Below are 56255 nucleotides of genomic sequence, written 5' to 3'. Positions count from 1 at the left end.
TTATTTACTCAAAGAGAAAATCAGTATTTAGAAAAAATTGATGAAGTAAAACAAGATGGTACATATAAGCAAAACTCTAATAAATTTGAGGTTTATATGAATGGTGAAAAAATAATCATGGGAGGACGTTTTACTTTTGGAATTAAAGGAAATATAGTCTCAACGTCAAGTGATAAAAGGATAAGTGTTATAGGAAAGAATTTTGATGATAATCTATCTTTTACGCAAAAAGAGCAAACAGCGCAAATTCACATTGGATATAGATATCCCTTTGCCAAAAAAGGTTTTCTGAATGTTTCTTTGGCAAGTGAGTATTTTCACTCTACATATATAAAAAATCACGAGCGTGCAAAAACTCTATGGAGTCAATGTCAAATATATCCATCTTTGACATGTGTTTATAGACCTACTTCAAGAAGTGTTTTACAATTGAGCTTGAATAGTGAAAAGCGTTATCCAACATATTGGACAACTGCTGCAAATCGTATTTTGATAAATTCTTATTGTGTCAGTGATGGTAATACAGATTTAAAGCCGTATGTAAAATATAGTAGTAATTTAAACTATATAATAAAATCAAAATATATATTTGGTATGTTTGCAGAAACAAGTCCTGATTTTTTTACGCAAAATATGATATTGAAATGTACTGAGTTGTTAGCAATATACAAATACCTGAATTTTTCTCAAAACTATCGATATGGTCTTATAGCCGTTGTTCCAGTGAAGTGGACTTCTAACATATCATCGAAGTTTACGACAATGGCTTTCAATATGCATCAAAGTGGGGCGATTGAAGATGATTTGACTTTTAATAAAAAAAAGACCTCTGGAATGTTTAGACTTACCAATAATTTTGTTTTATTTAGGAAAAAAATAAGTGCAGATATTTCTGGTTGGTATCAATTTCCTGTTATACAAGGAATGTATGATGTTCCAAGTATGTATTCTGTTTCATTAGGCATTACATGGCACACCAGTATAGATGGATTGACATTTATCTTTAGGGGAGAAGATATTTTCGATACGTACAGAATGAAAACAAAATGTAGTGTTTATGATATGAAGTATGCATTCAATCATGATATTGATATGAGAATGTTTTCATTAACCATGCGATATCGATTTAAAGATTATAAAGAAACGAAAAAGAAATCTATAGATTCTTCGCGATATGGCATATGAGAACCCTTTTCCCCTATGTGTACAGCATGATTCTATGCAATGTGGTATAGCCTGCTTGCAAATGATTTGCAAATATTTCGGCAGGGAATATTCTATGGATTCTTTGTCGAAACTTTGTTTTGCTACTACGGAGGGTGTGTCCCTGCTGGGTATCAATGAAGCTGCAAACATTCTAGGCTTACATACCACATGTGCAAGAGCTACAACTTCTATTTTAAACGAAGTTCCTCTTCCATGTATTATTCATTGGAACCAGAATCACTTTGTGGTTCTATACAAGGTGAAGAAAGGAAAGAGATTCTATATCGCAGACCCTGGAAAGGGATTGGTAACGTACAGCCTTGAGGAGTTCAAAAAGCATTGGATAAGTACAAGATCGAATGAAGAAGACAAAGGCATCGCCATGTTCTTGGAAACCACTCCTGCTTTTTTCACTTATAAGATGGAGGGTGAAAAACTCATCAAAGAGAAAAGATCTTTCCGCTTTCTCTTTGGTTATGTGAAGAAATATCGCAAGTATTTTGGGCAAATCATTTTAGGCTTGATTATTGGTAGTCTTTTGCAACTTGTCTTGCCATTCCTCACACAGTCCATTGTGGATGTCGGCATCAAGGACCAAGACATTGGTTTTGTGTGGCTTATCTTGTTGGGGCAATTGATGCTTACAATCAGCAGAACGGCAATCGACTTTATCCGCAGATGGCTTTTGCTTCACATTTCTCTGCGTATTAACATTTCATTGGTTAGTGACTTCTTTATCAAACTCTTGAAACTACCGATGTCTTTCTTTGACACGAAGCTCATGGGCGACTTGATGCAGAGGATGAACGATCATAGCCGTGTGAATAATTTCCTAACACAGCAGACGCTCAACATCACCTTTGCCATGCTTACTTTCGTGGTATTCTCGGTGGTGCTGTTCTTCTACAATAAGTTGGTATTTGCCATCTTCTTGTTGGGAAGCATCCTCTATGGCGCATGGATGACCTTGTTTTTGAAGCGAAGAAAGGTGCTTGATTACGAACTGTTTGAGCAGCAAGCCATCAACAATAACAAAACTTATGAGTTTATCACCTCCATGCAGGAAATCAAGTTGCAGGATTGTGAACAACGTAGAAGATGGGAATGGGAGGACACGCAAGCAGACTTGTTTGGGGTGCAGATGAAATCACTCAAACTCCAACAGACACAGGAGGCAGGAAGTATCTTTATCAACGAGGTGAAGAACATCATCATTACGGTAGTTGCAGCCACCGCCGTAATTCATGGGCAAATGACACTTGGTATGATGCTTGCCGTGCAATACATCATCGGACAGCTCAACTCGCCTGTGGAGCAACTGATGAACTTCTTCTATTCCCTGCAAGATGTGAAGATTAGCTTGGAGCGAATCAACGAGATTCACCAGATGGATGATGAGAATGGAAAGGAAGGCTTGTTAACTTCTATTGAAGATAAGAATGATGGCATTGACATCAAGAACATCATGTTCAAGTACGACCCACATGCTTTGCGCAAAACCATAGACGATGTGAGCATTCACATTCCGCAAGGTAAGGTAACAGCCATCGTTGGCGCATCTGGCAGTGGAAAGACCACCCTCATCCGTTTGATGCTTGGTTACTATCCTGTCTTGGAGGGAAAAATCAACATTGGAAATACAGACATTAACAAACTCAACAAAAAGTGGTGGCGCAGACAATGTGGTGTTGTCATGCAGGATGGTGTTATCTTCTCGGAGAGTATCGCAAGAAATATTGCTGTTGATGATGGCGATATAGATAAGGAAAGGTTGTTGAAAGCTGCCGAGATAGCTTGCATCAAGGATTACGTGATGGCTTTGCCTCTGAAGTTCAACACCAAGATTGGTCGTGATGGTGTAGGACTGAGCCAAGGGCAGAAGCAGCGTATCTTGATTGCAAGGGCTGTCTATAAGAATCCAGACTACATCTTCCTTGATGAGGCGACCAACTCACTTGATGCCAACAATGAGAGAAGCATCGTGGAGAACTTGGATAAGTTCTATAAGGGCAAGACGGTTGTTATAGTAGCACATCGACTGAGCACGGTGAAGAATGCCGACCAAATCGTAGTCATCGACCATGGCAAGGTGGTCGAGGTTGGCAACCATGAGTCCTTGACAGCCAAGCAAGGGGCATATTATAACCTTGTGAAGAATCAACTGGAATTGGGAAACTAAATTGTTTTTGACATGGAACGGAAAGAAAAAGAATCAGATAACATCGAATTGAGAAGCGAGAAGGTGAGGAACGTGATAGGTAAAGTTCCTCCTCGCCTCGTCAGCTTGGGAACGGTTGTCATTACGATAATAGTCCTCGCCCTCGCAGTTGCTTTCTACAAGGTACCTTATCCTATATCCATAGAGGTTAATGGTGAGGTCATCAATCAAAGAACAGTGCAAGTATTTGTGCCATACAAGTATTTGTATTTTTTCGATGAGCCAAGGACGGCTCATGTATCTTTCGAGGGCAACGATAATGCATCTTGTAACTGCGACATCACAAGCCATAAAGCCAGGCTCATACATAGGGAAGATGGTAACTATTTTATGGCTATAGCCACAGTGAGTACACAGGGACAAAATACTCCTATACTGCAAAAGTATATGAAAGCCGATGTTAAAATCATCGTCAGCGACAAAACGTTATGTCTGCAAGTGTTCAGATAGGCTATATCCGAGCACCTGTTTATTTTGGATACATATTGCTGGTAAGCATCAGATTTAACGCAAAAAGCTCTAAATACCATAAATTTCTCCTTGCTTTTTATGGGATATTTAGAAAACTATCGTATCTTTATCATCCCGAATTTAGGCGTTCTTTATATATTGCAAAATACAGAAACGAGCAGAATCCCGCTCGTTTCCATATTGTTACCTGTTTTATTTAGGCAGACGTCCATCTTCTTGATATTCAATCAAAGCCCAAATTAAAACGAGTTGCTCTATAAAAATATCTATAATAAAGTTAAATAATATTAAATATCAAATAAAAACTGCCAAAACTCTTGCATTCCGGGGGTGTCATGTTGTATCTTTGTAATTCAAGCCGAGGATAATTCCTAAAAACAAGAAAGAAACCTTTAAACCAAAAATCAAACAAATAACTCAACAACTAAAATGCCGCTTATGCTTACAAATTTAACGGATTTTCATGCCATTTGGTCACGACAGATAGTTCACGGTTTCTCGATCGCTTCTCGTTCGGTTCCCGTTAACTTCTCGTTAGGTCCTCGTTCGTCTCTCGTTCGTCTCTCGTTGCTTATTCGTTAGTCTATCGAAGACCGAACGAGGACCGAACGAGGAACAAGCGAAAAACGAACGAAAGAGCAACGAATATCGATCGAGATGCCGACGAGAAAGTATCGGCAACTCGACGAGTAGCCACCTTCATGGCTGGCAGAATACCCTTCTGCAACCACAAACCAGCAAAATGCCTTTTGCTCCCAATCTGCCAAGGCAGAACCCTGCACTTCCTGTCCACACTGAGCATTTCCGCGGCGAATAAAACCATTTCGTCCATCCCGTGGAAACCCTATGGTTCAACCATGTAGAAGCCCCTCCATGGGCTTTTAATGCCTTGTTATCCTCCAAATAACCGACAGAGATAATGTCCTGTCCACCCAAAACACCCTGCTGTAAGTGCAACAGCCCCATCCTTATAGGCTCAACCACAGGTTAAACCATAAAAATCATGCAAAGCCACACAAGAGTCCTGCATATCACCATTTTGTGTGATGTAAGTATGGTAACTTTACAATATTAACATAATACATATCTAATATATTTACAGTATGATAATATTTGGTGTCAATACAATCCTTTATTTCATTGAAGTCCTCATTTTATAGCCACCGATGGTTCTAACATAATATTGTCACGGGATCAATATCATCATTCCTAAGTGTTTCAAATAACAGATAACAGTTAACAGTTTCCCAAAAACGATTTTTGCGTTACAAGCGTGACAATATAACAGTATAACAGTTTTTGAAAAAGCAAACTGGGCATTTTCTGTTTCACGGAATTATCTTGGACAAGGATTAACCCAAAGAAAATAATGATAAAGAAAGATTTTTAAGCCAACATCTTCGCCTCTTTCATTTAATTTTTATATATTTGCATGCAAAATGTGAGATACAACCTATTTTACATCCCTCAATTAAATAAGACTTCTTTATAGATTTAGTAATATGACCAAAGCAAAACCTTTTATCAAATGGGTAGGCGGGAAAGGCAAATTCATTGAACTTAACCAGATTGCCATTCAACAAATGCAAGTGCTTGAAGGAAACAACAATAGAAATGTGTTAAAATAGATGTCAAGATTATGAGTACAAACAAAGAAAACAAATTAGCCGTACTATTTGATGCTGACAATGTGCCGTATTCTCGTGTTAGGGAAATGTTGGATGAGGTTGCCAAATATGGCAACCCTACTATAAAGAGGATTTATGGAGATTGGACAAAACCCTCTGTGTCTGGTTGGAAATCAGTTTTGTTAGAGAATGCAATAACACCTGTTCAGCAATATAGTTATACAACAGGGAAAAACGCTACTGATTCTGCTATGATCATTGATGCAATGGACATCTTACATGTCGATCAAGTTGATGGTTTTTGCATCGTGTCGAGCGATAGTGACTTTACTCGTTTAGCAACAAGATTGAGAGAAGCTGGCAAATTTGTCATTGGTATGGGAGAAAAGAAGACGCCTAAACCCTTTATTGTTTCATGTGACAAGTTTATCTATATAGAAATACTTGGCAATAATGAAACTCAAAATGTACATGATAGCAAAACGACCAAAGAAGTTTCTAAACCAACAAAAGTCAAAGATGCTATTGGAAATGACATAATAAGTCTTCTAAATCAGTCAATAGATGATTTGGCAGATGATAGTGGGTGGGCATTTCTCGCTGAAGTTGGGAATCTTATACTCAAAAAGAAACCAGACTTTGACCCTCGTAACTATGGATTTCCTAAATTGACTCCTTTAATTGAATCTTGTAAAACTCATTTTACGATAGATAAGAGAAATTCTGGAGATAGCCGTATCAAACATGTTTATGTAAAGCGGAATGGCTAATTAGTTTAGCAAGAGAACAGTCTGTTGTATCAAAATTTGATACAATCATCAACAAGATTTGTATATAAGACAGAATGTGACATTTCTTTCGTGAGGATGCGTTGGCAATTTGTGGCGGCATCCTCACGATTAGTTTTTATAGTAAAACAACGTTCTTCTGATAATGTTCACTTATGTTTTTGCCCGTCAATTATAGTCCCTCATGTAGAAATTATTATTATCGATTTCAGACTTGATAGCCTCATATAATTGACTTGCATAGAATTCCCGTTGTTTTTCAATCCCCATCGTGGTATGTTGTCCGTCTCTTTGAAGTTGTTGAAGAATCGCCTCGTATTCTATTTCATTATCAAGCCTTCTGCTCCAAAACTGCTGCTCTTCCGATGATAATTTGTCCCACTGTGTCTCACCATTTCCTGAGAAATAATAGATAAGCTCGAATACGCATGAATTGTTGTCACGAGAAATCCAATCGCTACTAACTGTTTTAACTTTTGTTCCAAAGAATCCTTTCGTCTTTATCTCTTCAATAAACGTTTTTTGCTTGATTACACTGAAAAATTTAGCAAATGAACTCAAATTGTTTCTCAATGTAAATACCATAAGGGTATTGATGAATGGTAATTCTTCTTGGGAACATCTTTTCCTGTATTCAAATAGTAAGTAATACAACCAAAAGCCGAGAGGTGCTTTTATCGGAATATTTTCCCCATACATCATGTTCATGAATGAAAGAACGATGGTTAGTGGGAACTGGTATTCACAGGGTAATTTTAAAGTAATCTTCTTGTTGTTATCAATCGTCTTAATTGTTGTAACCATCAGATTTGTAACCGATTCGTCTCCTGTAATGGCTGCAACAGCATAAGATCCGCCAAGCCCCCAACGACGAATCGTTGTTGCCATACTCATTACCGTATCAATAACAAGCCTTTGATAAATCTCATCTGATGGTGTGAACTTTTTATATTCATCAGGATACAGCAATACGCATTCATCTTTTTTCTCGTCAGTAAATCTTTCATAATTACATCTAATGTAACTATGAAGATTCCTTGCATTCTCTTCATCACCAATTACTTGTAATTTAGCAAGCCCTGTACCCTTTTTGAGGTCATGAACAAATGCCCATACTAAAATCTTTGTATTATATGATTTTAAATAGGAGGATTCCAGATAGACCTTTTGGTAATCAAATATTTCATAAAGATCAAATTTGTGAAGACGTTCCATTTTACGTGGTCTATTTAATAATAATGAGAACACTCCAATTCGCTCCTTGGAAACCGATGCCTCAATGCACACCATTCCAATCACGTTGTCTTCATTAATCATTCCTTCAATTAACCAATCTGGAAGATTATTGGGGTCCTCAAAAAAAGAAGGCATCCTTTTGTAAGAAAAAGGTTCAATACCATGTGTACCTTCTCCGTCTTCATCAAAAAATTGATAGATTTTATGGCAAGCTAATTTGGAATAGAACGTATATGTCATTCCAATATGTTTGTCTTCTACGTATGTGTTATAAAACCTTGATGATGATTTCAAATACAGCTGTGGAATTAGGTCATCAGAGCCATGTAAATCAACATTTGGTATTATTTTGTCCTCTTTTAGGAAAAAGCCTTTGTCTAAATCCCAAAACATTGGACAGGAATCATAAACATATGAAAATTGATTTGTCGCCAATACGGGACATGCATATAGAGGTTGCATGTTGTCGTAATCTTGTAATAAGGAATCAAAAGAGTTCCTTTCGCTATCGAGAAATTCTTTTATTGACATATTAGTAATGCTTATAGTATTGTTAAAAACTATGGTTTTCGCTAATAATTCGACGGCTTGAATTTAAAACACAGAACCATCTAAATGAATTTTTCTCTTTATTCCATCAGCGAAACCATCAAAAGTGTTGTAATGCGTATTGGGTTTCCAATAATCCATACCTAACACTTTTGCTTTCACGTCTTCATATAGGTATTTATCCATAAGTGTAATAAACACTTCTGAATTATTGTTCTCGGTGATTTCAGAAGTCATCCCGTCGGCTCTGTTTGCCACAATGACGATACACTCACCATATCCATCAAAATGCGTTGTTGACAATCTTACAGGAAGATATCTGTTCGCTATTTCAAAATTCCAATCTACATTGGAGGTACTTACATTAATTTGCATCTTGAATCAGTTTGAATTTTAAGTATAATATGAACGTAATCGTCGTCATATTCCAACTCACAATCTTGTTGACGTCTGTAGTTATCTTCAAAATCGTCAATTAAACTATCAAGATATTCTTGTTCATCAGAATATCCGGCCTCAATCATATCATCTTCAAAAGCCATGCTGGAAATAATAGCTTATTTCGTTATTGGATAAATTTTCATATATGAGTAGTCTCCTATTTTAAGCACACCATCAACACTAATTTCTGAGATGGTTTCCAATCTTGAATAATTATCATCATAATAACTGGTATTATAAAATTTATCCTTCAATTTTTCAAATATAATTTTTACACTACCAACAAACCAATTAGAACGGTCGGTATCCATTACGATAGCAAGGTATTTACCATTATCTTCCAAGATAGCTAATTTGTAAAAAGGTCCACCCATATTTTTATAGATTCCTTCTATTTCATCAATATCTGCTGATGACAAATAATCTTTGATTTGACTATCTGTCCATGATGACTTTTCTGTAGTAGGAGTTGGCAACTTTGGCGTTTTTGAAGGATCATATTTATATGGCAGTTTTTCCATTTTTCCTAGTGCTCTCTTACATGCACGATTAGCATCGGCTTTCGCAGACATAGTATTACCAACACCTTCAGCTTCAAATACTTTTTCACCCAACATGTTTACCAGTTTGAAGTTAAAAGGTGTTCCACCATATTTTATTTCAAAGCTATAAGTTAATTCCAGTGTTGCCAGTCGTTCATTTGGTTTCTTGGATATTTCATCTCGAGAAGTTACTACTTTGAATCCCTTTTCAATAAAGGAACTCTTGATACGGTCATCAAGTCCCCACTGATTATTTGTGTGAGAATTAAGAAAAATACAATTGTAACCATCCAACTGCTGAGCGAATGACATTATTGATGACATCGCAAATAAGAAACTAATAATCCTCTTCATAATTGTTTGCTTTTATTTGTTGAACCTATAATTACTCTTATCATCAATGACTTAAAAAAGGCGCAGACATTCGCCATACGTCACACGGTTCACCACAAACCACCTTCAAATATGGGAAAGCTGCGCCCGTTTGGGTAGCAGTCCCAATAATGAAGGTTTGCTCGTATATAAACGGTGGTGATTGTGTGACTATCGAGCAATATGTCTTGGAAAACGTACAAATACGAAATCCGTGTGCAAAAATACGAAATATCTTCGAGATTTCAATCAGAAATAAGAGAAAATAATAAAAACGGCTCAGTAGATAATTAGTGGGGGTAAGCGTATATCATGGAAAGTCTGTAGAGAAAGAATTTCTCATCCCTAATTCCCCTTAGTGCTGCCCTGAAGGACTTGACTTTGGCGTTGAAAGACTCTGCTGCTGCGTTAGACGACCTGTTATTGTAGAAGTTGAGTATGTCATCATAGTGCTCGTAGAACGTAGCCGCAATAAACGTGTCACGGGGACTGGTCCATGGCATCACCCCCAACATGTCAAGAGGTCATTGACGTAACTTCTACAAGACCATTATCCAAAGACTTTGACGTAAAGAGGTTCGGACTCAATACAACAAGTCGCATAAAAGCGTTTGTCTTCAGGTTTGTCTCTATACCAGCCAAGCGGATCAGAACATCCAATGCCAACGCAATAATACATAGTAGTTTCTTCATATATTCTATCATTTGGGGTAAAGACAGCGAAAATCTGCGAACCAGCCAAATATAACTTAGCATATCTGACATCTGACATGTGACATGTGACATGTGACAAATGGTGTAAGCCATGCCTATGCCTTTCCATTCCCCTCTACTCCTTCTCCATAATCTCCACAGGGGGGACGCCAACACTTATATCGAGCAGCGCAGTGGAATAGTTTTACGGTATATTTCAGGTGGAAATACGTTAATCTTCTAAAATCTGTAATCAGTTACAACTTTTTTTCGTAACTTTGCCTCCCGATGAAGCATCTGAAAGAGATAATGATCAGTTTGTACCACCGTAAGTGGTTGAAATACGGCATCGTAACGATAGTCGCAATACTATTGCTGGGTGTCGTCGGCGAGAATAGTTTGTGGAATGTTCACCGCAATAAACGCCGTATCGTTGAACTGAAAGACGAAATCAAAGAATATACTGACCGATATAATAATGACCAGATGCAGATACGCCTGTTGGACAGTGACCCTAATGCAATGAGAAAGATAGCCCGTGAACGCTATTTTATGAAGGCTGACGATGAGGATATCTTTGTGTTGAGTGACGATCCGCGGACGCAATCACCATTTAATAGTAATAATGAGACAACTGAATAAGATAGAGAGCTACCTCCTTTTAGCAGGTGGTATGCTGATGGTGGTTGGCGCTGGCGCCAGCCTTTTTTTGCAGCCGTGGGCGGCTTATGCCTTTGCCCCCGGTGCACTTTTGTATGCTGCGATGCAGATGCAGCAGCGTTATGACGGAACCAATATCACTGTGCGCCGTCTTCGCCGCATCATGCTCATCAGCGATGTGCTGTTTTTGTTGGCAGGCTTGATGATGTTGGCGAATAATTCCAATTTCCTCGGTCTCGACTTCTTGGTCTATTTGCAATATGTGCACAACAACTGGATTGTTTTGGTGCTCTTGGGTGCCATACTGCAACTCTATACAACCCATAGAATAGCTCACGAACTGGAAAAAGAGGCAAAAAAACTCTAAATATTTGCACAAATATATTAAATTGCGCAAAAATATTCCGTGTTTTCATACCATCGTAGTACTTTTGTAGCAACAAACGAAATTGTCTATGAAGAAAATTCTATATACTCTTGCTCTTGCGGCCGCACTTACTTCGTGTGTCGGATCGTATAATGTGGAAGGTTCATCGTCGATTACCGCCCTTGATGGCAGTAAACTTTATCTGAAAGCTATCAAGAACAATCAACTGAAAAATCTCGACTCGTGTGAGGTGGTACATGGTGAATTTCACTTCTCGGGTACACTCGACAGTATTCGCATGGCCAGTCTGTATATGGACGATGAGAGTGTGATGCCCATCGTACTGGAGAAGGGCGACATCGTAGTGAAGATTGAGGCTGGTCGCCAGATCGTAAGTGGCACTCCGCTCAACGATTCACTTTATGTGTTTATAGAAGAACACAACCGCTTGTCAAACCAGATGAACGAGCTCTCGCACAAGCAGAGTCAGATGTTGCTTGACGGTATAGACGAGGCAGCGATCAATGAGCAACTATCGGTAGAAGCCGCCAAGATAGCCAGCGACGAAGACCGTCTTGTCACCAAATTCATAGAGGCTAACTTTGATAATGTGCTGGGTCCTGGTGTGTTTATGATGATTACCAGCCAGTATCGTTATCCTATCCTTACCCCGCAGATTGAAGACTTGATGTCGAAAGCCACAAAGGTTTTCAAGGAAGATCCTTATGTCAAGAACTACTATAAGACCGCACAGGAAAACGAGCAGCGCATGAATGGACTGGAAGAAGCGCCAACTCCTCCAGCCCCTCCTGCATCGCAGCAACCGTCAGCACGGCTGACTACTGTGCCACAAAAGTAACAGTATGAAAACAATCATATCAGGAGGAACCATTGTTAATGAAGGACGTGTATTTGATGCTGATATCATCATCAGCGACGGGCGCATCCTTGAAGTGACAGACCATCATCCCGAAGCATCGTATGACGAGTGTATCGATGCTTCGGGATGCTACGTATTACCAGGTGTCATTGACGACCATGTGCATTTTCGTGAACCCGGACTGACCGACAAGGCAGATATCGACAGCGAGAGCCGTGCCGCTGCAGCCGGAGGTGTTACTTCGTTTTTCGACATGCCTAACACTGTTCCGCAGACCACCACACCTGAGGCTCTTGCCGATAAGTTTGCACGCGCCAGTAAAGAAAGCCATGTCAATTACAGCTTCTTCTATGGTGCTACCAACTACAATGTAGATACTTTCAGTTCGCTCGATATCCACCGCATACCGGGTATCAAACTCTTCATGGGTTCTTCTACCGGTAATATGTTGGTAGATAAGCGAGCGGCCTTGGAACGCATTTTTGCAGAGTCACCGTTGCCGTTGATGGCACATTGTGAAGATACGCAAATCATTGGCCGTAACATGGCGGAGGCTCAGCGCCTTTATGGGCCTGACCCCAAAGTGACGCATCATCCAGAGATACGCAGTGAAGAAGCGTGCTACGAGAGTACCCGTCTCGCTGTAGAACTGGCTCGCAAGTATGATACTCATTTCCATGTGGCACACCTTACTACAGCCAAGGAACTGACTCTTATCGATCCTGTGGCTTATCCACATATCACCGCAGAGGCTACTGTGGCACATCTTTACTTCTGTGACCGCGACTACAATGCCCTTGGTACCCGTATTAAGTGCAACCCAGCCATCAAAACCGTTGGCGATCGCCATGCCTTACAACAGGCATTGACCGATGGTCGCATCAGTGTTATAGGTACAGACCATGCGCCCCATCTGTTGAGTCAGAAAGAAGGCGGATGCAAACGAGCTGCCAGTGGAATGCCGATGATACAGTTCTCATTGGTCACCATGCTCGAACTTGTCAATCAAGGCATACTCACCATCGACCGGCTGGTGGAGTTGATGTGTCATCAGCCTGCGCGCCTTTTCAGCGTTCGTCAACGTGGATTCCTGCGTCCGGGCTATTATGCCGATATGGTATTGGTACGTCCCGATCATGCCTGGACGGTGACTCGCGACTGCATACAGAGCAAGTGTGGATGGAGTCCCATGGAAGGACACACCTATCTCTGGCAGGTGGAACGCACCCTGTGCAATGGTCATACGGTGTATGCCAACGGTAAGGTTGATACAGATTATATAGGAGAAGAGATTGCATTCCGATGAAGCTGACCTACGAGATAAGTGAGTTGGTGCCATACATCAATTGGATTTATTTCTATTATGCATGGCAGTTGCGCGATGCTGAGGCTCAACAGCGGCAACGCAAGGATGCCGAAGCCGTGTTGGCAGAACTCAACGGAAAGTATCAGGTCTATGCGCTCTTTGAACTGTTGGAAGCCAATGCCGATGGCGATGACATCATGGCAGGAGGTCATCGTATCCCGTTATTGCGACAGCAGTCGGGCGATTGCCTGTGTCTTTCCGATTTTATCCGTCCGTCTTCGTCTGGGGTGAAAGACCGTATTGGTGTCTTTGCCACCAGTGTTGACCATGGTTTAGAGCGTGATTTCGATACCGATCCTTATATGAAAATGATGGTGCAGTTGTTGGCTGACCGATTGGCTGAGGCTGCTGCCGAGAAGATGCACGAGTCGGTAAGACGCACCTATTGGGGCTATGCTCCCGACGAACAATTGTCGATAGACGAACTTCATGCCGAGCGTTTTGTAGGTATTCGTCCGGCTATCGGCTATCCGTCATTGCCCGACACGAGTGTCAATTTCGTGTTGGACGAAATGATAGACCTCAAGCAGATAGGCATCCGACTGACCGAGAGTGGGGCGATGAAACCCCATGCCAGTGTAAGCGGACTGATGATTTCCCTGCCCCAAGCACATTATTTCTCTATAGGCCGTATAGGCCATGACCAGTTGGCTGACTATGCCAAAAGGCGTGGACTTCCTGTCGAGGTAGTAAGAAAATTCTTGAGTTCTAATCTATGATGGTTCAATACGTTAATGGGATATTCCTGCTGATAGGTTTTGTCATTGCACCTTTGCTGTGTTATGGCGTCTGCCGCTGGCTGTTGCCACGACGCTGGCGATGCAAGATAGGCGTCGTCGGTGCGGCAGTGATCATCCTCTTGACTGCTTATGGCTGGACATTTGGTTCGCAACAATTGACAGTACGTCCTGTGACGATAGTCTGTTCCGACCTTCCCCAGGCCTTTGACGGCTATCGCATCGTGCAGTTTTCCGATGCCCATGTCGGAACGATGACGGGTTGGCGCAAAGCCATGCTTCAACGAGCGGTGGACAGTATCATGAATCAACGAGCCGACATGATCGTGTTTACGGGTGATTTGCAAAATATCGAACCGCACGAACTCCCCGAACATCTTGCCCAGCTCTCGCGACTGAAGGCTCCCGATGGTGTCTATTCGGTTTTGGGCAATCACGACTATGCTGTTTATCAAAAGGCAGATTCGGCAACAAAAGCCGCCAACTGCCGGTTGACCTGCGAATACGAGCGCCGTGCCGGATGGCAACTGTTGCTGAACGAACACCGCACGATACGTCGTGGCAGCGATTCGCTTATCGTTGCAGGAATGGAAAATTGGGGTGTTGCCAAGCGCATGCCCCATCGTGGCGATGTAGGCAAGACACTCGCCGGACTGCAGCGCAGTGCATTTGTTGTTATGCTCGAGCACGACCCGTCGGCTTGGCGCGCGCGCATACTGCCCGAATCATGGGCACAACTGACCCTTAGCGGACACACCCATGGCGGTCAACTCCGACTGTTCGGGTGGTCACCTGTATCCTTCACATACGATGAGTGGGGAGGTCTTTACCATGAAGGCCGTCGCCACTTGTTTGTATCCACAGGACTTGGCGGACTCATTCCTTTCCGCCTTGGCATATCAGGCGAAATAGTAGTAATCACATTAAAGAAAACACTATAAATGATGAAATACCTTTATCGTATATACCAAATCCTGGTAGCACTTCCCGTTACTGTGCTGATGACTATATGGACAGCATTCCTTGTTGGCGTAGGTTGCACATTAGGCAATGGTCACTATTGGGGCTATTACCCCGGTCGTTGGTGGGCAAAGGTCATTGCCCGCATATTCCTGTTGCCCGTCACTATAGAGGGACGTGAGCACCTGGAACCCAACCAGTCGTATGTCTTTGTTGCCAACCATCAGGGTGCTTTCGACATTTTCCTCATCTATGGCTTCCTCGGTCGTAATTTCAAATGGATGATGAAATATCAGTTGGGCCGCATTCCTTTTGTGGGCTATGCCTGCAGAAAGTCTCACCAAATCTTTGTAGATAAGCGCGGTCCGAGTCATGTGAAAGCCACCTACGACAAAGCACGCGAAACCTTGCAGCATGGCAATTGTAGTGTTGTGGTATTCCCTGAAGGTGCGCGTAGCTTCACTGGACACATGGGTAAGTTTAAGAAAGGTGCATTTGCATTGGCTGATGAACTCCAGTTGCCAGTAGTTCCGCTGACTATCAATGGTTCTTTCAATGTAATGCCTCGCATGAAAGATTGTCATTTTGCTACATGGCATCCGCTCAAACTCACTATCCATCAGCCCATTTATCCTATTGGACAGGGTTGTCAGAATATTCAAGCCACGATGCACCAGGCCTATGATTCGGTGATGTCGTCATTGACTCCCGAATATCAGGGTTATGTGGAAAATCCCGACCAATAGTCTTGAAGCGACTCTTTGACATCAAATCAGTAACGCGCAGGCGGAGACCCATAAAATTCGATTTTTAAAAAATATCCGACCACTCGGCCACCGAATGGTAAGCGTATCCGCGATGCTCATATATAGCCATCAAGAATTAAGAATATTGCTCAGAAATAAACTGAGCAATTTTCTTTTGATAACGTTTGACAAGGGTATTGCCCAATGTTAGCCACGGGTATTGCCCAACATTTGACAAAAGTATGATCCAACGTCTGACACAAGTATAAGTGATATTTGCCAATAGGTTGCAGAACGTGTGTAACAAGCAGAGACAAAGGCTGTTGGTGCGCTTTAGATGGTGTGTGGGTGAGCAAATCAAATTGATTTGCTGAGGAAAACAAATTGATTTGCTGAGGAAAACAAATTGATTTGCTGAGGAAAACAAATTGATTTGCTCAGCAAAATAAATTGATTTGCTGCCCAAAACAATATTGATAGGGTAGTTATGGGGTATGTATAGATTTGCTTTCGCTATCGTTTTTTGCTAATTTTGCAGTCATAATTAACTCATATCATTTAAACACATGAAGATTATGTGAAAACTTAATTTTTTGGTAGTCTATAAGTATAAGTCAATCCCACCTTTCGGTATGATGGCCGATGGGTGGGATTGCTTTGCTGTTATTAAACAGATGTGATGGGAATGTGGTAATCCGTATTGGGTTCGATGTCGAAGCATCGGTTGCCAAGGTATAGTCGCCCGCGTCCTTCATCACTTCTGATGCAGATATAATGGCGTTCCATCCGGATATGAATTACGCCATTTGGCGTGGGCACGCGACCCTCCATCCATTCCAAATCAGCCAAGTAGGGGCGTGCTTCCCATGTTGCATAACCCGGTTGGGTGGGCTGTATGCCGAGAAAATAACGCCCTAACAAATAGACTGGCGACGCTCCCCAAGCATGACACAGACTCTTACCGTAAGGGCGACCATACATTGCCAGATGTTCTGTGCCTTGTTCAGAAGGAATGTATTTTTCCCAAAACGAAGTGGCACCTTCTCGAAGCATACCACCCCAGTAGTTGCGTATCTCTTGTAAAACCTGTGTTTGCTTGCCCATCATGCACAGTGCCTCCAGTTCGTAAAAGCGCATATAGGGTGTGGTGATAGGATCTATTTTATTGTTTTCCAGCACGCTGTCTACGATATTGCGCTTCGTAGCATCATCTACAATATCGTAGAGAATGGCAAACATATTGGGAAACTTCGTAATCTGATGGTTTATCTCGCCTTCTTCAATGGCATGTTCCCAAGCCTGCCGATCATCGTCCCATAAGAGTTTTCGGGTCTTGCCTATCACATTTTCAGCCAGTTGCTGATAGGGGTCTGTCTGATGGAGTAGGGTAGCACAGGTGTGCATGGTCATCAGAGCCTTGTAGAACAATATCTGTTCGAAAGCCAATACCCCTCGTTTGTGCATGGGGAAATCCACCCAATCTACAAAAATCCAGTCGTCTGCCTTGCCTTCCACCAGTCCATCGCTATTGGTACGCTCTAAAACATAGTCCATGAGTGTGCACATCTTCGGATACATCTCGCTGATGAAAGTGAGGTCGCCCGTATATTGGTAATAGTCGAGAATGGACTTAAACCAATAGAAGGTGTAGTCCATAATGGTATTGATGTGTGCTGTGACAGGGTCTTTGCCCCGTAGCTGACGTATGGTGCGCTTCACACATTCGGTGTCGAAACGCAGATAATAGTTCATCAGATAAGACTGTATGGCATCGCCCGACCATGTCCATCGGTCACGCTTGATACCATCCAAGAAAAATTCTCGTGTGGTGAGATCCATCGTGTAAGCGCCCACTTCCCATATCTTGTTGAGCAGTTTGTCGGAACAAGCGAATGTACCGCTGTGGCTTTCGTCATACGGTGCATATTCATAGTCCATCGATAAACTGTCGTAATGGCTATTGTCTGCAGTTTCCACATAGACATAGCGGAAAGCCTTGCTACCCAGTTCTTGATGGGTCGATACAACGTCGAGCGTTTCGCAGTGGTCTTTGTCGAGTGCTTCCTCACGACTCTCACCATAGTATATATGTGCCACACCAACCAGTCCAGACAGACGGACGTAGCCGAAAGTTTCCCGTCCGAAGTCGTAGAGCATGCCTTCGCCAATACTTTCTTGTGCTACAGGTTCTTGTCGTAGTGTAGGCAGACGGTAGGCAGACGGTGGAGTGTCCATGCGGTCAAAGTTCCATTGCGCAGCCGGAACATAGATTCCAGAACCGTGAGCTACTCCGTTTTCATCAATCCATATCTTATCTTCATAGGTAGCCAACCATGATGAATTGCTGTGTATGGTCATACCTTTGATGAAGAGTGCGGGTGGGGTAGATTGATTCCACACCTTGAAATTCAGTCGGTGGGCTCCTGCTGGAATCAGAAATTCATCAGGCATGCCAAACTGCAATTTGCCATCGAGCATGAAGTTGAACAGTCCTTCGGCCTTGATGTGGATGGTTTCTGCCTCTGCCAACTCTACAGTAGTGGAAAACTCTACCGTGGGCCAATGGGAATCCTGCTTCCAGAACGGAGGAAACATAGCACCCCGTTCTGTTCGCCGGTTATTGAATTGATTGCCGAGCCACACTTCAAAATCACCAGGATACCATATCCATGTGGCGTGCGGCATAGGATTAGATGTCATCGCCATAGCGTTCGTGTGTGATTTGTTCAAGTGATTTTCCTCTTGTCTCAGGTGCACCGATAGTACCTATGAGCAGTGAGATAACAAGTAGGGCAACCATGCAGTAGGCAGCTACGGTAAAGCCTTCGCCATGTTCACCATATATATATACGAAGCACAGACCCCATACTGCCGACAGGCTACGAACGATGAAGAACATCACTCCTTGTGCTGCGGCACGGTATTTGGCAGGGAACAATTCTGATGCCCACAACGCATAGAAAGCCTGTGCAGAGAAACCAGCCTGTATGCCCCACAATACGGTATAGATAATCAATCCCCAGATGCTTGTCACCCCTACGGTAATAACCATTCCCCATGCAGCAATAGCAAATATGCCGCCCATGAAGAACAGCCAGCGCTGATTGACACGATCTACAAGCATGGAGAAGATGAAAGTGGTGATGATAATCAACGTCCATTGGCCAACGGTCAATAGGTTGGCATCGGCATTAGACAAGCCACCGGCTGTCTCGAAAATATGGGGTTGGAAGAATCCCATCACCGATGCCACAAGATTCCAAGTGAGATACATGCCAGCAAGGAATGCGATGGTCACTATGTTGACACGGTTGGTCAACAAACTGGCAAATGAGAATGCCGAACCCACTGAAGGTTTCTCTTGTTCGCGTTCCTGTGCGGCTTTCCATTCTGCCGACTCGTCGAGCTGGCGCTGTAAAAGCCATGCTACCAGTGCAACGAGAAACAATGAGGCGAATACGATACGTGAGCTATACACGTTGAGCTCGGCTCCGCTACCCGTTACACCAAACATGGCAGCCAGTTCTTCTACCATATAAAAGCAGATTCCTTCTGTTCCTGCACCTGCTGTGGGTGGCGCCAAAAGGGTTCCAAACAGCAGGATAAAAGTAGGACCTACACCCCATGCCATCTGTGAAATGCCGATGTTGCGACCTCTGTTACCTATCTCGCTACTCTCTGAGATATAGGTCCATGAGGCTGGCACTCCCACACCTACGCTGACACCGGTGATGAGAAATCCTGTCAGCAGCATGGGAAAATTGGTGGACAGGAGAATGAGCAACACACCGGTCATATATACCAGCATATTGTAGGTGTATATCACTTTTCTGCCATATTTATCGGCAAGTACACCGCCGATAATGGCACCAATGGCTGCTCCCAGACAGTTGGCACTGATGGCATTGAGCCATCCGAGATGACCTTCGGTCAGTTGCAAATAGTCTTTCCAGAGTGTCAGTCCTGCGGCTCCAGCCACAATGGCTCCCGCATCGAGATAGTTGGTCAGTGATACAGCGATAGTACTCTTTAAACTGTTTTTCTTGTTCATTGTTTCGAAGTGTTATAAGTGTTTGTTATTGGATTTACTATTAGTTTTTGGCACGTCCTGCAGACAGTTTGATGGATTCGCTTACTGATGGACCGTTGTTCTCCCATGTGTTGCCCGGTCCACAGGCATTCTTCAGATATTTCTCTTCTGGTGTCCAGTTGTTGCGCAGGGTGATATGGCTTGATCCTTCATCGGTATAGAGATAGAACCAGTGGGCAGGGTCGTGTACGTAGGAAGGGCGTGCAATGTCGCGCACTACATTCTCTTCAATGATAGTGCCTGGTTGGTTGCCCAGGGTATAGATGCCTGCACAGTCGTACATGTGTTGGGCATAATTATAGATGAGATTGCCTTTCACTCGGTTGTTACCCATGCAGGTGCGGTTGCGATTCCATCCCCATCCCAGCGAGATACCGGTGTATGAGATGTCGTGGATGGTGTTGTGTTCGATATTCATTCCGTTGACATATCCGGCGGCAATAGCCACACAGCCCCAGTCTTCATTGGTCACATCATAGAATTCTGACTGCGCTACCGTTTGCATGCTACATACTTCTCGTTGGTCCATTGGCTTGTAGGGACGGTGGGTCTCCAGTCCTTCAGGTGAGAACGAACCGCAGACCAAACCGTTCATGGCAATATCGGTAAATACACATTGACTGACACGACCGCCCTGACAGCCGATTTGATAGTCGAGACCAGAACCCCCCAGATGCTCAAAGCGGCAGTCGCTAAAACTAATATCATCGCCGTGATAGATTTCTACAGCAGCGGCTGCACGTCCCAACCATCCTTGGTTGTCGAGCTTGTGGTTGTTGGGACGGTCAATCTGCGGTCGCAGTTTGTAGGCTTCAGTCAGATACATTCCTGCCTGCAAGGGCACATGACCTTGTGTTGACGGACGCAACCATGTGGTATGTGAGAAGTTGATACCCTGGATTGTGATGTTTTCCACTGGATGTTCGGCAGTGCCAACCACACGAAATAATGTTTCCAAAAGGGGAATGGTGGCTTTCAATGACGAGGCTGTCTCGCCCTGTCGGGGCATGTAGTAGAGTTTGTGGGTCTGTATGTCGTGATACCATTCACCGGGCTGGTCAATGAGTTCTTTGGCATTGGTCAGATAGAAAGGTGATGGATGTTTGGTGTCGGGTGTCATGGGCGAAGGCCAGGGGTGCTCAAACTGCAAGCGTGCTTCGGGTTGGTGAAAGGTGATAGCTGCAGAATCGCCCTCATAGCGTATGGATTTGATGCGGAGATTTGAGGTGCACCACATTTCATGAAGCACCATTTCTGCATGTGACGCCTTGGCTATGCGTTGTGCTGCCTGTCGCGGAATCCACAACTCTTGACGTTTCTTGTCGTAGGTCATGATGCGGTTCATCTGCTCAAAGTCTGCCACATCGCGTGCACGAACAGCTTTCTTGCCGTTGGTCCACAACTGTCGGAAATCGATGGGGCGACCGTTCACTTCGGGAACATCTGCCACAAGTAGTTTCCCTTCCCGTTTCCATACGGACAGGTTGAGACCTCCACTGATGGTAGTTCCTTTTCCAGTGATGGTCAGATGGCTGTCTTCTGGTCGCAGGGTGATGGGTTGGTCAATATAATAGGTGGCACTATCAGCCAACTGCAGTGTGACATTGGAGGCTTGTCCCAACCGATGCATCTCTCTGGCTTGTCTGATGGCATCTGTCAACGACTCGTTTTGGCCTACTGCGATATGGGCTGTTTGTTGGCGGTTGACAGGTGCTGTACGGTCCAGCGGCAACCAGATACTCATATCGGTTTTGCCTCTGTTGTCCCATGCATAATATGGAATCAGACGGATCTTGGCAGTCTTTGTGGCTGGTTGTGTGATTTCTCGGTAAAGGGTTTTGTTGTTCCATGCTTCGCCTTGGCGCAACAAAGCCTCTCCTTCCAAGGCTGTCACTTCATGACCGTCGATGGTCATCTTGACGGGAGTCAGTAGGATGTCAGTGGGAATGATGATGTCGTTGATGTGATGTCCACCCTCAATATCGTTGCTTTCCAAACAATATACCAACGGACCATACATGATGGCTACTTGGTTTTTATTTTCTTCAACCAACGGATTGCTTTCCATCAAGCGTGGGCGCAATGGAATATTGATGCTGACAGTCTGTGATTTCTTTTGGTCTATAGCTACCGCCGTGTAGCTGTTGGCTGTAGCCTGTTGACCGTTTATCGTGGCAGACTTTGCCCATGACGGCATGCGTACCATCAATGTGTGGATGCCTTTAGCCTGATGGATATGGAGGTCTATCTGTCCGTCGTAGGGATAAGCTGTATGCTGTTCGATGTCGATACGGTCGGTTTTCAGACGATTTTCGCCAAAGAGATTGACATAGAGAGTGTCACTTTTTACAGCATAAGCATATTCCTGAGCTTCGCATAGTGTGCGCAGGGTGTTGGGCGGACAACAGAAACACGATATGTATTCCTGTCGCTCTTTGGGCCAGCGCATGGTATAGGGGAATGAGGCGGTGCGACGCAGTGCCTCGGTATAGAAGAAACGCTTGCCGTCGAGCGATATGCCACTGAGAATACCATTGTAGAGTTCGTTCTCCACATTATCTATATATTTGGCATCGGCAGTGTTTTCAAACATACGCCAAGAGAAAAGCAGTTGTCCAATCTGGGCACATATTTCGTTGTGGGCAGCCTCATTGGGCAGCTGAAACTGACGACCATAAGCCTGGTGTATCTGTTGGATGCTGGGCTGATCGTAGGTTGTGCCATCGGGCGATACTCCATCGTAGAGCGCTCCGCATCCTCCCATGATATAGATTTTATGCTGGATAATGTCATCCCAGATCGCTGTCAGGTTCTTCATCAACTGTGCCTCTCCGGTCTCGGCATAGAGGTCTGCCACACCTGCATAGAGATAATTGGCACGTACGGCATGTCCCATGGCTTCATATTGTTGACGGAAAGGTATGCGATCTTGGTTGTGGTCTTCTCCGTTTTTTACCGAATCGCGTATGGCAATAAGCCCTTTGGCGAGTTGCAGATACTTTGGATTGCCAGTGGCACGATACATTTCTGCGGCACCCATATAGTGTGACGGACAGATGGCGTTGCGCGATAGTTCGGCGGCATCGTTGGTAAGAAAGTCGTAAAGGAAGTCGGCTGCTTTCTGTGCGCAGTTGAAAAGTGTCTTCTTTCCCGTTGCTCTCCAGTGTATGATACCTGCTGTCATCAGATGTCCCAGGTTGTAGGTTTCGAAATTCAGCCTTGAGGCAAAGGCCTTTTTATGGTCGTTGCCTATTTCAATGCCGATATTGGTATGGTCGCCAGCATGTGAGTCGATGCCGGCATTACGTTCTGAGATAACTACTGGTGTGTGGATGTAGCCATCGTTGCGCTGTGCCAAAGCTACCTGTTGGATAAACTGATCCATCAGTTCGTCGAGCTTTTTATCCTTGGTCACAGCATAGACAGCAGCGCAAGCTTCCAGCCATTTATACATGTCGCCATCGTGGAATGGCGGTCCATGGTGTACTCCTTTGACGGTTCCTGCTGCCACTTCAAAATTTCGAAAGCCGTGAGAAAGATCGGGGTTGTTCCAAGTGTTCCACATGTTCCAAATACCGGTTGATGCAAAAACATTGAAACGGTCTCCCCAAAAACCTCCTGTCCATCGGGTAGCACCAATAGGCAAATTATGGGCATGGGTTTGCTGGCTGTTGCGTGTGTCGGTCAGTCCTTGTGCCTGTATGGTCATGGTGCATCCTGTCAAGAGGAATGCACAAAGCGTTTTCTTCATATACTTGTTTTTTGTCAGTCTTAATATCTATTTTATATTTAAGACGGACAAAGGCTTGTTTTGTCGTCAGACAAACATCAAAGAACTCATCACTAAGTCGCTTACGAACAGTCCGCGACGGGTAAGATGCAGGTGATGGTCGGTAAGCTCCAGCAGGCCATCGCTTAAAAACGGTTGTGCTTCTTGGAGACAATATTGACGATGTTGCGGTGTGAGGATGTTAAGATCGAGTCCTTCGCAGGTGCGAAGGGCTACGGTGATGCGGTCGTTGTAACGGGTATCTCCGTCGATGGACTCACTCTCAACAGGCAAATACCCATTCTCTATACTATCGATGTATTGTCGGATATCTGCCACATTCCATAGACGTTCATAAAGATTGAAGGAGTGGGCGGCGGCTCCTAATCCAATGTATGGCTTTTCTTGCCAGTAACTGCTGTTGTGGCGCGACCGACGTGTGGGTTTTGCAAAATTGCTAATCTCGTAGTGCTCAAAACCTGTTGCGGTCAGACGGTCTATAAGACGCTCGTACATCTGTCTCGACAGTTCCTCATCAATTTCTTCCACTTCACCGCGTTGCATCATGCGATAGAGTGGGGTACCTTCCTCATAGGTCAGGGCATAGGCCGATAAGTGTTCCACATTGAGTGCAATGGCTTGGTTGATGTCATCGTCCCATTCTGGTAAAGTCTGCTTGGGGAAACCGTATATCAAGTCGATACTGATATTGTCAATACCCCCTTGCCGTAGTAGTTTGACCGCTGTACTTACTTGACTGGCTTTATGGCGACGGTGAAGAAACTGCAATCTATGGTCGTCGAAGGTCTGTACACCCATACTCACCCGATTGACAGGAAGTGACTTCAGTGCTTCTGCCAATTGTGCTGTCACATCATCAGGATTACATTCGATGGTCACTTCCTCTAACTGGAGGCGATACACCTTTTTTATATATGAGAACAACTGACGTAGTTGTTGGATGCTGAGTTGGCTCGGTGTGCCTCCACCCAAATAGATGGTAGTGATGGTTTCTTCGGTAGGACGAAGTGACATCTCTTTGCATAGCGCATCAACATAGCGCTGCTGCAGGTCAAGACCAACAGTAGAATAGAAACCGCAATAGATACAACGGCTCGCACAAAACGGGATATGCAGATATAAACCAGCCATAATGGGTGCAAAAGTACTAATAAAGTTTAATATTTAAAAGCAAACGCTTGTTTTTCGCGGATAATTTCATAACTTTAGCCTCCGATAACTTAAAACGTAAAAACCTAATAAAACTATAGTCCTATGAAAGTTTATCAGACTAACGAAATTAAGAACATTGCACTGCTCGGCAGTGCGGGTAGCGGCAAGACCACCCTTGCCGAGAGTATGCTTTTCGAAGCCGGTATTATCAAACGCCGCGGAACGGTAGAACAAAAGAATACCGTTAGCGACTATTTCCCTGTTGAACAGGAGTATGGTTACTCGGTGTTTTCAACCGTCTTCCATGTGGAGTGGAATAACAAAAAGCTGAACATTATCGATTGTCCAGGTTCTGACGACTTCGTCGGAGGTGCTATTACCGCCCTCAACGTTACCGATCAGGCTGTGATTCTCATCAACGGACAGTATGGTCCAGAGGTTGGCACACAGAATGCCTTCCGTTATACAGACAAATTAAACAAGCCTGTTATCTTCCTCATTAACCAGTTGGACCGCGAACATTGCGACTTCGATTCGCTGTTGGCCAATATGAAGGAGATTTATGGCGACAAGTGTGTGCCTGTGCAATATCCTATTGCCACTGGTCCTGGCTTCAATGCAGTAATTGACGTGCTGCTGATGAAGAAATACTCATGGAATCCCGAAGGTGGTGCACCAACCATTGAAGACATCCCTGCAGAGGAGATGGATAAAGCAAAGGAAATGCATGCTGCCTTGGTAGAGGCTGCCGCTGCCAATGATGATACACTGATGGAGAAATTCTTCGAGAGTGAATCACTGACAGAAGATGAAATGCGTGAAGGTATCCGCAAGGGACTTGTTACTCGCAGCATCTTCCCTGTGTTCTGCGTTTGTGCAGGCAAGGATATGGGTGTACGCCGCTTGATGGAATTCTTGGGCAATGTAGTACCTTTTGTTAGCGAAATGCCTAAACTGCACAATACACGTGGTGAGGAAATTTCTCCAGATACCGCAGGTCCTACTTCTATCTATTTCTTCAAGACTGGTATGGAACCGCATATTGGTGAGGTGTCTTATTTCAAGGTAATGAGCGGAACACTTAAGGCTGGTGCAGATTTGCAGAATGCTGATCGTGGCTCGAAGGAGCGCATTGCTCAGATATATGCTTGTGCAGGAGCCAACCGTATTGCTGTTGATGAAATGCACGCTGGTGATATTGGTTGTACCGTCAAACTGAAGGACGTGAAGACTGGTAACACACTCAACGACAAGGATACCGACAATCGTTTTGATTTTATCAAATATCCAAATCCTAAATATTCACGTGCAGTTAAAGCCATTAACGAGGCAGAAACCGAAAAGATGATGGCTGCCCTGACTAAGATGCGTCAAGAAGATCCTACATGGGTGGTTGAGCAGTCAAAGGAATTGCGTCAGATTATCGTTCGTGGACAGGGTGAATTCCACCTACGTACACTGAAATGGCGTATGGAAAACAACGAGAAGATCAAGATTGAGTATATTGAACCGAAGATTCCGTATCGTGAAACTATTACTAAGGCTGCACGTGCCGACTATCGTCATAAGAAACAGTCGGGTGGTGCCGGACAGTTTGGTGAGGTTCACATGATCGTAGAGCCTTATGCCGACGGTATGCCTGCTCCTACAGTATTCAAATTTGGCGGTCAGGAATATCGTATCAACGTCAAAAACCAGGAAGTTGTTGACTTGGAGTGGGGCGGTAAGCTCGTATTCATCAACTCTGTAGTAGGTGGTGCTATCGATGCTCGTTTCATGCCTGCAATTCTCAAAGGAGTAATGGAGCGTATGGAGCGTGGACCGCTGACAGGATCTTATGCTCGTGATGTACGTGTTATTGTCTATGACGGAAAGATGCACCCAGTAGATTCTAACGAACTCTCATTTATGCTCGCAGCTCGCAATGCTTTCTCGGCTGCGTTCCGTGAGGCAGGACCAAAAGTTCTTGAGCCTATCTATGACCTCGAGGTATATGTACCAGCTGACTATATGGGTGATGTCATGAGTGACCTGCAAGGCCGTCGTGCACTTATTATGGGTATGGACAGCGAAGCTGGTTATCAGAAACTTTCTGCTAAGATTCCTTTGAAGGAGCTGAGTAACTACTCTATAGCTCTCAGTTCTATCACTGGCGGTCGTGCTTCGTTCACCACTAAGTTTGCGTCATATGAGCTTGTTCCGAACGAAGTTCAGCAGCAGCTTATCCAACAGCATGAGGCTGAAACTAAGGAAGAAGAATAATATTCTAACGGATATAATAAGTTTTTTATAAGAACAATTAATCAGCGGATACTGCTCTTGAATGGGAGTAAGTCCGCTGTTTTTCTTTGTTAGATAACGTAAACAAGTATTTACTTCGTTATTATCCGATAATGGTAAAAATACTTATTGTATAGATTGAATCTGATGAATACACAAAAGAAAATGGCTGAACCAAAGTCCAGCCATTTTGATATGATGTTGTTCGACGGATTACTCGCCCTGAATAGCTGCAACACCAGGAAGAACCTTACCCTCGATGGCTTCGAGCAATGCACCACCACCAGTAGAAATGTAAGATACCTTGTCGGTGAGACCGAACTTGGTGCAGCATGCAACAGAGTCACCTCCACCAATGAGAGAGAATGCACCTTCTGCTGTAGCGGCAGCAATGGCATCACCAATAGCTTTTGAACCAGCGGTGAACTCATCGCACTCGAATACACCAGCAGGACCATTCCACAGGATGGTCTTAGCACCCTTTATAGCCTCTGCAAATTTCTTCTGTGCCTCTGGACCTGCATCGAGACCTTCCATACCAGCAGGGATAGCATTTGAAGGATATACCTCAATTTTAGAATTGGGCTTAATGGTCATGGTAGCAAAGTCGAGGTTGTCGCAGCAAACAGCATCTGGAGCCATTACCAACTCTACACCCTTCTCAGCAGCAAGCTTCTCTACGTTGAGCGCTACATCGAGCTTATCCATCTCAACGATAGACTGACCGATCTCGCCACCATGTGCCTTAGCGAAGGTATAGGTCATACCACCACAGAGGATGAGCTTATCGGCTTTGCCGAGCAGATTCTCGATGATACCGATTTTTGAAGATACTTTTGAACCACCCATGATGGCTACGAATGGGCGCTTGATGTTGCCGAGAACGGCATCTACAGCAGCTACTTCCTTCTCCATGAGCAGACCAAGCATCTTGTTGTCGGCATCGAAATAGTCAGCGATAACAGCGGTAGAGGCATGCTTGCGGTGTGCAGTACCGAAAGCGTCCATAACATAGCAGTCAGCGTATGATGCCAAAGTCTTGGCAAATTCTTTCTGACTGGCCTTCATAGCTTTCTTAGCCTCTTCGTATGCGGGATCCTCCTTGTCGATGCCTACGGGTTTGCCTTCCTCTTCAGGATAGTAGCGCAGGTTTTCGAGCAGGAGCACTTCGCCGGGCTTCAGTGCGGCAGCAGCCTCCTGAGCCTTTGCACAGTCGGGAGCAAACTTTACTTCGGGTACACCGAGTGCTGCAGCAACGGCGTCTTTAATCTGACCCAGTGAAAGTTCGGGCTTTACTTTTCCTTTGGGTTTGCCCATGTGTGACATGATGATGAGTGCACCACCTTCGTCGAGGATGAGCTTCAGTGTAGGAACAGCACCGCGAATACGAGTGTCGTCAGTGATCTTACCCTCTTTGAGGGGTACATTGAAATCTACACGGACAATAGCCTTTTTACCGGCAAAGTTGTAATCTTTGATTTTCATAATGCTTTATAATATTGTTAGTTGAATTTAATGTTTCCATTTAATCGCACGCAAAGTTACGAAAAAGATTAAACATTGCGGTTGTTTCGATAGATAATTTTAAGTTTTTTAGACGATTTACTGATATAATGTAAGGCGGAGTTGACAAAATGTAGTCAACTCCGCCTTTTTGCTATATTTTATAAGGATGTTTGTTGTTTCTTATTGATTGATGTGCAGACGTGCTCCTACCACAATCCATGCATTGGGTTGCTCTACATTGCCGTAATCGACATAGTTACGCGAAAAGATGTTGTTGGCTTGGGCATAGATGCTGTAAGTGGGTTGACTCCAAGTCAGTCTTGCATCAACGAGGTCGTAGGTATGGTAGGGCTTGGTGACGCCATCTACCGTGAGATATGTGCCTGTACGTTTCTGCATTCTGTAGTTGACAAGGAAACTCCAATGGTCAATAGGAGTCAGTTGAAGTGTTCCTACCAGTTTGTGGCGCAGATATTCCAGTTTTGACTGGCTCTCCAACTGATGTTCTTCGGCCTTGTCTTGGTCGTTGTAGCTATAGGCTACCGACAGATAGGACTGTGGCAGACGGAATAGATGTTCCAAATCGAGTCGAGCAGAAATTTCCGTTCCGATGGTGTTGACCTTGGTGAAGTTGACACTCTGCCATATTGGTTCTTCGGCTGTGGGGTCAAGCACCCAGTCGATGAGGTTACGGCTGTGGTGGTGATATATGCTGGCTTGAACCAAAAGTGCTGCAGAATAGAACTTGACGCCGCCTTCTAAGGCACGCAGTTCTTCGGGTTTGAGATACTTGTCTGCCTTGTGACCGCCTACACTATAATAGAGTTCGGTGAACGAAGGCATACGTAGCGATGAGTTGTAGCTGGCATAGATTTTCCAGTGATCACCCAAGCGCACGCTGGCATCGACACCGGGATACAGTGTGAACGGCATTTCGTTCCAAGTGTTTTTGAATGCAATGAATCCTGCTGACAACGTGAATTGTCGCAGCAAGATATTATGCTCTAAGTGGAAACTGAGGTTTGAACGATTGAGTCCATATTTGTAGTCACGCTCTGTACCGTGGATGTGTATGGGTGTATTGAGTGGTTCGCCAAGATTACCACTGATGATGTCTTCATTACGGAATTCTGCACCGAAAGCAGTACGACCAAGTGGTGAATCAAACCAGCTGTTGAGACTTAGTCCGAACACATCGGTTCTGTGATAGTTGTAGGGCACAGCTTCTTCCGAACCGCGAATCAGTTCGAAGCGGTCTTGGCTACGGTTCCAATATACCGAAGGACGGAAATTGAGAGCGCCACAACGTGTTTCTCCTTGCAGTGCAGTGAAGAATTTGGTGGTACGCTCATACTGGTTATCGAACTTGGCGCTGTAGAATGTGTTGCTGCCAAAACCTTTGGAACTCAACCCTGCGTGCCAGTTGAGGTTCAATAGATTGCTGTCGTACCGTCCTTGATAGAACACTTTTCCTCCTTGATAGTCGCTATTCAGACTTCCAGCTTTAGAGCGACTATAGCCATCTGAACGTGTCATGCTGGCCGACAGACTCGAAGTGAGTGGCGAATTATCGGGGCGTAACACCAAACGACCACCGGCGGTGAGATAACCAAACGAACCACCTTCGGCATGTACATCGGCACACGATTGTTTCTCGCGCTTTGTCACGATGTTGATGGCACCTGCCAGAGATGACGTGCCATAGACACGGCCGGCAGGACCCTCAAGCACTTCAATGCGCTCAATCTCGCTGATATCTACAGGAAAATCGAATGCGTTGTGGCCAGTCTGTGGGTCACAGATGTTGATACCATTGAGCAGGATGGCAATTTGCTCCTGCGTTCCGCCACGAATACCAATGTCGGTCTGCGCACCAATAGGTCCGCGTTGACGCACATCGACACCGACGGCATACTTCAATAAGTCGTTAATACTTTGTACTGGCGCCGCTTGAATTTCGTCGCGACTCAGTACAGTAACCATTCTCGCAGCTTGCCCGTTGGCAAGTGGAGCGCGTGAGCCAGTCACCTCAACATCGTCGAGCTGAGCCTCTTTGGTGGTTGGGATAGAGTCGGTGGTTGCAGTATCGGATTCTTTTGCTGAAACTTCAGCAGCACTTGCAGATTGCAAGGTCGCTACGCTCAGTATACCGATGGTAACCACACGTCCAACACAGGCAAAGAGAGCGTATCCCTTCCGTGAAAAATGACGGAAGCGGATGGCCTTGCACTGATTGTAATTTGGTTTGTACATTGTGTGAAAAAAAATAAAACGGCGCAAAGGTACTATTTTTTTTTGTATTTTTGCACCCAAATTGTGTAAAACAGATAAAGGAATGAAAGATTCAGTATTGATTTTGAGTGGCGGTATGGATAGCGTCACCTTATTATATGATGAGCACGAACGCATAGCGCTTGCCATCTCATTTGACTATGGTAGTAACCACAACGGCAAGGAGATTCCGTTTGCCCAACTGCATTGTAAACGCTTGGGCATACCCCATGTAATCATTCCCCTCGACTTTATGGGGAAGTATTTCAAGAGTTCTTTGTTGGAAGGTGCCGATGCTATTCCTGAAGGTCATTATGATGATGACAATATGAAATCGACAGTAGTGCCGTTTCGCAACGGTATCATGCTTTCCATTGCCGTTGGTGTGGCAGAAAGTCACTCGTTGGCTTATGTCATGATGGCTAATCATGGCGGTGACCATACTATCTATCCCGATTGTCGTCCAGAATTTGTTGAGGCTTTCGATGCAGCTGCTAAGGCAGGAACATTTGTTGGCGTAAGGCTGCGTTCGCCTTATACCAACATGACCAAAGCGGATATTGCCCGACGTGGAAAAGAACTCGGCATAGATTATTCAGAAACGTGGAGTTGCTATAAGGGTACTGAGCACCATTGTGGAAAATGTGGTACTTGTGTGGAGCGTCGCGAAGCATTAGCAGAGGCTGGTATTGAGGATACTACCGTTTATGATGACTGATATGATGTGGAAATGTCCATGCGATAGTGATATAGAGATATTCAACTGTTGAATCTATTGTGATTCTATTAGGCGAAGATACAAATAATTCGATTTTTTAAAATATTCGACCACTCGATCAAAAATGTAAGTGTTTGCTATATAGGTGAATATGCTTTTTGTATGGCCGTGTGGTCGAAATTTTTCTAAAACTCAAATTTCTGTATTATCCAAACAAGGCTCTTAATGCCTCTTCTACTTTGCGCACCGGGACAAGGTCTATGTGGAATTTCTTTTGATTCAGTCCACTGAGGTTGTAGCGGGGGATGATGATATGTTGGAATCCCAACTTTTCAGCCTCGGAAATGCGTTGTTCGATGCGAGCCACTGGGCGCACTTCGCCACTAAGACCTACCTCGCCTGCCATACACCAACCTTCTTCTATTGGTGTATCGACATTGCTACTCAGTACAGCGGCAATGACTGATAGGTCCATAGCCATGTCGGTGACGCGAAGACCACCGGCGATATTCAGGAAAACGTCTTTTTGCATTAGTTTAAAGCCTACGCGTTTCTCTAAAACAGCCAATAGCATGTTCAGACGACGCTGGTCGAAACCAGTGGCAGAGCGCTGTGGCGTGCCGTATGCAGCCGATGAAACCAGAGCCTGTGTTTCAACCAAAAATGGGCGAACACCCTCGATGGCGGATGAAATGGCAACACCCGAAAGACCGTCGTGGTCTTCGGTGAGCAACAGTTCGGAAGGGTTTGCCACCTGGCGCAAACCAGATTGTTGCATCTCGTAGATACCCAGTTCGCTGGTGCTGCCAAAGCGATTTTTTATGCTGCGAAGAATGCGATACATATAATGTTGGTCACCCTCAAACTGCACCACTGTATCTACAATGTGTTCGAGAATCTTCGGTCCAGCCAGTGTGCCCTCTTTAGTGATATGGCCAATAAGAATGACAGGCACACCGCTGGTCTTTGCAAAGCGGAGTAGCGATGAGGCACATTCGCGAACTTGCGATATGCTACCAGCAGAACTCTCCACATCTTCGGTGGAAATAGTCTGTATGGAGTCTATAATGACCACTTCGGGTTGTACATCACGAATATGTTCAAAGATAGCCTCCAAGGAGTTCTCGCATAGTATCAGGAAATTGTCGCTCTCTTCATGTGGAATACGTTCAGCACGCATTTTCAACTGGTGAGCACTCTCTTCACCACTGACATAGAGCACACGGCGATCGGTCAGGTGGAGCATGGTCTGCAAGGATAAGGTAGATTTGCCAATACCCGGTTCGCCACCCAGTAATACAATGCTACCTGGTACAAGACCGCCACCCAGTACACGGTTCAGTTCGTTATCGTGCAGATCGATGCGAGGATCGTCCTTTGCACTGATGTCGCGCAGGGTCAGTGTTTTGCTTTTACGCAACTGATGTCCTACAGACGCAGCAGCCGACGCTGCCTGTTGGCGCGTGTCAGTCACACGGATTTCCTTGAATGTGTTCCACTGTCCACATGATGGGCATTTGCCAATCCACTTTGCCGATTCTTGTCCGCAGTTAGAGCAGACGTATGCTATCTTATCCTTTGCCATAATAGGCACAAAGTTAGTGATTTTTTTTCGGTGTTACAAAATTTATTCGTACTTTTGCATGCAAATGATTAACATGAGAACAATTATACCCGCTTTGGTTCTTGTGCTGCTTGTAGCAGCATGTGGACAATCGTATGAGGAAACGAAGAAACTGACACGCAAACAGCGTGTAGAAGCAATGCGCAAAGATTCGGCAGCGCTGAAGATTGCAGTTATGCCCACCATGGACTGTCTGCCTCTCTTTGTAGCCCAACACCACCAATTATATGATACGCTGAACGGCGGTGTCAGATTGAAATACTTTATGGCGCAGATGGATTGTGATACAGCCATTGAGCGTGGAAGAGTGGAAGGTGTAATGACCGATTTGATAAGAGCAACCCGTATGACTCGTCAAGGTACGGCATTGAGATATATGGCGGCTACTAATGCCTATTGGCAACTTGTAGCCAATCGTCATGCACGTCTCAAACATCTCAAACAGCTGGATGATAAAATGGTGGCAATGACGCGCTATTCTGTTACTGACTGGCTTTGCGACTATGTGGTTGATTCAACTAAAATCAAGTCGGAAAAGCTCTTCCGAGTGCAAATCAACGATGTGGATGTGCGTTTGCAAATGCTTCGCAACAATGAACTCGATGCTTTTTTCATGACCGAACCGCAGGCTACGGCAGCAAGGATTGGCAAAAACAATGTATTGCTTGACACGCGGAAGATAGATGCATGGATGGGTGTACTTGCTTTCAGAGAAGTGGAGATGCGTCGTCCAGAGCGCCATCGTCAGCTTGAACTCTTTATGAAAGCCTATAATGCAGCATGTGACTCTATCAATAAATATGGTGTGAAGCACTATAAACCGCTGATAGTAAAATACTGCAGGACAACCGAGCAGGTAGTTGACTCTCTACCAGAAATGAAATATCGCCATGCTGCTGGTGTCAGAGACAAGGATGTGGCACGTGCGGAGAATTGGTGGAAGAAAAAACATTAACGATAAAAATGCCGATGACCGACAAAACTTCTTTGCTGGGCAGCCATTTGGCAAGGGTAGCCATACCACTTAGATACGGAAGTGTAGGTATGGCCATTGCAGAAATGGAGAATTTGCTGGCAGCGTGGCCACAGGTGCATACTGCCCAAAAACTTGATGCCATTAAGGACGAATATAGTCAACTGTGCACTGATTGGCAGGACAATATGGATGTGCCCGTCTATAAGGAAATCTATCAGAAATTGTTGCAACGTGTCTTTGTGCTTTATGCCAATCTCGCATTGTATGATAAAATTAGCAATACACAAAATCTCGCAGCCATACACGCAGAGGTGAGAAGCCAAAAAGCAAAACTCTCTATTGGGCAAATGCGACAAGAATTGGAATCCTTTGTGGCAGATACCGCCATGCTGTCGCTCGAACAGCCGCATGTCAGAGAACAGAAGAGCCGACAACTCTATGCGGAGCACCAAAATCGTATAAATAATCTTTTCAACTTCTTGTTGACTACCAATTCATGGCCAGCTTCGGTGGGGCAAGATATAGAGGAACTGTTGCTCTCACCTGCAGTTGATACAAACGATCAGCAGATATTGGTATCGGCAATTACGCTATCGTTGCTCATCCAGTTTGATATTGTAAAATTCAAAACCATGATTCGTGTCTATCGCCATGGCACCGACGAGGCTGTGCGGCAAAGAGCACTTGTAGGATGGGTGCTGGGAATGGACGAACAGTGGAATAAGGTATATCCGGAACAGCGCCAAATGATAGAAGAACTCTTGCAGTCAGACACCATATGTCGTGAACTTACCGAACTGCAGATGCAGATGGTCTATTGTATGGGTACGGAGCGCGACGCAACAAAAATACAACAGGAAATAATTCCAGATATACTGAAAAATAAACCGCTACACATCAAACCTGAGGCGCTTGAAGAGGAAGATATCGAAGAGATGATCCATCCGGAAGAGTTTGATGATAAAATGCAGAAGATGGAAGAATCGTTTGGACGCATGGTGGATATGCAGAAACAAGGCTCGGATGTATTCTTCGGTGGTTTCTCACAGATGAAACGTTTCGATTTCTTCCGAGATATGAGCAATTGGTTTGTACCTTTTTTTATAGACCATCCGCAGTTGCAATCCTTCAAAGCGGCATGCGATAAGCATCCATTCCTCCGACAGATAGTGGCAAATGGCGAGTTTTGCAATAGTGACAAATACTCGATGGCATTAGGCTTTGAGAAGTTTGTCCATGCAATGCCTGCCGAAGTGTTGAAAACTATGGACCAGGGAGATGTTCCGCTGGATATGCTCAACCAGGGTATTAAGCCCACTGCTGAACGATTGCGCCGATCATATCTTATGGACCTTTATCGTTTTTTCCGCCTTTATTCCTATCGTAGCGAATATCGCAACCCATTTCATGTAACCGATGACCACGAAATGGGTGAATGTCTCTTTATGGATCGAGATGTATTTAGAGACACAAAGATAGAGCCGCTTAAGGATGATGTAGTGCAACTGTTGCGCCGACGCAAGATGGCGGAAAGTAGCAGAAGATTGCTCGACAGTTATGCAGAAAGTCATCGCGGATTGCAGTATTATCTGTGGATAGGTGACTACGAGAAGGCTTATGAGTGTGATTCCGATAATGAACGCGCTGAAGCAGGCTATGCCCGACAGTTGTTTGGCAATGCCGACTATGAGAAGGCAGAACAACTCTACGATCGACTGATTGCACAATGCCCAGAGAAAATGGGCTATATGCTCAATAAGTCCGTGTGTCTGTTATATCAGAAACGATATGAAGAAAGTCTTCAACTACTCTATCGCCTCAATTATGAACACCCCGATGATGCTGCCGTGATGCGCATATTGGCATGGACTCTGGTTTGTGACCATCGGGAGCAACAGGCTGATACTTTCTACCAACGGCTGATAAAGATGGAGATGATGCAAGCAGACGATTATCTGAACCATGGTTATTGTCTTTGGTTGCAACGAAAGGTAAAGGATGCTGTCGATAGTTTTAGAAAGCATCTTTCATTGATAGATAAGAAAATCTATGATGTTGATTATTTCGACCGACAGATGTTAGGCGAAAGAGGTATTGACCATACGGAGATACAGTTTATGCTCGACCTTGTATTCTCCTAACAACAGATATTCATAAGCTAAGTATATTCGTCCCAAATGTTGTCAGCGTTTCTCCTGACAGCATTTTGGATTATTTTGATTGTGTTATATTATAGGGATTATGGATATACCCGTTATCGGTTGATGTAACCGTCTAATACGGGTTTCAACTTATGGTAACACCAGGTCCATCCTAATGGGATGCCAACTCCTGCTATGGCATAAAGTATCCAGAAATAATCTTCCTTGGCATTGTAGTGGATTACCATGTGACAACCGATTTGTGCGAAATCCAAATCATAGTAGGCAATCTTCAATAGACTTACAACCTTGTAGCTGATGATATGGAATACGAAGATGGGCAGGGTGTGGTCACCGCAATATACAAGAAAACGATGGATACGTCCAGGATGACGGTCAAGCCATCGTGCGATATTATAGGTCATAAGAAAACCACAAAAGGCTGGAATCGGAAGTGATAAAAACTGTGTGTAGGTGGAACGCCAGTTCATGTTGGCAGTGAGATAATGGGAAAACAACCATACTACAACACCAAACACAAGTGTTGACCACCATGTGGCTTTATAATGTCCTTCCCATTGGCGAAACAGAAATCCGCATCCGAAGAAGAACATACCCATCAATTCTCTGTAACCTCCTTGTACCAAAGTGATAATGCGAAGGCCTTCATAGGCTTTCCATCCTGCAAGCAGTAATGCAATCAAGCATACCAAGAGCGTGGTAATGACTGTTCGGTGGTTACAGATTACCAGCCTTATTCTTGAACTCCATGTAGTATTGTCAGTTGTATTGCCCGCTGTATGCTGTTGCAGCGTGCTGTCTGTCCAACCTATAATTCTATTTGAAATCTTATAGCAAACCAAGAAACCGATACTTGCTACAAGCAGACCACGGAAAAACCAGAATGCTCCACACAGAAACTCATCATATCCCCCCATAGCAGTAAAGATAGTCCAAAGGTTTTGTTGTATGCGATGAGGACTATAGGGATGGGTCACTCCACCGGTCCAGTTGCCGTATTGCTCATTGAGAATACCGATGTCAAACATCGTGTTGTGGAGGATAAGGAAGAATACCGACCATGTGACAAAAGGAAGATATAGTCCTTTGAAGCGTTTTTTGACAAAGGTCGCCTCGTCGTTGATGTATCGCACAGAGAAGAAATAGCCAGCTGTTATAAAAAACAGTGGCATGTGGAATTCATAAAGAAACGCTCCTAAAGCATCGGGACAGTCGGCATGTCCGATGACCATCAGTATGATGGCCAATGCTTTGCAAATGGATATGACAGTATTATGTGGCATAGAAATGGAGTTAGAGTAGTGGAGCTAAGAGATGGGCAAACTTACCAACGAATCTCTGCCATGGGGTACGGAATTGTTTCCATGTTGTTGGAGTTAGTAAGAAACTCTTTTTTGTATCGCGTATAAACATCTCATCAAGTTCGCGTGTGGTACAACGATCTACGATGACTGCATTCTCTTCAAAGTCACATTTCAAACTTCTGGCATCGAGATTGGTACTACCTACCGTGCAGTAACGTCCGTCAACCATCATGATTTTAGAATGGTGGAAACCGGGTTTATACATCCATACAGTGGCACCACGCTTCATCAGTTTATGTGCCTGATAGTAGGCACAGTCTGGTGTAAGGGGAATGTCACTTTTCGCTGACTGTATGATTTCAACCTTTACACCTCTGCGGATAGCACGTGTCAATGCTTTTGTCACTTTGGGAATGAGTGTGAAGTAGGGATTGATAATCTTGATAGAATCTTGTGCCTGATTGATGGCATTAATATAAAAGGTACGCATAATTGCTGGCGTACGATAGGGCTCACGGTTGATAATAGCTACTGTCTTTCGGCCTGCTGTTGCTGTCGTATCGGGCTTGAGTCCTACAAATTTTGTGTCTTTACCGCCACGATAGTATTTTGCGCCATGTACATTTTCGCCAGTAGTACGGTTCCATATTCTGATAAATATGGCTTGCAGTTCGTTGACGGCATCGCCTTCTATTCTACAGTGCATATCGCGCCATTCCCCTACTTGTTTCGTACCTTTTATATAATAGTCTGCCACATTCATTCCACCTGTATAAGCCACTTTACCATCGATAACTACAATTTTTCGATGGTCGCGACCGAAGATATGGTTAATCCAAGGGAAGCGGATAGGGGAGTATTCTACGATATTGATACTGTCGGCACGCAATTTCTTAAGGTGACGTTTGCGTAGCGGCTGGTTATTGGAGTCGTTGCCGAATCCATCGAACATGGCTCTTACTTCAACACCTTCGCGACGTTTCTCTCTGAGAATATCAAAGAGTAACGATGCGATACTGTCGTTGCGGAAGTTGAAATACTCCAGGTGGATGCTGCTTTTTGCTTGTCGGATAGCTTTGAACATATCATCGAATTTCTCCTGTCCCGACATGAGTAGTGTTACACTATTGTCGTGGGAGAAGCGTATTCCGTTTGCTTTGAGTGTACGAACAATCAGCGAGTCGCTCGTTTGAGCACTCGCTGATAGTGATAGTAGGAAAAACAGGGTTAGAACCTTATGTCGTAACATGTTTGTTTTCTTGCTGTTTGCTGGATTGTTTTGTTACTATTACTTGCTGTGTTTCATGCGGTACTCCAGTGGAGTCATGCCATACTTGGATTGGAAGATATTGATAAAGTTTTCGGCAGTCATGAATCCGATGTTGATAGCCAGCTCATTGAGGTTGAGGTTGGTATTGACCAGCAGTGTGCAGGCATGTTTCAGTCGAATTTCGCGAACCAGTTCGGCAGGTGTCTTGGTTGTGATATTGCGTATCTTATGGAAGAAAGGTACACGTCCCATACCCATCGCCGAAGCCATCTCTTCTACGCTGATTTGTCCGCGACTCATATTTTGCAGTACATATTGTTCCACATTTCTCATGAGTTGTTGGTCCATGATGCTACTCATAGAGTAGTCACCGATAGTACCGTCCCCATAGTATTGACGTGCAATTTCCTTGCCGCTCTGTACGGATTTGTCTTCTTGCTTCTGCTCTTGCTCGTCAGTTGTTGACGGCTCAGGAGTTGTAGCTTCTTCATCAATCGGCTTTCTACTGGGTTTGCTGGTCAACGTAGCTGTTGTCATGCTGGAGTTCTGACTCTCCAGTCGGCGTGTTTCATAGCCTTCGATAGTATCGTGATCTACCAGAGCGGCACCCAGTCCGAGTAGTACGTTGAAACGTGAAACAGCCTCTTGTACGTTAAACGGTTTAGCAATATAATCGTCAGCCGAGAGCGTGATATTATTGTTGTTCATATCTTCCTGAGACATCACTTGATCTGTCAATAGTACGAATTTGATGCGCTCGGTACGTGGATTACTCTTCAACTGGTTGCAGAGCATACTACCTGTCATATAGTTCATGTCATCTTTGCAGACGATGAGGTCAGGGTGCAATGCTTCCACTTCAGCCCGTGCTTTCTTAATATCATCATAGAGATGTAGATGGTAAATTTCGCGCAGATGGGCTTTGAGGAACAACAAAAACTCGTGGTTATCATCGATTATCATCACGTGAATATCCTGTTGAGTGGTAGTTTCGATGCGTATAGGCTTGATATCTGCCGTCAGTGCAGGAGCTTCTACTTGCGACAAATCGAGACTACCTCTTGCACCCAACTCCAGTCTGTCATGGGTTTTGTTCTCGGCTTTTTCTTCCGGATGCTCCAGTGTAGTTTGCATTTCTGAGATACGGGTGATGACCTGTAGCATTTGGAAGTGGAGAGAGTTGAGTTGTTCTTTTCCTTCAAGAGAGTGTTCTTGTTCAGAAAGATTTCCGATGATTGTTGTCATTCTGGCCATAGGTTGACGTAGGTCATCACTTGCCAGTTTTATTTCTTCACGCTGTCGTTTCAGTTCGTCTATAACGGTGCGTTTGTGGAGCATCAGTGTTCTCATCTTCTTGAATCCATATCGCCAAGTGCATAGTATGATGATGGCGATGACAACGTAGATGGTGAGCATCCACCATGACAACCACCATGGGCGGTCGATAACAATTTCGAGGGTACGCTCTTTATTGCTGACAGCACCATTGGCGCTTACTGCTTTAACGTGAAGGGTGTATGTTCCACTGCTGAGATTGCGGAATTTCACACCGTGAAGCAGTGCATCGCCGTTGCGCCAGTAGTTGTCGCGTCCTTCCATCCAGTACATGAACTGCAGGCGCTCGCCTTGGTTGTAGTTACCTGCAGCGAATTTGATGGTGAAGTTGTTTTGACCATTCTTCAGTTCAATGCGCCCGCTCTCGTTGAGAGCTTGTACGAGAATCACATGTCCATCGTATTCATGACCTATCTGTATTTCCTCTTCTCCTACAAAGAGCTGTGTGAGCATCACTTTTGGTAAACGTTCCTGGTCGTTCTTGCCCGATTGTCTTGCCCAGTTCACTCCATAGAGACCTCCGAAGAGCACATTTCCGTCTGCTTTAGTGAGTATGGCACCCATATTAAACTCATTGCTTTGCAGTCCGTCGCTGGTATTGTAGTTGTAGAGACCATAGTTGAATGTACCATTTTCATGGTTACGCTGCACTACGATTCGGCTAATACCATTGCTTGTGGTCACCCATAGGTTGTGGTTTTTATCTTCTGTAATACCGCATATAGAGTTGTTGCAGAGTCCGTTCTTCTCTGTGAGATAGTTGAGCGTGTCGTTTTCCAAGTTCAGAATATTCAAACCTTCGCGTGTTCCAACCCATATCAATCCTCTTGAGTCTTCGTAAACCTGTGTGATATAGTTGTTGGTAAACGTTTTTAGATTTGATTTGTTTCCTGTCAGCACGGTTTTGTCACGTGTAGAGAGGTTCAATACGATAAGACCTTCTGCTGTTCCTGCCAGCATTGTGTTGTTTTTCCCGTAGAACAGACAGGTCACATTGTTGGTGTTGAGCATACCATTTTCACGTGTATATGAGGAGAAGGTATTCATCTGTGGGTTGAACACCTGCAGTCCACCGTTGGTTGCAATCCATACGTTGCCGAACTTATCGCTGGTTAGTGCATTGACATGGTCATCGATCAGCGTCTTTGCACTATCACGGGCAACAGAGAAGATCTTAGCATATCCATCTTTGATGCGAGTCAGTCCGTTCTGTCGTGAACCCACCCAAAGGCTTCCGTCAGAGGTTGTTGTCATGCACGAAACCTTCTGGCTGGCAAGAGGTCCCTCGTAGCCTATTACACCATGGTCACTTGTACCAAACCATATGCGACCGCTGTTGTCCTGTGCGATGGCAGTGATATCGCCATTGAAATTGCTTTGGAATTTATAGATGTTGTCGCCGTAGAATGCTACACCCGATTTCTCTGTTCCCACCCATAGCAGGTCTGTATCATCTACGTATAGGCTTTGTATGCCGATAGTTTCCTGTTGTGTGCGTGCATCGATACCGTTGGTGGGACGTACAGGTTCCATGATTTGTGCCTCAGTATTTGTTCTGATGAGTCCCATACGGTCTGTACCTATCCATATATTTCCAGCTTTGTCGCCCACTATGCCATTGACGCTGTGATCCACCGATACACCAGTGAGTCCCAGTTGATTGCCTATGGTAGTATCCCAAGTGTTAGAGGTTTTATTGTAGCGCATCAGTGTGCCTTGTCCGTAGAGCCATATCACATCGTTTTTGTCAGCAAAGACTTTGAGTGAAGAGGTATGGCGCAGATGTTGTTGAGCAATAAAGTCAGTCTGCCATACGGTATGCTGTTGGTGCATTACGTCGCAGCAAACCAATCGTCCATCGTTGTACACGATGACTGCGCCATCTCGACATTCACCGATTGAACATATAGTTCCCTGTGGCACGCCGTGTGCGTCGTTGGTATAACCAAATTCATAGAGCAATTGTTGTTGCATGTTATAGGCTACCACACCTTTGTTTGGAATGGCTGCCCACAGGTTTTTGTGTCTATCGAAATATACCACGGTGGGTTGTCCTTCAATGCCCATAGCGGTATAAACCTGTTTCATATCTCGTTCGAATGTTTCTGTTTGTGGGTGATAGACGCAGAATCCAGTGAGGGTTTGCACCCAGATGTTACCGTCCAATGCTTCCTGCAGACTGATGATATAGCTGTCGGGTAGTGATGAACCATCCTGTGAGTTGCTCTGAAAACTCTTAAAGGTATAGCCATCGTAGCGGTATAGCCCCGCAGGTGTTCCCATCCATACATATCCTCTTGAGTCTTTAAGTATGCAGTTAATCTGACTACTGGTCAGTCCGTTGCGCACGTCAAGCGTTTTAAACAAATAGATGCCGGCTGCTGCGATTGGCATGGCCAGCATGAGGATGATTAATAGTTTTTTCAGTACTTTCATTGTCAGTATCTGTTATTACAATACGCAAGCATATCGGTCAACGACTCCCAAGAGTTGGTTTTGTTCATTGACCACGAGCACGTTATGTATTTTGTTTTGATTCATTATTTTCTGTACTTCAGAGATTTTGGTTTGTGGCGAAACCTTCTTTGGCGTACGTGTCATGATGTCTGCCACAGTGCGGTCGAAGAATTCGGCCTGCCATCTTTCCATGGCGCGTCGAATGTCACCATCGGTGATAAGTCCGGCAATTTGTCCATCTACGATAGCTATTCCCAGTCCGAGTTTACCTTTGCTTACCAGTATAATGGCATCGCCCAAATGCATATCGGGTGATAGGATAGGGAGTTTTTCGGTAATCATCACATCTTGTGCAGTGGTCAGTAATCGTTTGCCGAGTTCGCCACCGGGATGGAATTGTGCAAAGTCTTGTGGTCGGAAATGGCGTTTTTCCATCAGTGCCACAGCCAGTGCATCGCCCATAACAAGTGTTGCCGTTGTGCTGCTGGTTGGTGCGAGATTGAGTGGACAAGCCTCTTTTTTTACTGCAACATTGAGGTGACAGGTGGAGTATTTTGCAAGTAATGACGTTGGGTTACCGCTCATTCCTATGATAGGAATCTCCATGTGGAGTACCATTGGTATGAAGCGTAGCAGTTCGTCGGTCTGTCCTGAATTGGAAATGGCGAGTACCACATCGCCTTTCGACATGACGCCAAGGTCGCCATGATATACATCGAGTGGATTGATGAAAAACGACGGTGTGCCTGTAGATGCCAGTGTGGCAGCAATCTTTGCACCGATGTGTCCGCTTTTGCCAACACCGGTGACAATCACTTTTCCATGGCAGTCGTAGATGAGTTCTACGGCTTTGTCGAAGTTGTCATCCAGTTGTGGTATCATGTCGAGCACAGCCTGTGCCTCGTCTTTAATACATTGTATGGCGTATTCTCTTGTTGTCATTGCTCGTTTGGTTGTTGTTAGTCGTTTTTCAGAAGTTTTGTTATCAGTTCTTCCAGACGGTCTAGTTCCAGCATATTGGCGGCATCGCTCAGTCCGTTGTCTGGGTCTGGATGTACTTCAAAGAACCATCCTGTGGCTCCGAAGGCTTTTGCCGCCATAGCCATCTGTGGTACGAAACGTCTGTCACCGCCGGTTTTTCCGTTTGCACCGCCTGGGCGTTGTACGCTATGTGTGCAGTCCATGATGACGTTGGGAACGATCTCCAGCATGTCGGGTATGTTTCTGAAATCCACTACCAGATTATTGTATCCCATCATGTTGCCACGCTCTGTGAGCCATACGTCTGTAGCCCCGGCCTCGCGTGCTTTCTCTACGGGATAGCGCATGTCCTGTCCGCTTAGGAACTGCGCTTTTTTGATATTGACGATACGCCCGGTCTGTGCAGCTGCTACGAGAAGGTCTGTTTGCCTACAGAGGAATGCCGGTATCTGTATTATATCTACCACTTCGCCTGTCGGTTTGGCTTGCCATGCTTCGTGTATATCGGTAAGTAGGCGTAGGCCATATTTGGTTTTTACATCTGCCAGCATCTGCAGTCCACGGTCAATACCCGGTCCACGGAAAGAGTGGATCGATGTGCGGTTCGCTTTGTCGAACGAAGCTTTGAAAATAATGTCGGTGCCCAATCGGTTGTTGATGTCCACCAGTTTTTTAGCCACAGTATCGAGTAGTTCGGCTGACTCGATAACGCAAGGCCCTGCAATGAATGTTGCTTTCATGTTGTCCTGTATGTTTTAAGACGCAAAGTTAAGCAAATTATTTTATATTTATATTACGTGGCAAAGTTAAGCAAAAAAACGCGGATAATCTTATTTTGTGTCAACAAAATGATTGCCACACTCGAAAAAAAGCAAAATATGCTATTTTTATAGTGAGAATCCCTATATTTGCAACAGATTTTATTCTCGGAGGTTGGTTTTTCCATCCTTCAATTGTTAAACTTCAAAACAACAAAATAATGAAAAAGTGTTTCATGACTCTCGTAGCTCTTGTAGTGGCTACAGTGGCAAGTGCCCAGGTTTATGTGGGTGGTAGTGTTGGATTTATTGGTAGTTCACACGATGGAACAACCAAGAACAACTTCCAAATTCTGCCGGAACTTGGTTTCAAACTTGAGGATAACATTGCCGTAGGTATCGTTCTTGGCTATGCTCAGGATGAAGTGTCTGTTGAAAAGACAGTAGCAGGATCTACAGTTACTGTTTCTCAGAAGGACAAGCAGTTTCGTATCAGCCCTTATTTGCGCTATACCGCTCTGAAATTTAAGTGTGTTGACGTTTTTGTTGATGCTGGTCTCGACTACATCCACTCTGATAATGGTAGCGTGAAGAACAATACTTTCGGTCTTGGTGTACGTCCCGGAGTAGCAGTTAATCTGAACGATAAACTGAGCTTTGTTACCCATTTCGGTTGGTTGGGTTATCAGAATTCAAAGGATGATTACGATGGTGCCAAAGCTACTAACACTTATGGTGTAGCTCTTGACGGCAACAATCTGACTTTCGGTCTCTACTACAATTTTTAAAGTATAGCGACAGTTAATACGTTACAATAATCATTCGCCCGGCAATTCCATCGGAACTGCCGGGCGAACTGTATCCTGTATGAGTATTAGTTGTTGTGCAGATGTATATCTTGTTGTGGAAATGGAATCTCGATGCCGTTGGCATTGAGCGTGTCGTAGATGGTTTTGAGCACATCGCTTGTCACATGTGAACGCTTGGTAGCTTCCGACCATACGAATATTTTGAGGTTGATACTTGAGTCAGCCAGTTCGCCCACAACCGATTTGGCTGTCTTGGTAGGGTCAGTCCATTGGTGGTGCATATTGTTGACAGCCGTGTCAACCAGTTCCATCACTTGTTGCAAGTTACTTCCGTATGCCACCCCATAGTGTATAGTTGTCAGTATATACCCATGGTTGCGAGTCAGATTTTTATAGTTTTTTGAGAACAACTGTGAGTTTTGGAAGGTAATCACCTCACCATATACTGACTCTACAATGGTCGATGTATAGTTGATGGTAGTCACTTTTCCCATGGTTCCATCCACTTCAATCCAATCGCCTACTTTGATGCGTCCTGTCATGAGAGAAATACCGTAGTAGATATTTTCGATGATGTCTTTCGATGCAAATCCGATACCCGTTGACAGTCCGCCTGTCACTACCATCAGCCATTCGAGCGACACACCGAGTACGCTCATCGTGATGAGGAACCATGCGCCCCATACCAAAACCTGTGTTACATTCTTTCCCATTACTTCTCGGCTTGCTGCTGTCGATGGGTCAGAACTGCGGTAATGCATGCGTAGAAACTGCAGTACAGTAGTACAAATGTACGAGAATAGGAACCACAGACTGATGACAAATGCCAGCGATACTATGCTGAGTTTCAGATTGCTGAGGTCAACAAACTTGGCATAGAATATCTTCCAGCATAGGTCTGTCAGGTTGAATACATCTGCAGCCCAATAGAAACTGATCATGACCGATATTACCCCCAGCACAGGCAGTAAGACCTGATAGAGTAGGTTGTAAGCCCATGTTTTGGAGATGGGCATCTCTTCGTAGTGGTGCTTGATACCATAAATTTTAAGGTATTGCAACGCACAGGTGATGGTGAGGATACATGTGAGCTGCATCGTCCACCAGATGAGTAATTGCACGGCAAATAGGGTGTAGCCTATCCATGAGCATACCACAGATGTGATAAATACCGCTTGTGTGATATAGGCGTAGAACATGTCCGATTTTGGAATGTTCTTGTTGTGGCGTCTGATCACGCTCCATTGCCACAGGGCGCAGAGCACGAGGATGGGTGGGAATATCAGATTGACGAGCTCGTTAGGTATCAGAATGATACGGAATACGATGACCAGGAAACTTACAGCTAAAAGTGGTGTATAGATGCGGAAGGCGCTCTTAATCTGACTGCCATTGACACGTAGCAAGAGTGAGATAAGGATGGCACCCATCAACCATGCAAAATTGACCAACAGTCCGCATGCCATGATGAAGAAATGCTGCTGTGATACAGTTAGCATGATGGCGAGAATGAGGCCGAAAGTCACCGTGGTGGTGGCCATGGTGATACAGGCTTGTTTTTTTAGAAACTCCTTGGTGCGGAATCGCTTCGGCACTACGTAGTGGATGACAATGTAGTTGAGTAGTGTAGCGATGATGGCATAGATGAGGATAGAAACAAGCAGTCCCACAATCCATCGGCTATCCCATTGCGATTTGGCATTGGGTTGGTATTTCTTTGTGACCGTCTGCATGGTGGTAGTCCATTGTTGCGGCCAATTGGCAAGAATGGAAATATAGCTGTCTCCACCATTGCGGAAGATGCTGGTTTGTATGTCGTTGTATCGTTTCTGTGCATAGTCGTTGAGATAGGCGAGCCGCTTCTCCGTCATGTCGTAGAAGGTGATGTATTCTTTCATTGTTCCACGACTTTCTTCCAAATTGTTGCGAATGTTGGTGGCGAGGGTGAGACACACGCTTCGGTCGGTTTTTGCATGGTCGTCGAGCATCATTACAGGCATAGATCGAAGTGACACGATGAGTGAATCGTAGCGTGCTATGTTGCTATTAAGCTTGTTTATCCACGTGTTAAAAGGCAACTGTTGCTGCCTAAACTCATGATACTGTTCGGTGGCTTCATGGCAAGCATAGGTCAAGTCAAATACATAATCCTGTTTTTGCGAGTAGAGCATCAGTGCATTTTGGTTTGACCGCTCCATGGTTGCAAATAGTTGGTCGCGCACTTTCTTGTTTTGCGTTTTGCTCAACTCCAACCGTTCTGTCAGCTCACGATGAAAGTCAGTGAGCTCTGATCGCAGGATATGTAGGGTCTGTGGAAGGTCTTTCTCTTTCAGCACAGCATGGCTGGCGAGCGTGATGGTCAGTGCGATGAGCACCGTCAGTATTCTTTTCATATTCAATTGGATGGTTCTGTATTGGGTAATTATTGGCGCAAAGTTACAAAGAAAAGTTGAGACGATAAAGCGAATGAAGAAGTTTAACGCTATTCTGCCTACAAAAATTCGTAAACATCCTATGAGATCCTTCCGGATAGTGGTTTATTTTTCCTTTTTAACTTCATTATTTCTTTGTTTCGTATGATTATCACAAAAGTTTTGTACCTTTGCAAGGAAATATAAGAACTATGCCGATGACCACCTCATATTCACATTGCCAACTCATTGCCGACAGTGGCAGTACCAAAACCGACTGGGCACTGCTGGCTGGCGAAACCCTTGTCTGCCAATGTCAGACGCAAGGTATCAATCCTTTTCATCAGTCTGCTGAAGTCATAGATCGCGTGTTGCGTGAGGAGCTTCTTCCGTCGCTTCCGGCAGAGGCTACGGTTGGGCAAGTGGCTTTCTATGGTAGCGGTTTGCGTCCCGAATTGCAACCGATGATGCGTCAACTGCTTATGTCGGCATTTTTACATGCCGATGTGCAGGCAGAAGGCGATTTGCTGGGGGCAGCACGTGCGGTATGTGGTCGTGCAGAAGGTATTGCCTGTATCCTTGGTACAGGAGCCAATTCTGGTTTGTACGATGGACAAAATATTGTGATGAACACTCCGCCGTTGGGCTATATTCTTGGTGATGAGGGTAGTGGGGCAGTGCTCGGTCGGCAGTTTCTCAACCTTATATTTAAGGAGTCTGCTCAATCCGCCTTGCGCGAAGCGTTTCTTTCTGAGTATCAGTTGACGATGGCTGATGTTATCGATCGTGTCTATCGCCAACCTTTAGCCAATCGATGGTTGGCATCATTGTCACCATTTATTCATCGAAACCTTGATAGAGATGGTGTACGCAGCATGGTGATTGATAATTTCAGGCAGTTCTTTCGTCGTAATCTGACAGCGTATCAACGACAAGATTTGCCTGTCGGATTTGTTGGAAGTATGGCTTTCTACTATCGTAGCGAGTTGGAAGTGGCTGCTGAGGCTGAAGGTTACTGTGTTGGCACAGTTTTGAAAAGTCCGTTGGAGGGATTGATTGCTTATCATCAGGCAGAAAACTTCTGATGTCTGCCGTTGCCGCATACATAATTTTCAGTTTTTAGATTTTTATCGAACATCGAACATCTTGTTTGCGTAACATCCAATCAAACAGTTGGTTATGTCTGTGTTTGAAGGCTGAAATGCCGAATTGTCGAACACCCATCGAACATCGTTGTCTAAAGATATAATCATCCGCTTATGTGCATTGGTTTATGTGTAGATGGGCGATAGTCCCAGCCTGCATAGTATTTTCAGCTCTTTTCTAATGTCTGATAAAAATATTATCCAACGTTTGATAAAAGTGTTATCCAACGTTTGGTAAAAGTGTTATCCAACGTTTGGTAAAAGTGTTATCCAACGTTTGGTAAAAGTGTTATCCAACGTTGACACAAGTGTTATTCAACGTTTGACACAAGTGTTTTTCAACGTTTGGCAAAGGTATGATCTAACGTTTGGCAAAGGTATGAACTAACGTTTGACAAAGGTATTGCAATGTAGGAAAACAATCTGGCAAAATAGTCAGTCAGCTATAAGCGTATTCATTTTGTGTGAAATCAGTTTACAGATTACTACCGAAAAGAGAAATGCTCAACATTTCGTTTTTCTACCATCTTGAAGGCACATAATGGTCGAATCTTCCAAAAATGGGCAGATTGGTGGTCGATTGGTGGTCATAAATTTTTATCAAGAATTATATAAGTAGATGAGTCACAGTGCTTAAGAAACATGTTGTGGTCGATGGTAGCAAAAATAAAATGTCGCGTGCACGTGTGCGCGAGAAGAAATAATTGTTACTCTGTGAAAAAATACATTACATTGAAAACTATATGCGTATAGGTAGATGCTCTGCTGTGCCGATACTATTATTAGCATCAGAGTTCTTTCGCCTTAATATATTTTAAATAGGAAAAGCTTGGCAGTTGACGCAAAAATGAGTATATTTGCAGGCGCTAAATGAAATAGCGAAAGACTTACACCCGATTATTCACAAACAAAAAACATATTATTATGAAAAAAGTATTGTGCCTCTTGGCATTTTTTGGAATCATACTCTCTGTCGTAGCTTGTGGCGGTGACGATTCCGAAGCCCCTACACCTACGGGAACAGCTCCTAAAGCAATCTCAGTAACTCCCGCAGATGGAACGAAAGATGTCGCTCTGGGTAATGTTCATGTGAAGGTTGTTTATAGCACACCGTCAAAGCGCGTAACAGGAGTCGATGACATCAAGATTACCGGAACTACATCCACTCCTGCAAATTTGAAATTCTCTGTGGCAACACTCGAATTCGATTTGAACTGTCAGGAAGAAGGTGCAACCATTGGTGTGACCATTCCTCAAGGTTATGTAGTATCTAATAATGGTGCGAAACCATCTGAGCCAGTATCTTTCAGCTTTACCATGTTTAAAAAGCCTGACCTTGGCAACGACGAATATGAGTCGGCTTCGGTTGCTGTGAAGAATATGATAGCCGGATGGAATCTTGGCAATACACTCGATGCATGGGCTACAGGTTCAACAGGTTTGAATCAAGAAACCTGTTGGGGACAACCCAAGACCGAGGCTTTCCTGATGAAGAAGATGAAGGAAAAAGGCTTTACCGCAATCCGCGTTCCTGTGACTTGGAAAGATCACATGGATAGTGCAGGCAATGTGGATGAGGCATGGATGAACCGTGTGGCAGAAGTGGTCAACTATGTGTTGGATAACGATATGTATTGTATTCTCAACGTGCACCACGATACTGGAGCAGACAAAACCGCATGGTTGAAAGCCGATGGCACTACCTATGCAGCGTCTAATGCTAAGTTTAAGTATCTCTGGCAACAGATTGCCGACCATTTCAAAAACTATAGTGAAAAACTCGTTTTTGAAGGATACAACGAGTTGTTGACAGGAAGTGATGGCTCTGCCCAATGGAACACACCAAACAATGAGGCCAACCTCGACTATATCAACAAGTATGCGCAAGACTTTGTAGATGCGGTACGCTCTACTGGTGGCAAAAATAAATATCGCAACCTCATTGTGACTACTTATGCTGCATCACCCACTGAGAAGAATCTGCAGAAACTCGTAATACCCACCGATCCCTGCGGTAATCAGAGCCACCTCGCCGTTGAGGTACATACCTATGCTCCTTATGATTGGGTGAATACCTATAATAAACACTGGACTGCCGAGTGTACGAGAGAAATCACCAACATGTTTGCACTACTCAAGAAGTATATCATGGACCAAGGTTATCCTGTAGTAATAGGTGAATATGGTTCAAACGGTAAGGGAGAAGTCACCATCAACAAGAACTCTACCCATGAGGAAAAACTCGAAGCCGGCAAGCAAGCTTCGGACATGACTACCCTTTGCAAACAGTATAATGCAGCAGCCTTCTACTGGATGGGCATTGTGGATGGAAACGATCGTAAGGAATCAAGCTTCAAATGGAGCATGGAAGAAGTGGCTGACGCTATAGTCAACGCAGCCAAATAATCATACGCATAGCGTTTCTCTGAAATAAAAGAGGTGGGGCTGGGGCCATGACGGGCTCTATTCCCCACCTTTGTTGAATACCAATCTATATCATAGACGATTTTAAGGTGCATTTATAACGCTAGATAACAAAATGTTATAGCACGCAAAGAAATAATGGTGATTTGTTGTGTGAGATGTTAAAAATATGATAAATATCACAAAATATATTTGTGGGTTTCAAAAATAATTCCTATCTTTGCATTCGCTGAAACCAATAACTTCGTAATGAGAAAACTATTATCCCTTTTTGTAATGGCTATTGCATTATGTGCCTGCAAACAGCAAGCGCAAGAATCACAGTATATTAGCGTTGAAAACGGACACTTCATGCGTAATGGTAAACCATACTATTACGTAGGAACCAACTTCTGGTATGGTGCTATCCTCGGTAGCGAAGGACAAGGAGGTGACCGCGACCGTCTCGTCAAGGAACTCGACGAGATGAAACGCATGGGTATCGACAATCTTCGCATCCTCGTAGGTAGCGATGGTGAGCGTGGTGTGACGACCAAGGTGGAACCAACACTGCAGGAAGCACCTGGCGTTTATAACGATACAATTCTTGCAGGCCTCGACTATCTGTTGATGGAGATGGGTAAGCGCGATATGGTAGCTGTGCTCTATCTGAACAATTCATGGGAATGGAGTGGGGGATATAGCTTCTATCTGCAACATGCCGGTGCAGGAAAAGCTCCACGTCCTAACGAAGAAGGATATCCAGCTTATATGAATTTTGTGGCACAGTATGCCAGCAATACCAAAGCCCACGAACTCTTCTACGATTACGTGCGCTTTATCCTCGGACGCACCAACCGTTATACAGGTAAAAAATATACAGAAGATCCTGCTATCATGTCGTGGCAGATAGGCAATGAGCCTCGCGCCTTTGCTAAAGAACAACTGCCTGCCTTTGAGAAGTGGCTTGCTGAGGCTTCTGCACTGATCCGTTCTATAGATAAAAACCACCTGATCAGTATAGGTAGCGAAGGCTCATGGGGATGCGAAAACGACTATGACTGCTATGAGCGCATTTGTGCTGATAAGAATATAGACTATTGCAACGTGCACCTATGGCCTTATAACTGGGGATGGGCAAAGCCCGACTCACTCATCGAAAACCTCGACCGAGCATGTCAGAATACCAAAGAGTATATAGACAAGCATCTCGCCATCTGCGATAAGTTGGGCAAACCGCTTGTTATGGAAGAGTTTGGCTATCCCCGCGATGGTATGAAATATGACCTCGGCACCCCAACTAAGGGACGCGATGGCTATTATAAATATGTGTTCTCGCTTGTGGCAGATAATGCCGAGAGCGGCGGAAAATTTGCAGGATGCAACTTCTGGGGATGGGGAGGATTTGCCAAACCGCTACACGAACAATGGGTGGTGGGCGATCCCTACACCAACGATCCTGCACAAGAGGCACAAGGCCTCAACTCAGTCTTTGCCGGCGATACCACTACCTTGCAAGTGGTCAAGGAACAAGTGGATCGTATGGCTAAGGTAAAAAACAAACCTTAAGGATGGGACTTCTCCACCTCTAAACCTTGATAATCATGCCCCAATAGCCTTAAAAAAAGACAAGGTGATGCTTGGTTGTCTCGCGGAAAATAAGTAATTAGTGCAACACTAAAAATACCTAACGATTGGGATATAAAACTATGAAAAAACTTACAAATTATCTGATGAAGGTCGGAATGTGCCTGTTGGGTTCGGTGGCCTTTGTTGCTTGTGGCGATGATGATCCGGATGATGGCCCTGCCGTAGAGGGATTAACCGTAACCCCAACCTCACTGTCGTTTACTAAAGATGGCGGTCAGAAGTCTATTAGTGCACGTGCCGGTCAGAATGTTACAGCTTCAAGTGATGCTGCATGGTGTGTGGTGACTATTGGTGAGAAAACTCCTACGCTGAAGGTCACTCCTATCAATGTAACTGTTGAAGCCAATACCACTACCGAACAGCGTACTGCTACAATTACCGTAAAAGCCGGTGCAGAGAGCAAAACCGTAAGTGTTACACAGGAGAAGGGTGAGACTAAGCCTGATTCTAATCCCGATCCTTCTGGCAATATCAAATATGATGCCAAGCAAGTGGCAAAGTTGATGTATCCCGGATGGAATCTCGGCAATACCATGGAGGCTGGCAGCAATACTAATTCATGGAAGAGCGTTGGAGTTTCTACAGAGACAGCATGGCAGAAAACTAAAACTACCAAGGAACTCATCAATTTCATTAAGGTGCAAGGTTTCAAGAGTGTTCGCATCCCCTGTGCATGGGTGATGGGACATATTACCGATACCAACAACTGCACCATCGATCCACAATGGATGGCACGCGTTAAGGAAATTGTTAACTATTGTGTTGATGCTGATCTCTACGTAGTACTCAACCAGCACTGGGATGGCGGTTGGCTGGAGCACGACGGATTCACAGCGAATGCTGCCGTAGCACTCAAGAAACAACAGCTTACCAAGATCTGGACACAGATTGCAGAGGCTTTCAAAGACTATGACGACCATGTTATCTTTGCTGGTCTCAACGAGCCAGGTGTTGGCGGAGCCTATCAGGACAACGGCAAGAATATTGCTGACGATAAGTTGGCAAGCCGTTTGGCTGAATATGAGCAGGCCTTTATCGATGCTGTACGTGCCACAGGCGGTAATAACGAATATCGCGTATTGGTGGTTCAAGGTCCAGAAACCAATATCGACAAGACAGTAAAGAACAACTATTATTCTAAGTTGAACGACAAACATACCGGTCGTTTGATGATGGAAGTTCACTTCTATGATCCCTATCAGTTCACAATGATGAACAAAGATGAGAGTTGGGGAAAAATGTGGTACTATTGGGGTAAAGGCAATACCGGTTCGGATGCCAATCGCGATGCCAACAGCAATTATACTGAGAACTATGTCAAAAACCAGATGGCGAAGCTGAAGACTGCGTTTGTTGACAACGGCATTCCAGTAATCATCGGAGAGTTTGGAGCCGACCAGCGTTTCGCCATCGGACAAGATCCTATCCATGATGCATCTATCAAGGCTTGGTATGCTGCTGTGACAAGTTATGCAATCAACAACGGTTGTATTCCTTATGCATGGGATACAAATAGTGGCAATGGCATGAGTATTATCGATCGTTCAAACATCAAAGTATTAAATACCAATATGATGACAGGTGTCACCGAAGGTGTCGCTGCTGCAAAGTGGCCGTATTGATAGCATTTGTAATAATCGAAAAATGACATGAGTAAACGAATTCTCTTTATCCTCGTAGTACTTGCACTTGCATGGAGTACTACGGCCGACGTGCAGGCTAAGAGCAAGAAAAAAGGGCGTTTTAGCGGACAAACTGCCAAGCAGGTGGCTTCGCAGATGTGGCTACCAAGCAGAAACAGTATAGCCACCGCGCTTACTGAGCAGACACACTGACTATACTCAGCCATTGTGCTGATCATACAAGCAAATACACTGAATTTATAGCAAATTCAGTGTATTTGTTTTAGGTATGCTCGGCATAAATGTTGTCTTATTCTTTCTTTTTCACAAAGTAGATATTGTTCACATCGCTACGCATCAGCACATGTTTGTTGTTGACGAACGTCACGAAATCGGTAGTGGAAATCTGACCGGGGAACGGAGCAAAGTAATGCTGTGGGTTGTCGTAAGCATTGCGCCATACCAGTACGTAGCAGATGGGGTGCTTGTCGAGCACCGGTTGTAATGTTTTGGTCCACCAGTCTGCAGTCTTTATTCCCTCGTAGCCGGTTTCAGTAAGAGCAGCAGCCTTGTGGTGTTTCTTGGCAACGGCACATACTGTGGCAAGGTTCTTATCCAACTGTGCAGCATAACCGGCAATCTTTACGGTGTCAGCCTCAGGTGAGGAGCAGTAACAGTCCAGTCCCATGACATCTATGATGTCGTCGCCAGGATAGCGTTCCAGATATTTGGATTCATTGCCATCCATTTCTGTGCCAGGTGAATAAGCATAGAGTGCATTTACCACTCCTTTGTCTTTCAGTCGGTCGGTGGTCATTTTCCACAACGCTTTATACTGTGCAGCGGTGCAATGTTCCTGTCCCCACCAGAACCATGAACCGGTATGCTCATGCCATGGGCGGAAGATAACCGGTACTTTCACGCCGTATGGTGTTTCCAGTGAGTTGAGGAAGTCTGCCACTTTATCAATCCATCCTAAGAACATCTCATGCTTCTGTCCACCTTCCAATACCGAAGCCACAGTCTTGGTTTCGACGTTCTTCAGTGAGTCGGCAACCCATGCAGTACCACCAGAGAGCGGATTGTTCAGATGCCACGATAATGTAATTACGCCACCACGGTTGAAATGGGTGAAGATTTCTTGGCGCATGCGATCAAAGGGAACACCGTCGAGATTGACCGAGTCGCCCAGTTCAATATGTCCAAGGTCGAAACTCAACAGCCCCGGATAATCGTTGCATACGCTATGTATATCGGATCGGGCAGAGTCCCCTTTCCATCCGATACCATAGACGGTATCGTCATGGTGTCCGAACATATAGACGCCACTGTCACCATACGCCATCAGATTGGTCAGCAGATTCTCCGTGCGCTGTGTACGACCTGAGTCTGCTAAGGGGTCGCTTGCCTTCTTGGGTCCGCATGCTGACAGAATCAGTGCAGATGCCAACGTCATCAATAGATATTTCTTCATTTTATGATAGTTTGGGTTTTGAGCGCAAAAGTACGCATAATCTTCCAACTGACCAAATATCGTGTGTGAAAAATAGTATTATTTATAAGATATGTTTTTGCAGCTGTTGAAAACCACTTAAAATGTAAATTGTGTAATTATATAGTGGTAAAAATACACTTATTAGTTGTGCGCCTTAACACTGTGCAATCGTTTGTTAATTATTTG

Annotated in this window: 40 protein-coding genes and 2 pseudogenes; 23 read left to right on the top strand and 19 right to left on the bottom strand. The window is 44.5% G+C overall.

The annotated features are described in order from the left end of the window. The 5 genes from CIK89_RS01420 to CIK89_RS01400 all read left to right on the top strand — a co-directional run. A partial coding sequence (locus tag CIK89_RS01420) for an outer membrane beta-barrel protein (protein ID WP_144007326.1) occupies positions 1-1185 on the top strand: 1185 nt, incomplete at its 5' end. Next, positions 1175-3385, top strand: coding sequence for a peptidase domain-containing ABC transporter (locus tag CIK89_RS01415; protein ID WP_094389649.1), 2211 nt, complete (start codon positions 1175-1177; stop codon positions 3383-3385). The genes CIK89_RS01420 and CIK89_RS01415, both read left to right, overlap by 11 nt. Before the next feature lie 12 nt (positions 3386-3397). After that, on the top strand, positions 3398-3874 hold the full coding sequence (locus CIK89_RS13760; RefSeq protein WP_254046583.1) for a hypothetical protein: 477 nt from the start codon (positions 3398-3400) through the stop codon (positions 3872-3874). A gap of 1523 nt (positions 3875-5397) precedes the next feature. Continuing rightward, positions 5398-5523 carry a hypothetical protein gene (locus CIK89_RS13890; protein WP_256387812.1) on the top strand — a complete coding sequence of 42 codons (126 nt, stop codon included), beginning with the start codon at positions 5398-5400 and terminating at the stop codon, positions 5521-5523. Positions 5524-5534: 11 nt separating this feature from the next. Continuing rightward, on the top strand, positions 5535-6293 hold the full coding sequence (locus CIK89_RS01400) for an NYN domain-containing protein (RefSeq protein WP_094389646.1): 759 nt from the start codon (positions 5535-5537) through the stop codon (positions 6291-6293). 186 nt (positions 6294-6479) lie between these two features. Here CIK89_RS01400 and CIK89_RS01395 read toward each other — a convergent pair whose 3' ends face one another. From CIK89_RS01395 to CIK89_RS01375, 5 genes and pseudogenes are all read right to left on the bottom strand, one after another. Then, positions 6480-8078 carry a hypothetical protein gene (locus CIK89_RS01395; protein WP_144007325.1) on the bottom strand — a complete coding sequence of 533 codons (1599 nt, stop codon included), beginning with the start codon at positions 8076-8078 and terminating at the stop codon, positions 6480-6482. 63 nt (positions 8079-8141) lie between these two features. Beyond that, positions 8142-8471, bottom strand: a complete 330-nt coding sequence (locus tag CIK89_RS01390; RefSeq protein WP_144007324.1) for a hypothetical protein — start codon at positions 8469-8471, stop codon at positions 8142-8144. Next, positions 8456-8638, bottom strand: coding sequence for a hypothetical protein (locus CIK89_RS01385; RefSeq protein ID WP_094389643.1), 183 nt, complete (start codon positions 8636-8638; stop codon positions 8456-8458). The genes CIK89_RS01390 and CIK89_RS01385 overlap by 16 nt, the downstream gene beginning before the upstream one ends. 15 nt (positions 8639-8653) lie before the next feature. Continuing rightward, positions 8654-9433: a hypothetical protein gene (locus CIK89_RS01380; protein WP_144007323.1), complete on the bottom strand. Its 780-nt coding sequence runs from the start codon at positions 9431-9433 to the stop codon at positions 8654-8656. A 308-nt stretch (positions 9434-9741) separates the two neighbouring features. Further along, positions 9742-9924: pseudogene (locus CIK89_RS01375) on the bottom strand (transposase); the annotation flags it as partial. A gap of 58 nt (positions 9925-9982) precedes the next feature. Between CIK89_RS01375 and CIK89_RS13755 the strand changes: the two are divergent. The 8 genes and pseudogenes from CIK89_RS13755 to CIK89_RS01340 form a co-directional block, all read left to right on the top strand. After that, positions 9983-10199 (top strand): annotated as a pseudogene (locus tag CIK89_RS13755) (hypothetical protein); the annotation flags it as partial. A gap of 233 nt (positions 10200-10432) precedes the next feature. Next, positions 10433-10786, top strand: a complete 354-nt coding sequence (locus CIK89_RS01370) for a septum formation initiator family protein (RefSeq protein ID WP_254046345.1) — start codon at positions 10433-10435, stop codon at positions 10784-10786. After that, a complete protein-coding gene (locus CIK89_RS01365) occupies positions 10770-11171 on the top strand; it encodes a hypothetical protein (protein ID WP_094436385.1) in 402 nt (133 codons plus the stop codon). Before CIK89_RS01370 ends, CIK89_RS01365 begins: the two co-directional genes overlap by 17 nt. An 88-nt stretch (positions 11172-11259) precedes the next feature. Continuing rightward, positions 11260-12030 carry a DUF4369 domain-containing protein gene (locus CIK89_RS01360; protein ID WP_094389640.1) on the top strand — a complete coding sequence of 257 codons (771 nt, stop codon included), beginning with the start codon at positions 11260-11262 and terminating at the stop codon, positions 12028-12030. 4 nt (positions 12031-12034) lie between these two features. Next, positions 12035-13357 (top strand): dihydroorotase, encoded by a 1323-nt coding sequence (locus CIK89_RS01355; RefSeq protein WP_094389639.1) that lies wholly within the window; start codon positions 12035-12037, stop codon positions 13355-13357. Next, complete coding sequence (locus CIK89_RS01350; RefSeq protein ID WP_094389638.1) at positions 13354-14136, top strand: vitamin B12 dependent-methionine synthase activation domain-containing protein; 783 nt, start codon at positions 13354-13356, stop codon at positions 14134-14136. Before CIK89_RS01355 ends, CIK89_RS01350 begins: the two co-directional genes overlap by 4 nt. Continuing rightward, positions 14133-15095, top strand: coding sequence for a metallophosphoesterase (locus CIK89_RS01345; RefSeq protein WP_094389637.1), 963 nt, complete (start codon positions 14133-14135; stop codon positions 15093-15095). The genes CIK89_RS01350 and CIK89_RS01345 overlap by 4 nt, the downstream gene beginning before the upstream one ends. Positions 15096-15098: 3 nt before the next feature. Beyond that, positions 15099-15860 carry a 1-acyl-sn-glycerol-3-phosphate acyltransferase gene (locus CIK89_RS01340; protein ID WP_094389652.1) on the top strand — a complete coding sequence of 254 codons (762 nt, stop codon included), beginning with the start codon at positions 15099-15101 and terminating at the stop codon, positions 15858-15860. Positions 15861-16526: 666 nt separating this feature from the next. Here the strand turns inward: CIK89_RS01340 and CIK89_RS01335 are convergent. The 4 genes from CIK89_RS01335 to hemW form a co-directional block, all read right to left on the bottom strand. After that, the gene (locus CIK89_RS01335) at positions 16527-18566 is read right to left on the bottom strand and encodes an amylo-alpha-1,6-glucosidase (RefSeq protein ID WP_094389636.1); all 2040 of its coding nucleotides are present in this window, start codon (positions 18564-18566) and stop codon (positions 16527-16529) included. After that, positions 18550-19911, bottom strand: coding sequence for an MFS transporter (locus CIK89_RS01330; protein ID WP_094389635.1), 1362 nt, complete (start codon positions 19909-19911; stop codon positions 18550-18552). The genes CIK89_RS01335 and CIK89_RS01330 overlap by 17 nt, the downstream gene beginning before the upstream one ends. Before the next feature lie 40 nt (positions 19912-19951). After that, positions 19952-23701: a beta-L-arabinofuranosidase domain-containing protein gene (locus CIK89_RS13990; protein ID WP_371593133.1), complete on the bottom strand. Its 3750-nt coding sequence runs from the start codon at positions 23699-23701 to the stop codon at positions 19952-19954. A gap of 66 nt (positions 23702-23767) precedes the next feature. After that, complete coding sequence (hemW, locus tag CIK89_RS01320; protein WP_094389634.1) at positions 23768-24871, bottom strand: radical SAM family heme chaperone HemW; 1104 nt, start codon at positions 24869-24871, stop codon at positions 23768-23770. Positions 24872-24994: 123 nt separating this feature from the next. On the opposite strand from hemW, the gene CIK89_RS01315 reads away from it, so the two are divergent. Then, positions 24995-27154, top strand: a complete 2160-nt coding sequence (locus CIK89_RS01315; RefSeq protein WP_094389633.1) for a translation factor GTPase family protein — start codon at positions 24995-24997, stop codon at positions 27152-27154. Positions 27155-27385: 231 nt separating this feature from the next. On the opposite strand, the gene pgk is transcribed toward CIK89_RS01315, so the two are convergent. Together pgk and CIK89_RS01305 are read right to left on the bottom strand one after the other, a co-directional pair. After that, a complete protein-coding gene (gene pgk, locus CIK89_RS01310) occupies positions 27386-28657 on the bottom strand; it encodes a phosphoglycerate kinase (protein WP_094389632.1) in 1272 nt (423 codons plus the stop codon). A 201-nt stretch (positions 28658-28858) separates the two neighbouring features. Next, positions 28859-30931, bottom strand: coding sequence for a TonB-dependent siderophore receptor (locus tag CIK89_RS01305; protein ID WP_094389631.1), 2073 nt, complete (start codon positions 30929-30931; stop codon positions 28859-28861). 82 nt (positions 30932-31013) lie between these two features. On the opposite strand from CIK89_RS01305, the gene queC reads away from it, so the two are divergent. After that, positions 31014-31667: a 7-cyano-7-deazaguanine synthase QueC gene (gene queC, locus CIK89_RS01300; protein ID WP_094389630.1), complete on the top strand. Its 654-nt coding sequence runs from the start codon at positions 31014-31016 to the stop codon at positions 31665-31667. A gap of 205 nt (positions 31668-31872) precedes the next feature. Here the strand turns inward: queC and radA are convergent, their stop codons facing one another. Beyond that, the gene (gene radA / locus CIK89_RS01295; protein ID WP_094389629.1) at positions 31873-33252 is read right to left on the bottom strand and encodes a DNA repair protein RadA; all 1380 of its coding nucleotides are present in this window, start codon (positions 33250-33252) and stop codon (positions 31873-31875) included. A 73-nt stretch (positions 33253-33325) separates the two neighbouring features. On the opposite strand from radA, the gene CIK89_RS01290 reads away from it, so the two are divergent. Both CIK89_RS01290 and CIK89_RS01285 read left to right on the top strand, forming a co-directional pair. Then, positions 33326-34246 (top strand): ABC transporter substrate-binding protein, encoded by a 921-nt coding sequence (locus CIK89_RS01290; protein WP_254046346.1) that lies wholly within the window; start codon positions 33326-33328, stop codon positions 34244-34246. 14 nt (positions 34247-34260) lie between these two features. Continuing rightward, the gene (locus tag CIK89_RS01285) at positions 34261-36408 is read left to right on the top strand and encodes a M48 family metallopeptidase (protein ID WP_094389627.1); all 2148 of its coding nucleotides are present in this window, start codon (positions 34261-34263) and stop codon (positions 36406-36408) included. A 113-nt stretch (positions 36409-36521) separates the two neighbouring features. On the opposite strand, the gene CIK89_RS01280 is transcribed toward CIK89_RS01285, so the two are convergent. From CIK89_RS01280 to kdsA, 5 genes are read right to left on the bottom strand one after another with little or no spacing between them, the layout of a single operon-like run. Further along, positions 36522-37712 carry an acyltransferase family protein gene (locus tag CIK89_RS01280; protein WP_094389626.1) on the bottom strand — a complete coding sequence of 397 codons (1191 nt, stop codon included), beginning with the start codon at positions 37710-37712 and terminating at the stop codon, positions 36522-36524. Positions 37713-37722: 10 nt separating this feature from the next. Next, positions 37723-38982: a phosphatidylserine/phosphatidylglycerophosphate/cardiolipin synthase family protein gene (locus tag CIK89_RS01275; protein ID WP_094389625.1), complete on the bottom strand. Its 1260-nt coding sequence runs from the start codon at positions 38980-38982 to the stop codon at positions 37723-37725. Between the two features lie 39 nt (positions 38983-39021). Beyond that, positions 39022-42774, bottom strand: coding sequence for a two-component regulator propeller domain-containing protein (locus CIK89_RS01270; protein ID WP_094389624.1), 3753 nt, complete (start codon positions 42772-42774; stop codon positions 39022-39024). Positions 42775-42789: 15 nt separating this feature from the next. Continuing rightward, the gene (locus CIK89_RS01265; RefSeq protein WP_094389623.1) at positions 42790-43737 is read right to left on the bottom strand and encodes an SIS domain-containing protein; all 948 of its coding nucleotides are present in this window, start codon (positions 43735-43737) and stop codon (positions 42790-42792) included. Between the two features lie 17 nt (positions 43738-43754). Next, entirely contained in the window at positions 43755-44516 is a 762-nt protein-coding gene (gene kdsA / locus CIK89_RS01260) for a 3-deoxy-8-phosphooctulonate synthase (RefSeq protein WP_094389622.1), read from the bottom strand. Positions 44517-44755: 239 nt separating this feature from the next. Here kdsA and CIK89_RS01255 point away from each other — a divergent pair, with 239 nt between their 5' ends. Continuing rightward, the gene (locus CIK89_RS01255) at positions 44756-45322 is read left to right on the top strand and encodes an outer membrane beta-barrel protein (RefSeq protein WP_094389621.1); all 567 of its coding nucleotides are present in this window, start codon (positions 44756-44758) and stop codon (positions 45320-45322) included. Between the two features lie 86 nt (positions 45323-45408). Here the strand turns inward: CIK89_RS01255 and CIK89_RS01250 are convergent, their stop codons facing one another. Next, positions 45409-47736 (bottom strand): mechanosensitive ion channel family protein, encoded by a 2328-nt coding sequence (locus tag CIK89_RS01250; protein ID WP_094389620.1) that lies wholly within the window; start codon positions 47734-47736, stop codon positions 45409-45411. Positions 47737-47966: 230 nt separating this feature from the next. Between CIK89_RS01250 and CIK89_RS01245 the strand changes: the two genes are divergently transcribed. The 5 genes from CIK89_RS01245 (at position 47967) to CIK89_RS01225 (ending at position 54787) form a co-directional block, all read left to right on the top strand. Beyond that, positions 47967-48839: an ATPase gene (locus CIK89_RS01245; protein WP_254046582.1), complete on the top strand. Its 873-nt coding sequence runs from the start codon at positions 47967-47969 to the stop codon at positions 48837-48839. 984 nt (positions 48840-49823) lie between these two features. Further along, positions 49824-51305, top strand: coding sequence for a cellulase family glycosylhydrolase (locus tag CIK89_RS01240; protein ID WP_094389618.1), 1482 nt, complete (start codon positions 49824-49826; stop codon positions 51303-51305). A gap of 294 nt (positions 51306-51599) precedes the next feature. Then, a complete protein-coding gene (locus CIK89_RS01235; RefSeq protein WP_254046584.1) occupies positions 51600-52871 on the top strand; it encodes a cellulase family glycosylhydrolase in 1272 nt (423 codons plus the stop codon). A gap of 140 nt (positions 52872-53011) precedes the next feature. After that, positions 53012-54574: a cellulase family glycosylhydrolase gene (locus CIK89_RS01230; protein ID WP_254046581.1), complete on the top strand. Its 1563-nt coding sequence runs from the start codon at positions 53012-53014 to the stop codon at positions 54572-54574. A 27-nt stretch (positions 54575-54601) separates the two neighbouring features. Then, positions 54602-54787, top strand: coding sequence for a hypothetical protein (locus tag CIK89_RS01225; RefSeq protein ID WP_094389615.1), 186 nt, complete (start codon positions 54602-54604; stop codon positions 54785-54787). A gap of 97 nt (positions 54788-54884) precedes the next feature. Here the strand turns inward: CIK89_RS01225 and CIK89_RS01220 are convergent, their stop codons facing one another. Beyond that, a complete protein-coding gene (locus CIK89_RS01220; RefSeq protein ID WP_254046349.1) occupies positions 54885-56048 on the bottom strand; it encodes a glycoside hydrolase family 26 protein in 1164 nt (387 codons plus the stop codon). Positions 56049-56255 lie beyond the last annotated feature (207 nt).

The sequence above is a fragment of the Prevotella sp. P4-119 genome (assembly GCF_002251345.1).
Classification (GTDB): Bacteria; Bacteroidota; Bacteroidia; order Bacteroidales; family Bacteroidaceae; genus Prevotella.
This window is presented reverse-complemented; position numbering and strand designations above follow the sequence as displayed.

Excerpts from the sequence above, each read along its gene's own strand:
- CIK89_RS01415 (WP_094389649.1), top strand. The coding sequence starts at position 1,175 with ATGGCATATGAGAACCCTTTTCCCCTATGTGTACAGCATGATTCTATG.
- hemW (WP_094389634.1), bottom strand. The coding sequence starts at position 24,871 with ATGGCTGGTTTATATCTGCATATCCCGTTTTGTGCGAGCCGTTGTATC.
- CIK89_RS01265 (WP_094389623.1), bottom strand. The coding sequence starts at position 43,737 with ATGACAACAAGAGAATACGCCATACAATGTATTAAAGACGAGGCACAG.
- CIK89_RS01380 (WP_144007323.1), bottom strand. The coding sequence starts at position 9,433 with ATGAAGAGGATTATTAGTTTCTTATTTGCGATGTCATCAATAATGTCA.
- queC (WP_094389630.1), top strand. The coding sequence starts at position 31,014 with ATGAAAGATTCAGTATTGATTTTGAGTGGCGGTATGGATAGCGTCACC.
- CIK89_RS01345 (WP_094389637.1), top strand. The coding sequence starts at position 14,133 with ATGATGGTTCAATACGTTAATGGGATATTCCTGCTGATAGGTTTTGTC.
- CIK89_RS01250 (WP_094389620.1), bottom strand. The coding sequence starts at position 47,736 with ATGAAAAGAATACTGACGGTGCTCATCGCACTGACCATCACGCTCGCC.
- radA (WP_094389629.1), bottom strand. The coding sequence starts at position 33,252 with ATGGCAAAGGATAAGATAGCATACGTCTGCTCTAACTGCGGACAAGAA.
- CIK89_RS01370 (WP_254046345.1), top strand. The coding sequence starts at position 10,433 with ATGAAGCATCTGAAAGAGATAATGATCAGTTTGTACCACCGTAAGTGG.
- CIK89_RS01315 (WP_094389633.1), top strand. The coding sequence starts at position 24,995 with ATGAAAGTTTATCAGACTAACGAAATTAAGAACATTGCACTGCTCGGC.
- CIK89_RS13760 (WP_254046583.1), top strand. The coding sequence starts at position 3,398 with ATGGAACGGAAAGAAAAAGAATCAGATAACATCGAATTGAGAAGCGAG.
- CIK89_RS13990 (WP_371593133.1), bottom strand. The coding sequence starts at position 23,701 with ATGAAGAAAACGCTTTGTGCATTCCTCTTGACAGGATGCACCATGACC.
- CIK89_RS01230 (WP_254046581.1), top strand. The coding sequence starts at position 53,012 with ATGAAAAAACTTACAAATTATCTGATGAAGGTCGGAATGTGCCTGTTG.
- CIK89_RS01240 (WP_094389618.1), top strand. The coding sequence starts at position 49,824 with ATGAAAAAAGTATTGTGCCTCTTGGCATTTTTTGGAATCATACTCTCT.
- CIK89_RS01305 (WP_094389631.1), bottom strand. The coding sequence starts at position 30,931 with ATGTACAAACCAAATTACAATCAGTGCAAGGCCATCCGCTTCCGTCAT.
- pgk (WP_094389632.1), bottom strand. The coding sequence starts at position 28,657 with ATGAAAATCAAAGATTACAACTTTGCCGGTAAAAAGGCTATTGTCCGT.
- CIK89_RS01285 (WP_094389627.1), top strand. The coding sequence starts at position 34,261 with ATGACCGACAAAACTTCTTTGCTGGGCAGCCATTTGGCAAGGGTAGCC.
- CIK89_RS01365 (WP_094436385.1), top strand. The coding sequence starts at position 10,770 with ATGAGACAACTGAATAAGATAGAGAGCTACCTCCTTTTAGCAGGTGGT.
- CIK89_RS01390 (WP_144007324.1), bottom strand. The coding sequence starts at position 8,471 with ATGCAAATTAATGTAAGTACCTCCAATGTAGATTGGAATTTTGAAATA.
- CIK89_RS01340 (WP_094389652.1), top strand. The coding sequence starts at position 15,099 with ATGAAATACCTTTATCGTATATACCAAATCCTGGTAGCACTTCCCGTT.
- CIK89_RS01335 (WP_094389636.1), bottom strand. The coding sequence starts at position 18,566 with ATGGCGATGACATCTAATCCTATGCCGCACGCCACATGGATATGGTAT.
- CIK89_RS01290 (WP_254046346.1), top strand. The coding sequence starts at position 33,326 with ATGAGAACAATTATACCCGCTTTGGTTCTTGTGCTGCTTGTAGCAGCA.
- CIK89_RS01395 (WP_144007325.1), bottom strand. The coding sequence starts at position 8,078 with ATGTCAATAAAAGAATTTCTCGATAGCGAAAGGAACTCTTTTGATTCC.
- kdsA (WP_094389622.1), bottom strand. The coding sequence starts at position 44,516 with ATGAAAGCAACATTCATTGCAGGGCCTTGCGTTATCGAGTCAGCCGAA.
- CIK89_RS01235 (WP_254046584.1), top strand. The coding sequence starts at position 51,600 with ATGGCTATTGCATTATGTGCCTGCAAACAGCAAGCGCAAGAATCACAG.
- CIK89_RS01355 (WP_094389639.1), top strand. The coding sequence starts at position 12,035 with ATGAAAACAATCATATCAGGAGGAACCATTGTTAATGAAGGACGTGTA.
- CIK89_RS01360 (WP_094389640.1), top strand. The coding sequence starts at position 11,260 with ATGAAGAAAATTCTATATACTCTTGCTCTTGCGGCCGCACTTACTTCG.
- CIK89_RS01225 (WP_094389615.1), top strand. The coding sequence starts at position 54,602 with ATGAGTAAACGAATTCTCTTTATCCTCGTAGTACTTGCACTTGCATGG.
- CIK89_RS01330 (WP_094389635.1), bottom strand. The coding sequence starts at position 19,911 with ATGAACAAGAAAAACAGTTTAAAGAGTACTATCGCTGTATCACTGACC.
- CIK89_RS01255 (WP_094389621.1), top strand. The coding sequence starts at position 44,756 with ATGAAAAAGTGTTTCATGACTCTCGTAGCTCTTGTAGTGGCTACAGTG.
- CIK89_RS13890 (WP_256387812.1), top strand. The coding sequence starts at position 5,398 with ATGACCAAAGCAAAACCTTTTATCAAATGGGTAGGCGGGAAAGGCAAA.
- CIK89_RS01275 (WP_094389625.1), bottom strand. The coding sequence starts at position 38,982 with ATGTTACGACATAAGGTTCTAACCCTGTTTTTCCTACTATCACTATCA.
- CIK89_RS01385 (WP_094389643.1), bottom strand. The coding sequence starts at position 8,638 with ATGGCTTTTGAAGATGATATGATTGAGGCCGGATATTCTGATGAACAA.
- CIK89_RS01400 (WP_094389646.1), top strand. The coding sequence starts at position 5,535 with ATGAGTACAAACAAAGAAAACAAATTAGCCGTACTATTTGATGCTGAC.
- CIK89_RS01270 (WP_094389624.1), bottom strand. The coding sequence starts at position 42,774 with ATGAAAGTACTGAAAAAACTATTAATCATCCTCATGCTGGCCATGCCA.
- CIK89_RS01245 (WP_254046582.1), top strand. The coding sequence starts at position 47,967 with ATGCCGATGACCACCTCATATTCACATTGCCAACTCATTGCCGACAGT.
- CIK89_RS01280 (WP_094389626.1), bottom strand. The coding sequence starts at position 37,712 with ATGCCACATAATACTGTCATATCCATTTGCAAAGCATTGGCCATCATA.
- CIK89_RS01350 (WP_094389638.1), top strand. The coding sequence starts at position 13,354 with ATGAAGCTGACCTACGAGATAAGTGAGTTGGTGCCATACATCAATTGG.
- CIK89_RS01220 (WP_254046349.1), bottom strand. The coding sequence starts at position 56,048 with ATGAAGAAATATCTATTGATGACGTTGGCATCTGCACTGATTCTGTCA.